Raw genomic sequence first — 57,671 nt, 5'->3', positions numbered from 1 at the left:
TTACACTGGATGGACTATACGTTCCACTTACATATTCTTCTCCTTCGCCATTTTTTTCAACCTCGATATGGATGGGTTGCGACGAAATTGTTTTAAAACTATTTGATTGATAATCGAAATATGAGAATATTAAAGGATCGATGGTATATGTTCCCGGAAACCTGGGAATAATAAGGTACTCAAATGTTTTGGTTCCTTTCATCCCGGCCGTTGTGTTCTGAAAGTTATTTTTAGTCGTAGGATCAAACAAATCAAAGTCGGTAGGGAAGTTAAACTCGGGCGAGGACATCAATTTGTGATTGCCCGTGCCGGAAATGATTACTTTAATTGTGACACCATCATTTACCTTAACTTTATTGGCAGAGGTCACCACCTTCATGCTCAACTGTCCAACGGCTCCAGAAAAATTCTGTGGTCTGCCCGCAGGATATGGTTTAACCGTTACTTCAATTGGCTTGGACTTAACACGTTTTTTTACAACCCTGTAGTTGTTATCAAAAAAGTCGTCGAAAATGCTTTGCGACCTACGACGCACCCTTTGTTTGATCAAAAACTCTATCTCGGTGGGAGAGATGGTTTGCACGCCGGTTTTTTGTGCATATAGTACTTTCTGTTCAAAGGTACCTACTCTATATTGTTTATTATTCACATACTCGTAGGCCCATTGAATATTACTGCCATCGGACAGTTCTTGTACGATGAAATTCCTGAAATCGGGATGTTTGATATCCGAAACATTGTCCAGGTCGATTCTGGTATAAATTTTAGTGGTCAGCACCAAAGGTTCGCCCTGGTATATACTCTTTTTATTGCTGAGTACCTTGATGAACAAATCATCCGTTGAGAAATCTGTCTCGGAAGACTGCTGTTGCTGACTTTGTTGTTTTTGGGCGGAACCGTCGTTTTTTACAACCTCAATACTGATTTCATTACTTGAATATTTGTTACCATCCACAGTTATCTGTGCCGGATTAATAGTGTAATTGCCGGGTTTGTCGCATTTTAAAATATAAGTGTAGGTATACTGTCTGCTTCTGGTCACTTTCCCATTAATTATTTGTGTACTTGAACTGGTCATGACACTGGGCCCCATTAATACTGTAAAATCGGGGAGGGGGGGTAACCTAAAATCATCGCCTTCTTCGTTGACAGAGAATATAAGCTGGAATTTCTCTCCCGCCAACACAGACTGCTTAGCCTGGGCTGTAAACTGGACATCTTGCGCACCCACACTTTCAAAAATGGAAAGCATGAGAACTATAAAAAATATGTGTTTTAATTGGTGCATCATCACAATATTGAAATTCTTGTGCAAAAATATATTTATAAGCCTGAAAAAATCAAACATTTTTCACTTTTCGCTACGCTAATCAAAATGCCGAGAAAGTTTCATTCAACGTTTCACGGGCTAGCCCTCGGACCTGTTTAGGCCGGTTCGGCCTTTGGTGCTTTATCAATGCAATAAAGCATCCAGGTTGAACACCGGCTCTTACTCTACCAGTTTTTCTCAATGTTTTTGTTAGGCTTACCTTTTATTTTTTTCATTTTATCCTGTAATTCCTGTTCATCCTGATTCAGCGCATTGAGGATTCGCTCCGCATCTTCCTTGGATATTTGATCCTGAGGTTGAGCTTGTTGTTCCTGACTATCCGGTGTCCCGTCATTATTGGAATCGGTATCGCGATAATCTGGTATTCCATCTCCATCAGTATCCTTTGGTTCATTCGGATTCTCGCCGGCTTCTTGTTGGTCCGGTATGCCATCGTTGTCAGAATCTTCGTCCTGATAGTCCGGTGTGCCATCCTTATCGGTATCCTCGTTTTCGTTTTGCTGTCCGTTCTTGTCTTCTTTTTCTTTTTCGTCAGGAATACCATCCCCATCGGAATCCTGTTTTTGCTGATCCTGTTGGTTTTGGTCCTTGTTTTGGTCCTTGTTTTGATCCTGATTTTGGTCTTTGTTCTGATTTTGGTCTTTGTTCTGATCTTGATTTTGTTCCTGCTGCTGTTTCATTTTCATGGCGGCAATCAAGTTATACCTGGTCTCATCGTCCAAAGGATTGTTTTTTAAAGCATCTTTATACGAATTGATTGCATTGTCGATATCCTTTTGGGCCAGATAAGTGTTACCCAGGTTGTGCTGAACCTGTGCCTTCTGCTCCTTGCTTAAATTTTCAAGGTTGATACTTTTAAACTGATTAAAGGCTTCTTCAAATTTCTCTTGTTTAAAGTATGCATCTCCCAGGTTAAAATCGGCTTCGAAAGAAGATTCTCCTTCCTTTAATTTCTCCAATGCTTTTTTATATTCAATTTCGGACTCGATAAATTTGCCTTCGCTGTATTCATCGTTTCCGTTGCGAATGAACTTACGTTCTTTTTGTGCAAAGGTTGTTATTGCACAAAACAATAATATGGTAGTCAGTAAAGATCTCATTTCTCGTCCTCCTCTTCGAACAGTTTAATTTTACGCAGGTATTTGTTCTTGCGTTCCAATACCATAAATTCTATCAACAAAAACAATAGCGCAAACAAAGCGATATACTGAAACTGATTTTCATAATCGGTATAAATCTTGGCTTCCATTTCCGTCTTTTCCAATTTCGAAAGATGGTCGACCAAATCGTTCATCCCCTTTCGGATATTGTTGGCCGCTATAAACTCTGCACCTCCCGCCGTCGCGATTTCAACCAGCATGGCTTCGTTTAACTTGGAGATGACCACATTTCCCTCACGATCCTTCATGAAGTTGTTTTTGCCACCGTCGGGGATCGGGATAGGGGAGCCCTTGGGAAGTCCCATTCCTACCGTATATACTTTTATTCCTTTTTCTGCTGCTGCTTTGGCGGCCTGAATGGCATCATCCTCGTGGTTTTCGCCGTCGGTAATAACAATTATAGCGCGATTCACATCCTCTTGTGATGTAAACGACCTGATAGATTGGTTGATGGCGGTTCCGATTGCAGTTCCTTGCGTAGGAATAATTCCTGTGTTAATAGATGAAATAAACATCTTAGCCGAGGGGTAATCCGTTGTAATGGGCAGCTGTGTGTACGCTTGTCCTGCAAACACAACCAAGCCTATTTTATCGTTCTGAAGCTTATCTACCAACTGAAAAATTGCTCTCTTCGCCCTGTCCAATCTACTGGGCTGAATATCTTGCGCATTCATACTGTTGGAAACATCCAAAGCAATGATGATTTCTATTCCCTTACGTTTAACGGTTTCCAGCTTAGTTCCGAATTGAGGCCCTGCCAAAGTGAAGATGATGGCGATCAGTGCCAATAACATCAAATAAAATTTAACCGTGGGACGCACGGAAGAAGCGCTTGGCATCAGGGGTTCCAATAAGGTTGGATTACCGAACCGTTCCAGGGCTTTTTTCCTTCTTTGTCCGATTATCAGACTGGCAAAAGCTAATATGGGAATAATAGCCAGCAGATATAAAAATTCTGTATGTTCAAATCTAAACATGATGATTCTGTTTTATTAAGGTAGGTTTCGTAACACCGTGCTTTTTAAAAGCACTTCCAGCAACATAAACACCGCGGCCAAAATTGCCCAGAGCATATATTCCTCCGAACGTTTTGTGTATTCCTTTACCTCAATCTTGGTTTTTTCCAATTGGTCAATTTCTTCGTATATTTTTTTAAGGCCGTTTTTATTGGTAGCCCTAAAATACTGTCCGTCTGTGATGTTGGAAATCTCTTGCATCATCTCCTCGTCAATTTTCACTTCTTCCTCTACAAGACGCGTGCCGTAAGGTGTTTGTACGGGACGTTGGGCAATGCCTTTGGTACCCACACCGATGGTATAGACCCTAATGCCAAATGTCTTTGCTATCTCGGCTGCTGTTAATGGTGCTATCTCCCCACGGTTATTTACACCATCCGTTAAAAGGATAATAACCTTGGATTTAGCCTCACTGTCCTTAATTCTGTTCACTGCGGTTGCCAAACCAAGTCCGATAGCGGTACCGTCTTCCACCATATGCGTTTTTATGTCCTGCATCATATTTACCAACACCGTTTTGTCGGTGGTTAGGGGGCATTGCGTAAAGCTCTCTCCGGCAAAAATAACCATCCCGATCTTATCGTTTTCACGAGCAGATATAAACTCCGAGGCCACATCTTTTGCCGCTTCCAGCCTGTTTGGTGTAAAATCCAGCGCTTCCATACTCGAAGAGATATCCATCGTCATAACTATGTCGATTCCTTCGGTAACAACGTCTCTGGAGCTATTTGAAGACTGCGGGCGAGCCAGAACCACCACAATCATGGCAATGGCAAATGCTCTTAAAACGATAGGTAAGTGTCGCAGGTATACTTTCCATGACGTTGGAGCCGCGCTAAAACCCTTTAAAGTGGATATTTGCAACGAAGCCTGGGCACTTTTATGTTTCCAGATATACCAGCCTATCATGGGCACCAATACCAGCAAAAGGTAAAAATAATCCGGATGTAAAAATTTAATGTTGTTCATTATATTATTGTTATGCAATAACCTGTATTACTTTTCTATGGAATCTTCCTGTTGCACACCCTTGGCCAACATTTGTACTTTTTCTTCTTCCAGTGTTTTAATTTCTTCTTTTTTGGTTTGATTCACAAAAAAGTAGGCATTCAACAAGGTCAACCCGTTTTCATCTGCCAACGGCTGAAACTTCGCGAACTTAACCAAATCGGCCAATTCCAGCACCTGGGTAAGTTGCTCCATCGATTTGTTATCGATATCCAAAGATTTTAAGGAATCGAAAATTTCAATGGATGTTTGTTCCAGGGCAGACTGCTCGTATCTTTGCTCGATATACGCACGGATAGTATTGGACACCTGGGTATAGAACTCTTTGACCTTATTGTGTTCCCAAAGCTTTGAATCCTTGATTTTATCCAACTCCCTTAGCGCAATAATATGTGCCGGTTCCTGCGGTTTTGCTTTGACAAACGACAATCCACCTTCGGTTCGGTTTTTGCGCAGGTATAAAAATAACCATATCAGTAATCCCAGAGCCAGCGCTATTCCACCATATAGATATATAAAATCGAGTACCTCGGCAATTTTAAATGGAGCATCTTGTGGTCCTTTTATATCTGTAACCCCTTTTTCAGGATCTACTTCTTTAAAAGGGTTCACCACCATCAGACTTAACGCGTTGGATGCTGCTATATTTCTTACCTGGTTTTGAATCACTTCAAATTCGATAGGAGGAATGTAATGCAAGCCACTATCAAACGAGGTAATCCTGAAAAGTTGGGATAGAACCAATCGGTCGTTCCCCAATCTTAAACTGTCTACCTGTCCTCTTTCAACGATTTCAACGTTTTTTGTGATGGTATCAGTAAAATGCGGGAAGTTGACCATCACACCGGAGGGTTGACTCACCTCGAGTTTAAGGTCAATTTGTCCTCCAATCAATATCATGGTAGAATCCAACGTAGCGGTAACATTTACTTGTTGAGCATTTGCAGAAAAACTTGCAAATGCAATTAAAACTGCAAGTAAGGATTCTTTTATGTTGATTTTTTTAATCCTATTTACAAGTGTAATATGGTTCATTACATTCGTTTTTTAAATAAGTACATTAAAGACTTAACGTAGTCTTCATCGGTTCTGATGGAGGTATTATCGATCCCACACTTTCTGAAAATGGCTTTAGTATTTTCATCGTTCTCTCTCCACCATTTGTTAAAAGCTTCCCTGACTTTGATATTTGAGGTATCAATCCACGAATATTGACCAGTTTCGGCATCTTTCATTTTCACCAAACCCACCGAGGGCATCTCTGTTTCGCGCTTGTCGTAAATTTTCAAGGCCACCACATCGTGCTTTTGATTGGCTATCTTCAGCGGATTCTCAAATTCTTCATCGATAAAATCGGAAATGACAAAAGCCGTACATCGTTTTTTAATGGCATTGGTCATATATCGCAAGGCCTCACCAATATTGGTGGTCTTATTTTCCGGCGTAAACGAAATCAGCTGGCGTATGATATGCAATATGTGCTTTCTTCCTTTTTGCGGTGTTATAAACTTTTCTATCTTATCGGAAAAGAAAATAACACCGATCTTATCGTTGTTTTGAATGGCCGAAAAAGCCAATACGGCAGCAATTTCGGTGATGATATTTTTTTTGTATTTGTAAGATGTACCAAACTCCCTTGAGCCTGAGACATCAATTAGAAGCATCACGGTGAGTTCCCTTTCTTCCTCAAAAACCTTAACATAGGGATGATTAAAACGTGCCGTTACATTCCAGTCGATATTGCGGATGTCGTCACCATATTGGTATTCGCGAACCTCGCTAAAAGTCATCCCTCTGCCTTTAAAGGCGGAATGGTACTCGCCCGCAAAAATATTGTTGGAAAGCCCCCTCGACTTAATCTCTATCTGTCGAACCCGTTTTAAAAGCTCTGCTGTTTCCATAGTGTTTGTTGTTTTAATGATGCCTTATGTATTCCGATACGATAAAGCATTTTATAAACTTTATAACTCTCACCTCTTATTCTAAAGTCTACTATGGTACCTCTATTGTATTTAATATATCATTAATCACATCTATCGACGTAATGTTGTTGGCTTCTGCCTCGTACGAAAGTCCAATTCTATGGCGCATCACATCGTGGCAAACCGCACGAACATCCTCAGGGATCACATAACCTCTGCGCTTGATAAAAGCATACGCTTTTGCAGCCATAGATAGACTGATACTTGCACGTGGTGAACAACCGTACGAAATCATTTCTTCGTATTTATCCAGGTTGTATTGAGCCGGGAAACGTGTTGCAAATACGATGTCGACGATATACTTTTCGATTTTTTCGTCCATATAAACATCTTTCACCACCTCGCGGGCACGGATGATATCATCGGGCTTTAGGATCGTTGATGCTTTAGGGAATGATTGGGCCAGGTTATGACGGATAATCATTTGTTCCTCTTCCTTTTTAGGATAGTCGATAACAATTTTAAGCATAAAACGGTCGACTTGCGCTTCAGGAAGCGGGTAGGTACCTTCTTGCTCGATGGGGTTTTGCGTTGCCATCACCAGGAAAGGTTCCTGCAGTTTATGCGTGGTTTCTCCAATGGTTACCTGGCGCTCCTGCATGGCTTCCAATAAAGCACTCTGAACCTTTGCCGGAGCACGGTTAATCTCATCGGCCAAAACAAAGTTGGTGAAGATAGGCCCTTTTTTTATGATAAACTCTTCATTTTTTTGGCTATAGATCATAGTACCAATAAGGTCGGCGGGCAAAAGATCAGGAGTAAACTGTATTCTGCTGAAATCTGCATCTACAACATTGGCCAGTGTCGTAATGGCTAAAGTTTTTGCCAATCCGGGAACCCCTTCCAAAAGGATGTGTCCATCACTTAATAATCCAATTAGCAAGCCTTCCACCAAATGCTTTTGACCTACGATAACTTTGTTCATTTCGATGGTTAGCAAATCCACGAACGAACTCTCGTTTTTTATTCTCTCGTTTAATTCTCTTATATCAACAGATTGCTCCATGATTTTAATATTATATTTAATTGATTTCAATTTTTATTGTGGCTTCCAAAATTAGTTTTTTAATGAGCAGTCAAAAATCTAAGGTTGTTAAAAAACGTTAATCAATTATTTGAACTAAGCATAAATACACTAATTTAACAGTTCCTTAACTTTTTATATGGGATGCTTTAACGGATTGAACCAAATAAGTAGCGGTTGGTTTTAAGTATTCAATAATTTAAGATAATAGAGGAGCGATGTAATATGAGTATAGCGTTATTCATAAGCATTTGTATTGTAACAAATCATTTTAAAAGAGAAAAATAATGAGCAAATTTGGGGATAGAGACTTTGTATGTAAACATATGATGCTAAGAAAACAGGACTTGGTAAAAGTGATTCACGAAAAAGATTTGAAAACAGTAGAGGATATTCAGGACGAAACTAATGCGGCCACTATTTGTGGTTCGTGTTATGATGATTTGGAGGAGATATTGCAAGAAGAACTGAAGAAGGTGAAAGGTTAGTGTTTTTATTACGAAGGCACAAAAGCCATAAAGAAATACCGAGGAATTATTTTTTGTGAATCCTGGAGTACAAAGTGCTTTAGTGATATTGGAATTACCAAACTATACTATTTATGTAGAACCATGTGGTCAATTAAAACGAAGTTAGACAACCTAACTGAATTAGTACAATATTGAAATTTCTATAACTTCCGTAATTGATTTTAACTTAAACTTATAGTTATGGAAAACTACCATCATACCCTTTGGTGCAATTTCCAATGGAGATACTAAAAACTATACTGAGGAAGGTAAAATTAGGGTTGACTTGACATTTGGAATTTTCTATGAATCAAATATTAAAAAAGCTAAATAATGATTGTTGAATATTAGGAATAGCCACCCTGAGTTTCTGCAAAACACGGCTCCATTCGTAGGCGTTAGCGAGTTGGCAGATAGTTCCGTTAATTTAGCGGTTAGACCTCATTCAACACCACAAGACTATTGGGAAGTTTATTTTGATGTATATGAACAAGGGAAAATTGCCCTTGATGAAGGAGGTATAACTATACCATTCCCGTCAGTAGATGTTCCTTTCGATAAAAAATCGGGGAGGCGTCTAAACAAGATTTGAAAATGTGTATTCAGGTAAAGGTCTGAAGGACCAACCTGTAAAAACCTAGGCCGTTAGGCCTAGGTTGTGGTGGGACATGCTTTAAAGGCTGAACACCAAACAATATTGTATTTGCTTTAACCGTTATACTACTTGGGCACTCCCAATTTGGATAATATATCGGTCATTAAACACCATTTGGTGATGGATGATTGTAGCAAGTTCAAACCTACAAATCCGGTAAAAAATAACCAGTTTATATTTACATATATAGCTAATAGAATACTAATTAAAATAAAAGTTCCTGCTACTGCTCTTACTATTCTTTCTTGCATGATTATTGGGTTTTAATAGTTACAATGCGTTTTCAATATTTAATATATAAGCCTGAATATTACAATTAGAAATTTCTGCTTTGCAACGGTTCAGGTCAATGAGGATGTTTTCAGCTTGTTCGTCTTGTACTATGGTGAAAAAAGCAATGTTATCGGTTGATATTGCATTGCTACCAAAAAACCAATTCCCGGCTCTGTGAGGCGCCTTGTCTGGCTTTTTTATGCCTGTAACATCAAAGTGATTGTATGAAGTGATCTTCTGATTGCTGAAAAACTCCTCCAGTTTCTCACGGTATTCGGCTACCGTTACGGCTAATAATAGTTTCATTTCTTTAAATTTTAGATTAGAGATTAATAGAAAAGAGATAAAAGACTACGAACACCCAGACAGAGGCGCGTTTTTTTCTTTTCAATCATTCTCCTGTGTGTTTGTTTCTAATAAACATGGGTATATCTCCCAAATATTAAGTATTGAAATAATTAATTTAATAAAGCTTTAGTAAATTGAGTTTTAAACCTATTCCAAAGCTCAAAACTTTGGAATAGGTAAACTCAAACTCAATCATTAACTATGCTTCTGAATGATTCTTTTCAGTTTCTTCATTTTTATTTTCCGAGACCTCTATTGCTGTTGCTATATGTTTTTTTCGTTCAACCAAATAATAAATCAATGGCACGATCAACAATGTTAGAAATGTGGATGCAATGGTTCCTCCCATCAGGGAAATGGCCAATCCCTGGAATATGGGGTCGAACAAAATAACCACGGCTCCAATGACAACAGTTCCTGCAGTTAGCAGTATTGGGGTTGTACGAACGGCTCCTGCCTCGATAACGGCTTCTTTCAAGGGCGCTCCCTCGGCGAGTCGAATATTGACAAAGTCAATGAGCAGTATGGAGTTCCGAACCATAATACCGGCCAACGCAATCATACCAATCATTGAAGTTGCCGTAAAAAAGGCGTTTAACATCCAGTGACCAAGTACGATTCCGACCAACGACAATGGGATCGCCACCATCATTACAAACGGAACCTTAAGGTTCTGGAACCAACCCACAATCAGCATATAGATGATAAGCAGAACCACAGCAAATGCAGTTCCCAGATCGCGGAATACCTCGTAAGTGATTTGCCACTCACCGTCCCATTTTAAACCATAATTGTTTTCCACAAATGGTTGGCCGTTATAGAATTCTTCAATTTCATAACCCTTAGGGATTTGTATTTCATCCATCCTGTCAGAAATATCCATGATGGCATAAACCGGACTTTCCAATTTACCTGCAATATCCGCTGTCACATAAACTACCTGTTTCTGGTTTTTGCGGAAGATGCTTTTCTCTTTGACCGTTTTTTTAACGTTTACCAAATCGCCAATAGCAACCATGTTGCCTTGTTGCGACATCAGGTTGATTTTCTTTATATCCTCGATTCCAGTGCGGTTTTTCTCCGCCATACGCAAGGTGATGCCCACCTGGTCGTGGTCGTTTTCGGCATATAGATTGGTTACTTTAGCGCCTCGAAGATTCATGTTGATGGCATGAACTATCTGTTGTGAAGAAACACCTGCCAACATCGCTTTTTCCTTGTCCACATCAAATTTGTATTCATTCTGGTCATCTTCCATCATCCAATCGATATCAACCACACTCTCGGTTGTTTCAAATAGCTTTTTAACCTGAAGTGCCACATCTTTTTGCGATTCATAATCCGGACCGTAAATTTCAGCTACCATGGTTGACATAACCGGAGGTCCCGGAGGCACTTCAACGACTTTTACGTTAGCGTTGAATTTTTTACCAATCTCCTGTAAGCGAGGGCGTAACTCTTTGGCGATATCATGACTTTGTAAGTCTCTTTCTTTCTTGGAAACCAGATTCACCTGAATGTCGGCCACATTTGACCCCCTCCGTAAATCGTAGTGGCGAACCAAACCGTTAAAGTTGATAGGAGCAGAGGCACCCACATAAGTCTGGTAATTGGTAACCAGTTCGTGGTTTCTAAGATAGGCAGCCAGTTCCTTGGTTACATTGGCCGTTTGTTCCAATGTTGTTCCCTCAGGCATGTCGACCACTACCTGGAACTCGTTTTTGTTATCGAATGGTAATATCTTAACCGTTACCGCCTTAAATAAGAACAAGCTTGCAGAACCAAACAACAATAGTGTTACTGTTCCGATAAATACCCAGCGCTTCACCTTGTTGTCAATCATTGGACGCATGGTTTTGTCGTACAGCTTATAAATTAATGTCTTTTCTAACGAATAATCTTTCTCGTCTTCTTTCTCGTCTTCATGATTTAGCAGGCGGTACGCTAACCAAGGTGTAATCATTAAGGCTACCAATAGCGAGAATATCATGGCTATGGAAGCTCCAATTGGCATTGGGCTCATGTAAGGCCCCATCATACCCGAAACGAAAACCATAGGTATAACCGCCGCAATAACGGTAAATGTTGCCAAAATGGTCGGGTTACCCACCTCGTCGATGGATTTTAACGCCGCCTGGAAAAATGGCAGTTGCTTCATCTTAAAATGACGGTGCATGTTTTCGGCGATAATAATGGAGTCATCTACCACAATACCCGTCACAAAAACCAGGGCAAAAAGCGTAATACGATTGAGTGTATAGTCCATAAAATAGTAGCTAAACATGGTCAGTGCAAAGGTGATAGGTACCGAAATAAACACCACCAAACCGCCACGCCAGCCCATGGCCAACATCACCACGAAAGTTACTGCTACAATGGCACCCAACAAGTGCATCAAAAGTTCCGATACCTTTTCTGAAGCAGTTTCTCCATAGTTACGTGTTACCTCCACATGAATATCTTCAGGTAGTAATTCACCTTGCAATAATTCAATTTTATGCTCAATCTGTTCCGCCAATCGCATGGCATCGGCACCGCGTCTTTTAGCAATCGAAATGGTTACGGCACTGTACTCTCCCGGGTGAACTTCTTTGTTATCGCTGGCTTTCCCGTAACCGAACGAAATATAGGTGCTTGGTAAAGCAGGCCCATCTTCAACAGTTGCCACCTGGTGCAGGTAAACCGGACTGTTTTGATTTACTCCAATTACCAGGTTGCTTACTTCTTCGGCTGTTTGCAAAAACTTGCCTGTCGTGACCAGGTATTCATCGTTATTCTGATTAAAGGAGCCTGACGAAAATTGCGTGTTAGACGCTTTTAATTGTTGCGCAATCATTAGCGGGTCCACCTGGAAAGCCGTCATTTTGTCCCTGTCCAGAACCACTTGAATCTCACGGTTTCTTCCGCCTATTATTTTGGTTTCTGAAATATCGGTAATCTTTTCAATTTCAGAATTTAACTCTTGGGCAACTCTTTTCAGCTGATAGTCATCGTACGTATCGCTCCACAACGTTAGTCCCATGGCAGGAACGTCATCAATAGACCTTGTTTTAACCAAAGGAAGTGTAATTCCTTCTGGCATTTGGTCCATGTTTTTCATGATTTCGTTGTACAACTTCACCAAACTACGCTCGATATCTTCGCCTACATAAAATTGAACGATCAGCATAGCTTGTTCCGGCATGGATTGAGAATAAACATACTCAACGCCTTTTACGTTGGAAATAACTTTCTCTATAGGTTTTACGATTCTCGATTCAACCTCTTTAGGGCTTGCCCCCGGATATCCTACGAAGATATCGGCAATAGGAACATCGATCTGTGGCTCCTCTTCCCGAGGAGTAAGGTATGAACTGTACATCCCAATGATCACAAAGGCAACCATCAATAGGGGAGTCAGTTTTGATTTTATAAACATTCGGGCCAATGACCCTGCGAATCCTGTTTTCATATTCTCAAACAATTAGTTTGGTTAGTAATTAAAGTTCTAAAGCCATCCCGTCGTACAACCTCTCGTCACATTTTACAATCAGTTGGTCCCCTTCCAAAAGTCCCGAGAGAATCTCAACCTGATTTGCATTGCTTTTACCCAGACGCACCCAACGCAACAGTGCGGCTTTAGATTCGCCAACGGTCCATATGCCGGTTAACTGGCCTCTGTTGACAATTAAATCTTTAGATACCATTATTTTTTTATTGCTTCCCTTGGTTAATTTCACCTGGGCAAACATGCCGCTTCTCAAAGCATCTTTTTGCTTTTCGTTTGGCAGTAATGAAACTCGGGTTTCGAACTGGGCACCGGATAACATACTTGAAGTACTCACCCTGGAAATAACGCCCATAACATCTTCGTCGCAGTTTTTTAAGGCTACATAAACGGTATCGTCTTTGGCAACCAAATCGATCTCCGATTCTGGAACACGGGTAATCACCTCGAACTGTCCCGGTGCTTCAACTGCCAGCAAGGGCATTCCCGGATTGGCCATATCGCCCGCATCCACAAAACTGTTGGTAACCACACCTGAATAAGGTGCGCGGATATTGGCATACATCATCATGGCTTCCACTTCGGCCTTTGCCTTGCTGGCGGCCTCCAATCGGGCTTTCATCATATTAAAATGAGTGGTGATATCGTCCAATTCCTTTTTAGTTGCACTTTTCTTTTCGTACAAGTTACTGATTCTGTTGAAATCGGTTTCTGCATTTTTGTAGGCTGCTTTCACTTCTAGTATGTTGGCTTCAACCTGACTTTTTTTAGCCATGATATCGTTACTTCGGATAGCCAGTAATAGCTGTCCTTTTTCGACTTTATCGCCCTCATGCACATAAACCTTGTTTATTTGCCCCATGATGCGGGTGCTCAAGGTCGATTTTTTTACCGAAGCAACAGTTCCCGGATATTGATAGGATTTAGGTACCTCCGATGCCTTAATGGCAATAGTTTGTACAGGCACACCTGCTTTCTGGGTTTCCTCTTTTTCGCGACTGCCGCAACTTTGTAGCAACATTCCCGCAGCTATTACAAGCATGAATAATTTTGAAAGATTCATAGTTATTTTGAGTTTTTTATTATTTACTAATTGAGATTTTATTTAGAAGCTGATTCTGATGAGAGCAGCTCGTATTTGAACACTGAGATATTATAGTTGTAAATTGCATTTAAATGCTTTAATTCGTTTTCGGCTGATGTGGCTTCCGCCATTAATAGGTCCGATGTTCTTTCCATTCCTTCCTCATAGCGGTTCGTTCTAATCCTTAACGACTCTTGTGCTTGTTCTGCAGCCATTTTATAAGTTAACAGCTGACTTTCGTTAACCGCAATATCTCTTTTGGCCTGCATCAGTTCCATATTTCCTTTGTCGAGATATTCCTGATATTCTATTTCCGATTTATGGAATTCTGCCTTCGACTTATTCAGTTTGCCCAGGTTTTTTCCTCCGTTAAACAATTTCCACTGAAGGTTGATTCCTAACATATAGCTGTCCGCATCGAAACCTCCTAGATCGGCATCGTACATATTGTACATGCCAAAGGCGTTAATCCTGGGAGCAAAACTGAACGCACTGCTTTTCTTCATCAGCTTTCTGGCTTCCATGCCATATTGCATCGCCACTACATCGGCTCTGTTGATTACCGTATTCAATCCCGAAAAAGAGAAGTTTACTTTATGAATGGAGTCTGCCACTTCCAATGGAAGGTTAATATCTCGTCCTATTAAAAAGTTAAGTGACTCTTTGATGGATTTTTCTTGATTTACGGCGGCTTTCATTTGAGCGTCCAATTCAAGGGCTCTAACCTTAATAGCCAGCAGATCGGCCTCTTTCATATAACCTTGTTCCAGGTTATCCTCGGCCATTTGTAAATAAGCCGCAGAAGCTTTGTGCGCCTTTTCAATAACCAATTTTCTACCTTTGGCCAGTTGCAGGGCATAATAGGTTTGTTTTAATAGGTAATGAATATGTGATTTTGTATATTCACTTTTTAGTTCAACGGCTTTCACTTTCTTTGTGGCGGCACTTTTTCCCATCCAGGCATCCACATTAATTAATGGTTGCTCTATTTTTATCTGAGTATGGAAATTGTTGATACTGCCTGGGTCGTTTAATAGACTTGGGGTAAAATCGTCCCCTGTTACAATGGCTTGCTGTAATTTAAAACCAAAAGCATTGAGCGGGTCTGTCGTTGAATAATATGTGCCTGAAAGTTCAACAGATGGCAAAATACCTGCGTTTGCCTGTTGATTATCGGCTTTGGCGCTTTTAGCATCCGCCAGGCTCTTAAGAATCTCGCTGTTATTGCTATTAGCCATTTCCAATATTTGATTCAGGGTAAAAACATTACCTGAGTCTTGAGCTTTTGCAGGCCATAAAACACCTAAACAAATGCTTAGTGTTAAGATGAATAGTTTTTTTGTATGCATAGTTATTGTCATTTTTATTCAAATTTGTTGCTTTTGAGGTTTCAAATATAAATCCATAAATGTAAATATCCAAATAAATAGATATGTATAAATGTGATATGTTAAATATAAATATCGTAATGTGTTGATATTGTGTATGTAAAGTTGTTCTTTGGAATGGTAAATGCGAAATTAAAATAAGAAACAAACTGACGTTTTGTTAGAGGATCCCTGACGATATTACTATTTTAGCTGACAAATCGACCGAAAATAGAATGACTGTTACACTTTTCCCGTTTTAAATATTACATGATTAAACTACTTTTGCATCATTAAAAGTCAATTCATGCAAAAATCAAACGGTTTTTTAAATAAACCCAAAACTATAAACTGTAATGGGAAATTACTGGATGTGAGTAGTCCTTTGGTAATGGGTATTCTTAACATCACTCCAGATTCCTTTTTTGATGGAGGTAGATACAAAGATAATAAATTCGTACTGCAAAGATTAACAAAGATGTTAAAGGAGGGAGCCGATATAATAGATATCGGAGCCTATTCCTCTCGTCCCGGTGCTCAACATATAAGTGAAAAGGAAGAGTTAAAACGGTTGCTGTCAGTTTTGGAGTTGGCAAGAAACAAGTTTCCAGACAGCATCATTTCTGTGGATACATTTCGGTCGGAAATAGCCAAACAGGTTGTAAAAACTTTTCAGGTGGATATTATTAACGATATTTCGGCAGGGGAAATGGATGACAGGATGTTTCAGACGGTAGCAGAGTTAAATGTGGCTTATATTATGATGCATATGAAGGGTACACCGCAAAATATGCAGCTAAATCCGTTTTACGAAAAAGATGTGGTTTTTGAAGTGATTGATTATTTGGCAGAAAAGAAACGAAAGTTGGGTTTGCTGGGCGTTCATGATGTAATTATTGACCCGGGTTTTGGTTTTGGAAAATCAATGGAGCACAACTACGAGCTGATGAAACGATTGAATGAATTAAAACTTTTGGAGTTACCTTTACTAATTGGAATATCGCGAAAATCGATGATATACAAATTGTTTAATGGTACACCCGAAGAGGCTTTAAACGGAACCACAGCCCTAAATATGTTGGCTTTAGAAAGAGGAGCTGAAATATTAAGGGTACACGATGTTAAAGAAGCAAGAGAGTGCGTGGGAATATATAAAAAGCTTCGTGGTTAATATATTTCATACATTTTGAGATCTCTGACGACAGGATTTTAAAACTGACCGGAGGCGGTTATAATTAACCCGCTATTATATTGTTTAAATAAGATAAATTCGTGTAATTAGCATGCACAAAAGAATAATATGACATTTTTAGATATACGATTTATTGACGTAATTGATATTACACTGGTGGCTTACCTGATGTACAGGCTCTATAAGCTTATTAGGGGTACGGTAGCTCAGAATATCTTTTTCGGATTGTTTGCATTTATTGCTTTTTGGCTTTTTATCAAGTTTTTAAATATGGAGTTGTCCACTGCCATAATAGACAATATTGTAAATGTGGGGGTGATAGCTCTAATTGTTGTATTTCAGCAGGAGATAAGGCGTTTTTTTCTGCTGATGGGTACCAAATATAACATAGCCAATCGTTTCTCATTCGAAAAAATATTTTCCACTCCCTCAACAGGTGTCATGAACATCTATAATAAACCCATTGTACGAACCTGTCAGAATCTGGCTAGAACAAAAACAGGGGCTATCATCGTGATATCTAAAAAATCGGAATTGTTGGATTATGTGCAGACGGGAGAGTTGGTGAATGCCGTAATTTCAAGTCGTTTGTTAGAAAATATTTTTTTTAAGAATAGTCCGTTGCACGATGGGGCGGTTATTGTGGCGCAAAACAAAATAAAAGCGGCAGGCTGTATATTACCTGTGTCGCAAAGTTTTGACCTGCCGAAAAAACTGGGACTAAGGCATCGGGCTGCACTCGGTGTAACAGAAGCAACCGATGCTTCGGCTATCGTGGTTTCGGAAGAGACCGGAAAGATATCGTATTTTCATGCGGGCGAGATAAACCATGGGGTAACACCAGAAGAGTTGGAGAAGCTCCTGGGGCACGAACAATCAAAGTAAAAGCTTACATATGTTAAGTCAAGGCAAGTGTAAGATTAAGAGAACGTTTCATTTTAATGTTTTGTTTTTCAATGGGAGAAAAAGAACGTAATTCATTTGGGCTTTTTAAACGTAATTACTGAAATTGCCCGGAATTGAGTTGTCAAAGTTAGGTGAAGATGTTCACAAAATGGTCTTTTGTTGGTTTTCCCTTTCGTGTGAATCGACAAATCAATCTGGTAAGAAAAGGTAAGAAGTGATATGGATTCGACATCATCGATAAATTTGAAGTTCATCAGGTATAATAACCTTTTCTCAAATAGATCGGCACCCTTATTCAGGAGTTAAGTATCGCAATACTTAGTTTGGATAAAACTTTTTCTAATTTTATGCATCGTTACAAAATATAACCAGTAATATAGTTATGAAGATTTGCTTAACCGGAGGTACAGGTTTTTTAGGTTCTAGAATTGGCCTTTTTTTTAAGGAGAATGGTTTTGAAGTGGTAAATATATCTCGTCAAGACTTTAAAGGAAGTCCCAAAACAATCGCTGATAAAATTGAAGGTGCTAATATGTTAATTAATTTAGCTGGTGCTCCTATTCTAAAAAAATGGACATCCAGCTATAAAAAAACTATTCGCGACAGCAGGGTTGAAACCACCAAGCTGCTGGTAGAAGCGATTGGGTTGGCTAAAAATAAGCCCTCCATTGTCCTCTCATCTTCGGCAGTGGGTATTTACGATGATGTTTATGAACATGATGAATTTTCGGACAGGCTGGGAGATGACTTTTTGGCCTCGGTTTGCAAGGACTGGGAATCTGCTTTAGCACCATTAACTTCCATGAATGTTAAGCTGGCGGTTATGCGCATTGGTGTGGTGCTGGATGCCAAACAAGGAGCGTTGGCCAAGATGTTGCCTTCTTTTAAAATGGGTCTGGGAGCAGTAGTCGGTGATGGCTTGCAATCGTTTCCATGCATTCACATCAACGACTTTCTTTCGGCCATCTGGTACATCCTTAAAAATCCGGAATCGAATGGAGTCTATAATTTGGTGGCCCCGGATATGGTGTCGAATCAATATTTTTCGAAAAAACTAGGCCAAAAGCTTAATAGACCGGTCCTTTTTAAAGCCAGCAAGTTCATGATGAAGATGGTGTTTGGGGATGGTGCCAGTGTGCTTCTTAAGGGACAGAAAGTAAAACCTCAACGTTTGTTGGATTTAAATTTCCCATTTCAATTCCCGACAGTGGATGCTATGCTCGATGACTTGGTAAGGAAGTAACGTTCTCCGTCAATAGTCATTGGTGCACTAGCCAGTTGTCATTTGGATTGTGATTCACGCATTGGCTTATTCAACAAACCAAAGAATTTGTTGAATATAATTTGCTATTTTTGCAATCTTACTGTTCATCTTATTTTATTGCCTCGGTGAACAAAACAAACGCTACATAATTATAATAGTACAATAAAATTAAATTGAACTTTGTGTCCCTGCGACTCCGTGTTCATAAGTCCTTAACACAAAATGAAAGTAAATAAGCAATTACTCGATAAATATAATGTTCCTGTTCCTAGATATACCAGTTATCCTCCCGCAAATCATTTTACGGATGATTTTAAGGTAGATGATTTTAATCATCTTCTGGTAAAATCAAATGAGGAAGAACCACAGAATGTTGCCTTTTATATCCACATTCCCTTCTGTGCACAGATTTGCCATTACTGTGGATGCAATGCCATAAAAATGGGTAGGGCAGATGAGATCAGAAATTATATGGATGCACTGAAAAAGGAGATCTCGCTAATTATAAACAAGATTGATAGAGGACGTAAGATTTCCCAAATTCATTATGGAGGAGGAACGCCCAACGCCATTAAAGCATCCTATCTAAAAGAGATTAATGATATCCTTTTTGATGCGTTTGATTTAATCGAAAATCCGGAAATTGCGATTGAATGTAATCCAGCTCACCTGTCTTACCCTTATTTAGATGAGTTGTTCAAAGCTGGTTTTAATCGTTTTAGTTTTGGTATACAGGATTTTGACGAATGTGTTTTACAAGATGTCAACCGTAAGCCATCAGCCTTGCCGGTGGGTGATTTGGTTAAATATGTGAAGTCGGAAAATGAGAAATTTGCCGTGAACCTGGACTTTATTTACGGCTTGCCCGGTCAAACAACAAAAAGTTTTTGTGAATCTATTCAACAAGCTATTGAAATCAAGCCGGACAGGTTGGTGACATTCTCATACGCCCATGTACCGTGGTTCAAAGAACACCAAAAGATTTTGGACGAAAAAGGATTACCCAGTGCCGATGATAAATTGGACATGTTTTTGGCTGCATATGCCATGCTTTTAAAGGCAGGTTATATATCTATCGGTCTCGACCATTACGCCTTGCCAGAGGATGAACTTTGCCAGGCACTTGAAAAACACCAATTACACCGTAACTTTCAGGGTTATTGTACCAGGCGAACAACGGGACAGGTTTATGCGGTAGGTGTTTCGTCCATTAGTCAGCTCTCTGGCGGTTATATCCAGAATACGAAAGAGGTAAAAAAATATATCGAATCGATAGAGAAAGAAATACTACCGGTTGAAAAAGGGGTTATGGTTACCAAGGAGCAAAAAATGATCAGAACCGTGATAAATGAGTTAATGTGTAATAAATTTATCGACTGGCATATCGTTGCCAAAGATTTTTCAAGCGATGCCTTAACCATCAAAAAGCTGATTGGTTATGACGAACTTGTTTTGAAACAATTTAAGGAGGATGAATTAATCGACTTTACAGATGAGCAAATCGAGATCACGGAGTTAGGTACCATGTTTATCCGGAATATTGTAGCAGCTTTTGATCCAGCTTTGCAAGGTAGTAATAAGAGATATTCAAACTCACTATAAAGATGGCGGATAATAAAGTTGACATTGTAATAGTTGGTGCGGGGCTTACCGGATTAACACTGGCTTTTTACTTAGAAAAAGCGGGTAAGAAAGTAATGCTTCTTGAAAAAAATGATAGGGTTGGCGGCGTGATCAGCACGGCGGAAGAAGAAGGATTTGTCTACGAAAAAGGCCCCAATACAGGTGTGATAGGAACCGAAGGTATTGTGCAGTTATTTGATGATTTAAAAGGGAGTTGCGAGCTGGTCACACCCAATCCTGAAGCTGATGAAAGATGGATTTTGAAAAGTGGCAAATGGGAGCCTCTTCCTTCTGGTTTGTTAAAGGCTATTTCAACGCCCCTATTTAAGTTAAAAGATAAATTTAGAATATTGGGAGAACCTTGGCGAAAGAAAGGTGCTAACCCGGATGAAACGCTGGCAGAATTGGTTAAACGACGATTAGGGCAAAGTTTTCTGGATTATGCGGTTGATCCATTTGTCTCGGGTATCTATGCCGGTGATCCTGTAAAACTGATCACCCGTTATGCCCTGCCCAAACTCTATAATTTGGAACAGAATTATGGAAGTTTTATACGCGGTGCCATCAAAAAGAAAAAAGAACCCAAAACTGAGTTGCAAAAGCGAGTGAGCCGCGAGGTGTTCTCGGCCAAAGGTGGATTGAATAAGCTGATCTCGGCATTGGAGCATAATATTTCGGACGAAGCAATTTTTTGTGGATGCCAAGCGCTTAAGATTAAAAAAACTGAAGCCGGATTTACCTCAGAATTTAAAGCGGATAACGGGGAAGCGGTATCTATAAATTCTTCTCAGATAGTAACAACATTCGGAGGGAAGGGATTGCTGGATATTTTACCATTTGTTCAGAAGGAACTATTGAAACCAATCGCTAATATTACCTATGCCAAAGTGGTTCAGGTGGTGGTCGGTTATAAACAATGGACGGGGAAAAAACTGAATGCCTTTGGAGGGTTAGTGCCTGGCATTGAAAAAAGGGATATCCTGGGTATCCTGTTTCCAAGCGCTTTGTTTGCAGGAAGAAGCCCCAAAGAAGGTGCCGTTTTATCTGTTTTTGTTGGTGGCATCAAAAAACCTGAAATGATATTGAAGTCGGACGAAGAGATTCGGGATATGGTTTTGGCAGAAATTGAGTCCACTTTATATTGTGCGGAACAACCTGATCTATTCAAAGTGTTCCGCTATCAGAATGCCATTCCCCAATACGATATTTCAACCAAAGAACGGTATGAAGCCATTGACCGGATAGAAATGGAAGTTGAGGGATTGCATTTAGCGGGAAATATAAGGGATGGCATAGGAATGGCCGATAGGGTGCAGCAAGCCTTGGAATTATCGAGGATACTTTAGTAATCAATTATTTATCTGTTTTTTTTTGCCTAAAAGTCAATTGTATACATGAAGAAAGCATTATTAATCATCAATATCGGTACACCGGATAAGCCAGAAAAGAAGGCTGTGCGCAGATTCTTGTTTGAGTTTTTAAACGATAGGTTGGTGATAGACATTCCGTGGCTTTTGCAAAAAATACTGGTTAATCTGATTATCATTCCTTTTCGGTTAAATAATTCTACCAAGTTATATCAGCGGTTATGGACTAAGGACGGTTCCCCATTAATGTTTTATCAATCCCGATTGGTTAAAAAACTCAACGACAAGCTGAAGGGCGAATATGATGTTTATTCGGCCATGCGCTACGGAAACCCATCTCTTAAGTATGTGTTGAAAGAAATTCAGAAAAACAATTATGAAGAACTGATTGTTTTGCCACACTATCCGCAATATGCAACATCCACAACCTTGTCTACCATCAACAAAGTTAATAGGGAAGTTAAAAACTGGAAAAAACTGCCCACCATCAAATATGTAGACCAGTTTTATGATCATCCGGCATTTATCGGTGCATTTGTTCATAACATCAAAAAGCACGATATTGACAGTTATGACCATGTAGTGTTTTCGTACCATGGCTTACCCGATAGACAAGTGAATAAATTACATCCCCCAATTAAAAGTCCTGAATGTTCTTGCCATGTTGCTATGCCAGATCATGGAAGGAATTGTTATAAGGCTACTTGTTATCAAACGACAAGGCTTATGGCAAAGGAACTAGGGCTGGAAAAAGAAAAATACACCGTTTCTTTCCAAAGCCGATTAAGCAAAAATTGGTTAATGCCCTTTACCGATGATGTATTAAGGGATCTTTTAAACAGGGGAAAGAAGAGAGTTTTGGTTGTATCGCCAGCGTTTGTGACTGATTGTCTGGAAACAGAAGTGGAAATAGGATTTGAATACAACGAAGAATTCCTCGAGAATGGGGGCGAAAAGCTTCAACTGGTCGAAAGCCTTAACGATTCCGAAGTGTGGGTAAATGGAATAGCAGAAATTGTTAGATCGTACTAAAAAATGCCTGTAAGAAAGCTCCTTTATTTCGAAGTCTTTGATAAGAAGGCGTCAAAGACAAAGCCTGCTCTGCCAAAGCGGAGGCTTGTTAAGCCATATAAAACAGAATCAGGCAGCTGCCGGATGAGTATTTTCTGACAAAGGTAACGCAGTAGTTGACGTTTTCATGTAAAGAGTAACTACGTACGTTCCTTAAGGTAACTTTTGTTTTTTTCCGCCAGTTCTATTTTTATACCTGTTAGCATTCCTGAATGCGATTTATCTGCATAGTCCGAACTCCGTTGAAGGTAATGGCATACATTTGATGTTTACCTTTTTTTTGTTGATGGCCTGAAAGTACGCTGTTACATTGAATTGAAGGATGTCACTGAAATCGCAGCCAATATGGATCATTTTTTCAATGCGCAAAAAGTCGGCTCTGGGTATGGTGAAAATATTTTCAGGGATATTAATATTATCATTTTTCTTAATCTGTGCAGTCTCTTCTCCTGCGTCCCGAAACTCTTTTTGCCACGAAGTGCGATCTAAACTACTCGCACCTATCATAATTGCCCATTCTTTTTATACCCTCCAAAGTTTAACTACTCGTTTTTCTTATTTCTTTAACGCCGTAATAAGTCACAACGCCAATAATTAATATATCCAGTATAAATCTGCCAATAGTAATGTAAATTTCTTCCATACAAATAATTTTAGGTTGTGATATATGATGACAGAGTATGTAAGATGATCATCATATTGAATGTAAAATTAAACTCTAATTATTGGTAAGATTACATTAAGATGACGAATTGCCATTTTTGAAGTGTGAATTAAATAAGAGGAATAATGAAATTGTTTTGCAGTAGTTAAAATTTATAGAGGCGACTTATCAAAAAGATTAGATGAAAGTGGTTTTCCATATGTTTTAATTTCCTCGAGGCCACAAGATGGCACTAGTTTCCCGTTGTACAACATGGCATCGGGGCAGGCATCACACAAATCACGTTCACCGTCAACAAATCCGGGAGGTATAGTAAAACTTAATATTTGTATTATGTTTTTTTTAAACAACAATGAGGGTTTGCAGAGTACCTTTAGAATGAGTTTTAAGATGCTGGTTCGTAAGGTTTTTACTAATAAGCTTAGGAATAACAACTCCGTAAAAGTGATCTGGTTTCTCCCATTTTTAAATACATACGAATACTTACCATATTTATAATGATATATCATGAGTATGGCTTCAATGAATTTTTTGTCGATATAATCCACAAAAACACCTCCTTTAATCATCCAACCAGCCTGTAGCCATTTTATACTTGAATTTTCAAGTTGGCTGCCCAGGTAAGAGGCATATTTCAGATTTGGGAATTCTTGATGGATGACCTGGCACATCTCTTCTAAAGTGACCCAATTACTTGTTTCAAGCACTTCAGATTTATCAAAAACAACCTGCCGGATGGGAATAAGAGTAAGAAAATCTACTACTTCGGCATTTTGTTGAGCCCAACGAATGACCTCTGTTATTTCATTCAAATTTTTATGGTTAACAACAGAGATAAAGCCGAGGTTGATATTTTTTACAGAGGATACCATTTCTGCCCATTTTTGTCGTTTGGTGTTGAGCTCGATTTCTGTATGGTTTTTTTTCTCCTCCATCAAAGAATCTAACCGAATGATTAAACCCACCATACCAGATAGTTTCAGTTTTTTAATAAGATCTACCGTAAGGAGTAATCCATTGGTATGCACGAAAGCTTGCATTCCTTGTTGGGTGATAAAATCAATTATTTCGGATAATTTAGGGTGCATTAGTGGTTCGCCACCGCTAATAGAAATAATCTTGCAATTCCTGATTTTTTCCAATTGTAAGATCTCCTCTTTGATTTTATCCAAAGGTTCGTGTTTGCCAATATTTTCCGGTCGGTTGCAACCACGATAGCAACCGGGACACTTTAAGTTGCACATGGTGGTAATTTCTATCCAACCGTTTGGATTATCGTTTTTAGAATATGGAAGGCGGTAAAGTTCTGTAATAGATGGAGCATACATAGCGCTTGTTTTAGTAATTGAATATATTTTAAGGTATAGTCATTTTACCCATCACATTCCCGAAGCCATACTTATTCCCTATTTTTCCAATCTGAAGAACGTTTTGAGGTTGTATCGGTCCAAAAGAATAGGTTTCATTGCTGTTATTAAACCCCATTATTAATGTTTCGCTGATACAAGCGTATGCCTCTCCCTGCCTTAAAGGAAATCCTTTCAATGGCATTTTATCCATAGATGGCAAAGTGACAATACCACCTTTGATTACAGTTATATCGTCATCGTTCAGCAGTTCCTGAGTGCAATTTAGTGGCACAGAAATATCGCAAATTACAGCGCCTTTTTTGAAATGTTTCGACTCAAGGAATGGTTTGGCCTCGTTGGTGGCAACAATTATTAAGTCGCATTGGTTACAATGATCCAGATTGTCTATAATTTTTACGGGATTCTCGTCTTCCAGTTCATCTTGCAATAGGTTCCATAATTTATTGCTTTCTGGCATATTAGAATTTGCGATAATTTTTTGATAAAGTTGGCTGTTGAAAATTTTTTCTTCCAATTTGGAGTTGTACTGGTGTCCGCTGAAAAGGTGTTTCATTATGTGCCACAACAAATTATTTCCATGTTCTTTTGCCTTATTGCCTAATTTACCATGATTACCCATCAAAAGTATCTCACTACAACGATTCGTCAGAAATCCGGAAATGGAAGAAGCTATGTTACCACCAGCACCAATAACTGCCATCTTTATATTGGTCAGGTTCAAATTTTCGATGTGTTTTATAATATTTTGAACAGCGGTGTAAACCGTGTAGCTATTGCCTGTAGTTATATTTACATTCGAATTCAGTACAAGTTTTCCATTTTTTAATAATATTGAGGTAAACTGCCCTAAGCCAATTATTGAAATGTCAAATTCGCCATTCAAAATTTGAATGGCGTTATTGCAAAGCCTCCTGTAACAACTTAGCGACTCGCCTGGTTCAGCAAAGGCATCTTTGACCATTTGCGAGGTAAATGATAAGCCGGAAAATGTTATGGAAACAACATCTCCATGATCATTTCTTATATTTTTTCGGCCCAATATTAGCGGACAGGCCATGGGCAAAAGATTATGTAACAACTTCATTAGGGTATCATCATCCAATAATTTTAATGATGGATCAGCAGCTTTCACGGTGTTTAAATCAATATAATGGACTAAAAAGCCAACCTTGTTCATTGCCATATCACTATCTTCAAAAACAATCTTTCCATGTCTGTAATCCTGTATCCCCCTTAAACTTTGCCATTTGGGAGCAAGCATAAAATCTATCAATTTATACAAGTCTTCATAATAAAGGAAACCACATAACTCTTGTAAGGAATTAATGAAGTGTTCAATTTCCGCACCGGTAACCGAAAAACTTGGATGGATCCGTATTGTGGTAGTGTTAGAGAGTGGGACAGAAACACGTATGTTTTTTCGATTCAACAGCCAGGCCGAAATCACATAGCCCAAATAACCACTTCGAGACAGCAGTTGGAAACCATAACTCTGACTGAAACTAAAGTCTTTGAATTCAATACCTATCATTAACCCTTCACCTCTAATGTCGGTTATAATTTCAGGATACTCCTTTTTTAGGTCAAACAGTTTTTCTTTAATGATATTCCCTTTGGTAATGATGTCTTCCTTTTTGTGACCTGCTATTTCTAGGCTTTTAATGGCTAAAAGCGATGACAATTCGTCCTCTGCAAAAGTTGAAGTATGGTTCAGGCCAAATTCTGAGATATATTGCTCACGTTCCACTACCAAAGCACTTATTTTAACCATTGCGCCTCCCAAGGCTTTACCTAAAATATAGTAGTCGGCATATACGTCCGCCTTAAAGGATGATAGAAAAGTTCCGGTTCTAAAGCATCCAGATTGTACTTCGTCGAATATTAGAGGGATATGATTGACTGCTGTTATTTCTCGCAAAAACTTAAGAAATGGATGGGGTACAGGTAAAACACCGCCTTCGCCTAAGATAGGTTCAATTATTAATCCTGCAATTCTGTTTATTTCAAATTCTTTAATCGTTATATATCCATCTTTTTTCAATACCGGAACAACCAGTTTAAATTGGTTTTCATCAACAAGTTTTTTAACGTCTTTTTCGTCCCAATCAAAGAAAAGGTTATTGGTTTGATTGTCGGATAAAAAAGGGCGTCTGTATTGCTCGCGATAGGTAACGGAAAGTGCAGCCAGTGTTTTGCCATGATAGGAATTCCTAGAAGCCAGGATCAAAGGTGGGCTATTCTTGATACATTTTTCGTTATGTTTGATTATTGCGTTTTTGAAATCCTCAAATGTTGAGTAGGATAGATGATTAAAGGTAATCTTGAAAGGGCGATTCTGGCCGTGCACTTTAATATTCAACAGAGTTGATTCAACCTTTTTAATTATGCCGGATAATTTGTTGTTGTAGTTTAAATAAGCATGTTTAATCGCAGCTTCAACAGCCTCTGAACCGGAGTTGGCCAGTGTTGTTATATATTCTTTGTTGCTTTTGTGTGCAATCAGGTCATTTATTTTCTTAGCCAGTAAAGCGGTTCCTTTTTTTATGGACAGTTGAGTGTGAACAGGGATTTTCCTTTCCTGCAACTGGTGAAGGTATTTGAGTAAATCGGGATGGTTGTGCCCTAGTAAGGCACAACCATAGCCGTTGATAAAATCCAGTACTTTAATTTCAGCTTCCCCTTCTGTATAATAAAGATAGTTCTGCTCCGCTTTAATATATTCTTTATCCAACTTTAGCGCTTCCATTAGTCTGACAGGCAGTGGTCTTGCATATGCTTTATATAAGGAATGGATATATTCTTTCATAAAACTATAAATGAGAATGTTTATTAATTATATTGATTAAACAGCCAGGCATTGATAACCAGCTCTATTTTCAATTCGTCTTTCTAACCTATACGGGTAACCTTTGGGTAATATAATTTGATCCGCACACGCCGGTTAAAAGATATTTGGAGCATCGCCATTTTTAATATATCTGCGATAGTGTAAATTGACAACGAAAGCAAACAAGTACATGAATGGTCGGTTAAAAAATCGCTTATGAAAAATTGTCCTTTTTAAAATGTTAGGGATGGTATATACTTTGTTGTAAAGCCACCAATAGCGGTTCTCCAATTTTTCGGGAGTGATTTTTTCGGGAACATGAACACAATTTGTTGCTGTATATCTCGAATAATTTTCGTGAATTAACCTTCCCTGTTCCTTATATTCAGCATACAAATCGGAACCGGGCATGGGTGTCATGATATAAAATTTCGGGACCGGGATTTTAGTTTTCATGATAAATTCAAAAGTGGCTTTTATTGATTGGACTGTATCGCCGTCCGTTCCTATGATCATTTCTGTTGCAGGGAGTATGCCGGCATCAGCTATTCTTCCCAATAATTCTTCGTGCTCATGGGTTATCACCCATTTTTTGTTGAGTTTATCCAATCCTTCCTGGCTAAGACTTTCTATGCCCAGGCTAAGTATCCTACACCCAGATTCTGCAACGAGCTTTAATAATTCCGGTTTTTTTGCCAATTGTATGGAGCATTGACTGGCCCATGTCATGCGAAGCGGTTTAATCTTTTGGCACAGTTTTTCCAAATAAGTTGGGTTCCCGGCTATATTGTCATCTATCAAATAAAACCTTTTAAAACCCAATTCCTTTACTCGATAAATATCATTCATCACCTCGTCGATAGGTCTGGTAATATATTTACCTTTGTACAGGCAAGCGATTGAACAATAGCTACATAAGTTAGGGCAACCTCTTCCTGCCTGTACAGGTAGCATATAGCCAATTTTTTTGTTTATTAATATATCATAGTCGGGAAGAGGAAGGTTCTTTAATTCTTTGATGGGGTAATCGTAAACTTCATCTATTGTACCATTTAATTCATAATCCTTCAGTAGCTTCGGGTACGCAATTTCTGCATCACCAATGACAACGCTGTCGCAATAATCTTTGACAAACCAGGGCACCATGGATGGCATATAACCGCCCATAACCACTGTTTTACCTTTGGCTTTAAATGCCTTGGCCAAATCTATAGCCCTGAAGATAGCGTGGCCCATGGCGCCGATTCCCACAATATCTGCATCCGTATCCAGGTTAACATCTTCAACAATATCAATAATAACCTCTACATCCCAATGTTTAGGAGTAATAGAGGCTAACAAAGGAAAAGCAAGGCCTGGCAGGTAAACCCTTTTTTGTTTACAAGGTTTTTTGTTCTTGGCGCTGTACTGAGTCGGTTGAATAAATAGTATTTTTGGCATAATGTGAACCCTCCATAATCTTTTTCCTATATTGCTTGCGAATTTTTATTAGCCCCTTGATGATTTTATATTGCATAAGAGGTGAATACTTAATGTATCCCCATAAATGTTTGGGTTTGAAGATAACACGTTGATATAATTTGATGATGTTATTATAATATTCGCTCACGGTCATGTGATGTGGTTTTACCATGATATGTGCCAAATCCCATTTGGAGAAATCACTTCGGTCAATAATCAATGTATCTTCGTCTATGTAAAGTCCGGTCCCCTTTAATGGGGTGAGAGGTTGTAGGTTGATAAATTTCAATCCAAGTTCAACCATAATATCAGCAGCACGGTTGAAATCTTCCTGACTCCATGTGGGAGATAAAATAACCGCTGCGTAACAATCTACATTGCTTTCACTTAGTACCTTAAGAGCCAGTTTGTTGGTGCTTTCGCTGGTTTGTTTTTTATAACCGGATAATTCATCATTATTAAAGGATTCGAGACCAACAAGAACTGTTCTAAGCCCAATTGACTTAAACTCATGGATAATGTTTGGATTATCTGCAATAAAATCCGCTCTTCCAAAAACAAGATAGTTTTTGTTTATCCCGTTTAATTTAACCAATCGAATAAACTCTTTAAGCCTGCCTTTTTCCAATAAAAAATCATCATCAATGATATATATTTCTTTTTCTTTTATTGTTTTTAACTCTTTTATTACAATATCGATTGGCCGTGCAAAGTATTTTCCTCCCGTAATTATACGGCAATAACAGAAATTGCATTTATAGGGGCAACCAAAAGATGTTTTAAGCAGAGCTACCTTATTGTGGAACACATAAAAATACTTTTTGCGATATTTTGAGGTAAGTGTTCTGTCGGGTATTATCGTATAGAAATCATATTCTGGCAGTAAAGCCTCGTCCAGAATTTCCCCTTGCGATAAAACACCATTCGGCAAGTCGGCATTTCCTTTGATATGATCGATTAATTTGGGAAATGTAATGGTGGCATTACGGACCACTCTAAAATCAACATATTCATGATCAATATCTTCCGGAAATTTCTCAATGTGAATACCTCCGGTTACCGTAACGGTTTTGGGATTTATCTCTTTAGCAATACGGCAATACGCTGCCATAATGGCTGTATGTGTAATATAGCCGGTAATACAAAATACATCCGGATCATATTTGTGGATAAAATAAGAAATCGGTTTTTTCTCATGAATCATATCTATAACGGTCACTTGATTGTCAGCCTTGATTAAAGTAGCCAGAATTTCAAGTTCCAACGGTTCAACAACCATAATGTGTTGCAGGCCGATTGTTTCGGGCGATGGCTTTGGTCGTACAAATAATACATTTAAAGACCTTTCCATAATATTCAAGTTTAGTTATTGTTACTAAATACTTTTGTTTTTTTAGAAATGTGATTGTAGGATATCTGTTTTTGGAATATCCTTAGCAAACCCATAATTACTTTTTTGTTATGGTACAAAAACATATGTCTCTCATCTATTTCTCCACCTAATCTCATTTTGGGGATCTCTGCGGTCTGACCCAAATCGATAAGCTCACATTTATTGGTGAAACATGACTTTAATATGCTTATGAGATTGTTATGGTATGCCTGGTATTTATTTCTTAGTTCATAATTCAATCCTCCAAAAAAGAAAAATCCTCTGTTGTTATCGAAGCAGATTATGTTCCAGCAGAGTAAACATCCTGCAGCATAATGACTGGTAAGCTGAAAATTATCCGGTAAATTCCTGAAAAAATCAAAAGTCAATGTTTCCAGCTTTGTTTTTGTACGTTCCAGGATTTGCAGGTACAATTCATGATGCTCTTCGGTATAATCGGAGCATAAATTAACAAAGCACTCTACCCCTGAGAATTTTTGAAGGATATTGTTTAGGCGTCTTCTGTATTTCGATCTGATTAGTCCCTGATATTCTTCCCAGTTATTGATATTTTTCTTGAAAACAACAGAAGGTAATGTCCTCATATTTATTGCACTATCCTGGGTGAATCCGTTAATGAGATTGAGAGCAAGTATGAATCCTTTTTCCTTTTTCAGGATATATTCCGAAAGATATGTAAACTCGCATGTTTCTCCTATCAACCCACTTGCCGAAACGGATACAGGCAGGCCAATAATGTGAACTGTAGTTTGGTTGGTGAATTTGGAAAAAGTGAGCAAGTCCATCTTGATGGAATATACCACGGCCCCGGCTTTAAGACATTCGTCGATGTAAAGCTCATAATAACGCTGGTTACAGGGATTGTATTTTTGTAAATGAAGAAGAAAATCTTTTTTTTGAAAATAGCAAAATGTTAAATCATCCCAATATTTATTGAGCTTATTTACTGAAGTTACCCTTCTTATACTTCGTTCCATAAAGCGATTAAGTTAACTGATTCCTACTATTATTCTTGTTGGAAAATTAATTGCTGATTCTTTATTATTTAATGAGCATATCGGGTTTTGGCAATAGTTTTAATGGTACAGGTTATTTTATAATGCCTTGTTGGACATGTTTTTCAATAATGAGAATGATCAAAGTTTGAAAAGCGTCCAGATTATTATCCATTGCTAAATTATTATTTGCACCAATAGCACCGGTTTCATATATTTATAGAAGGTAAGTGTTGTATTTTAACAGCTTAGCGTAATTAATACAAACTATGCATATAAAAATAAAAGAGGTGATCAACCTAAAGGATCTAAAGAGTTTTGTTCAGTTTCCAGAATGGCTTTATAGGAATAATCCTTATCGGGTGCCTCCTTTATTTGTGAATGAATATAGTATTCTTAACCGTGACAAGAATCCCGCATTTGAGCATTGCGAGGCTAAATATTGGTTAGCCTATGATAGGGATCAAGTTGTGGGACGCGTAGCAGCCATTATAAATCATGCTCATATCAAAAAATGGAACCAGCGGTACTTACGGTTTGGTTGGATTGATTTTATTGATGATAAAGCTGTGTTTTTAGCTTTAATGGAAAAGGTAGAACAATGGGCATTACAAGAAGGGCTGGAAGCTGTGCATGGTCCATTGGGCTTTACCGACCATGATCCGGTAGGAATGCTCGTTGAAGGATTTGACGAGATTAGTACACAAGCTGCCACTTATAATTATCCTTATTACACAAATCATTTCGAAAAAGCCGGATACACAAAAGATACCGATTGGGTTGAATATGAAATCGAAATTCCTGATGTTACAAACGAAAAAATAGAACGGATCGCAAATATGGCCATGCAACGTTATGGACTTAAGCTGTTGGCAGTAAACAACAAAAAAGAACTATTGCCTTATGCCAGCGATTTATTTCAATTAATTGAAGATTCGCACCAACATTTATACGGTGTAGTGCCATTAACCAAAAAGCAGATACAAAAATATATTGAGCAATATTATGACATTATAATTCCTGAATTTCTTCCCGTTGTCATGGATAGGAACAACCGTGTTATTGCTTTTGGATTTGCGATCCCGTTTATAGGTAAGGCATTACAAAAGGCAAAAGGCAAGTTGTATCCTTTGGGTTTTATGTATCTTTTTAAGGCCCTCAAGAAGAATGATCGGGCAGAGTTGTGTTTAATTGCCGTAAAACCGGAGTACCAGAGAAAAGGGGTCAATGCGATATTGATTCATAACATGGTTCAAGTATTTAATTCAAAAGGAATATTAAAAGTTGAATCCAATCCTGAGCTTGAATCAAATAAGCTTGTTCAGGGCCAATGGAAATATTTCGATAAGAGACAGCATAAAAGAAGAAGGTGTTACATTAAGCACTTAAAGGTTTAATTATTAAAAGAGGAATAATTATTACTGTGCCAGGATACAAACAAAATTGCACCATTGAAAAAATACATCTATTTGTCTAAAACCAACTTCTCTCAGCATGTCGGAATATTCAGACATAGATAATAATTGCATTACATTTTTTAGGCTGTTCTTCTTTGAATTTATTTCGTCGGGTGAGAAATGTCTTAATTTCCAGTTTTCGTGTACCTGTCGGAAAAAACTATTTGATTCGTCATTCGGAAAGGACATTTTCTCGCATAAAATAAAATAACCATTAGGCATGATTGAATCTTTAATTTTATTCAATACGTCCCTTCTCTTGGGTATTTCGACAAATTGCAAGGTAAAAGCGGATACTATTAAATTGGATGGCAGATAATCAAACGTTTCAATTTTCTCATTTCGGAATGTTACATTGTTAATAACCTGGCATTTTTTTTTGGCCATATTGAGCATATGGTCGGATTGATCAATTCCAACAAAAGACAATTCCTTAGAGTGGTTAATGGCCTCAATGTTAAAGATAACTTCTCCGGTTGCGGTACCCAGGTCATAAACAAAGGCATGATCCGGTAGGATTTGTCGTGAAATCAAGGCAATAAGTCGTTGTACGTCATCATAACAGGGAATCGATTTCCTGACATGATCGTCGAATATTTTTGACACATGCTTATCAAAGGTCCAGTTTCCAACCCTGGATAAGATCATTTTTTCTAATGTAATATTATCCATATATTTTTCAGCTCAAGAATCCTAAAGCCACCTTCGAGTTTTATTTTTATAATCTTCGTATTCATCACCATGCATCCATGCTAAATGTTCTTCCTCAATTCTAATTCTAACCGTAAAGATCATGAACACCAGATTAAGTATACAAAATGTTATTACGTTGGGTAATGTCATAAACAGGCCTAACGCATTTAAAACCATTCCCAAAGCAATAGGGTTTCTTGATCTTCGATAAATTCCCGTAGTTATTAGGTCGGTTCTTTTTCCGGACCGGTCAATACCTATTCTCCAGGAACTTTTTAATTGAAGTTGCGAAACTCTCACCAAAACAAGGGATCCGACCATAATCGTGGCACCTGAGATACGGACAATTCCGATTTCCAGATAAGGTATTGGAACAAGGATATGGTAACTATTTGGGAATGCCGAGTACATCAAAATGGCCATTAATATAAAGACAAAGATGATTTGGCGGTAGACCTGAAAAATATACATCAATTTATCTTTTGGGGTGACCACTTCGGGATCAATACCATATTTCTTTTTGAAAGAAGAAATATTTTCTATGTACAACACCAATATGTAAACAATAATGTACGAGGGGAGGAAAATTCTGAAAAACAGTTCCATACTATTTCTGAAAGAAGGTGATTGCTTCCATCATATCATTAAAAGAAGGGTTTGCTTCTTCGAACACCTTTTTGTTTTTGGTACTTATGTCTGTCTCAATGTTTTCTTTAAGCACCAGGCTCGCATGTGGAACTTTTAATTTCTTAGGGATTTTAAAGAATGTAAACCGGTCTGGAGGTGTAACTTTTTTCAGGTTGAGAATTCCTTGAATATCTGCCGTATGATCAAATTCTGAGTGCGCAGCAAAAACACGTTTGGGAAATGGATCTTTGTCATCATATTCATCGAGTAAATCATCTGTTTCCTTAATCAGCCGAACCAGTTCACGGGCACCATCTTTATCAATTCTGGCATAGCGATAAGGATTTTCTCCAATAAGAGGTTTCTTTCCATCAATCCTATCAAGCCATTCCGTAACGCCTGTACGAAGAAGTCTTTCAATGATTTCCCCAAAAACGCCCAAAGGCCCCCCTGCCAAATCAAGCGCAGCAGAGAACAAGTAAAGATCGCCATTGATTTTAGGACTGATACAAGCCATATAAAAGCTTAAAGTTCCTCCTGTAGACAAACCTCCAATTGAAACTTGGTTAACTTTTGATGCAGCGGATTTAATGGCGAATCGCACGTTCGCTTTCCACTCTCTTAAATCTACACCTTCCATTCCCTTCGGTTCTTTAAGACCATGAAAATGGAGTAGGGGCAGGTAAACATTATATCCAAGGTTATGATGAAAATGATAGGCAATCGCACCCATAAAGTAGGGGGAGTCGGTAAGTCCGTGAACCAACACAATGGCTTTATCTGCACCTTCGTGTTCCATCATCGTGGGGTAGCATCCTTCTCTGATTTTGTCATGAGAGAAATAATCGAATTTTTGGTAGTAATCAAACCATTCGTTATTAACCTTGTTTTCTGGTGAATTCATGATCGTATGTTTTTGGAAGGTAATGTTTTAAGCTAATTCTTGAGTCAGGTTATGGTGTCTGAAGGATACTTTGTTTTTGCATCACTCACAAAGTGCTTGAAATGATGCATCTATAGGGAGCAAAAGGCACTGCTCCGCCATGGTCAATTCCAACGGAAAGGCCTGTGTAAAACATTTATACTCAAGTTACGATATGTTTTAGTAAAAATCCATACCATTTAATAGGGGAATAAATGAAATGTATTGGAGAATAATAATGCTAGTTAATACTCTAATGGTTGTTTGTAAGCTTATATGCATAGGAATATAAGCTTACATTAATATCCCAATCCCCCTCCCTACGACTGCACCGCAGTACTCTTATTTTAAGGGAAGAACCGATGTTGCTTATGTGGAACGGGTATTGATTAAATAAATATACTAGTCGATAATCTTCGTTTAGATATAATTACGGAGCATTATACGCTCGATTCACTATACTTAAAAATCGGTATAAATGCTTCTGATGGATGTTCTAACGGCAAACCAAACCATTTGGGTGTTTTTCGTTTCCTGGTCATTTGATTCTTTTCTGATTCTAAGTCCCGCAGCAATATTAAAATTGTTTCGTGGATTAATCAAATAACTCATATTACCATCCAGATAAGTCAGATTGGTTCTTAAACCCTGACCGATAGAATTTCCATAATCTTCAGGTCGGTAATCATTGTCTCTAAAGATATTTTGGCCAAAGCTGGGAGCATCTTCATCGTCAGAAAGGTCTTTGCCATACATGGCAAACATCAATTCAGCATTAAAAACAAATCGTCTGTATTGATACTTTACTTTGGTAACGCTTTCCCTGAAGTTGGCACCGAGGGGATGGGCCAGCTCCTGATTGTAATGGGCGTAATTTGTTATGGTTTCGCGGTGCGAGTAAGTATATGGCCTTACCTGGTTATATTCGGTAAGGAAATCAAGCTTGTTGATGCCGAAAAGGTTATAGCTTTTAAAACCCAGTTGAAAACCTTGTTTGTTGGCCCACCATTTGTTGCCGGAAAACACTTCGTCGAATTTAAATTCACCTAACACAAACTGTCCATATAAGGCACTGTTGTTGCCGACGATATATTTGGTGGTTAATCCCATGGTCATATTATCGGGCGATCCCAAAGAGTATTCTAATGGGCGAAAGAAGATTATAGGGTTAAGGTAGGAAAGGTCGAAGTTGCGTTGTCCCCTGTTATCTTGCCCAGCCCAAACAACGCTTTCGAATAGTCCCATCGATAAGCGGTTGCCGACATTGATGGTCAAATAGTGCGACGCTGAATATTTATCCAGATATCTGGAATCATTGCTTTCCTGTTCTTCAGTTATGTTGTTTAAGTCTCGATGTTGTGCCCACAACACATGATAATGAACCTTATTAAATTCAGCCGAAAACTTTAGGTAAGGATAACTAAACGAATTGTCGGAAAGTAACAACGAGCGATATCCATCGCCAATAAAATGTTTGCCCTGACCCAATTGCACATTAAACCACTTTGCAGGATTAAACGAAATAAAGCCTGTAGATTGAGCGTAGTCGTGCGCATTATCGCCATAGCTTTTGCTTTTTCCCTGTCCCGGTACTACTTTTCTTAGGTCAACAAATTCGTCCATATAATTCGGGAATACGCTTTGGTTCTCCACGAAATCGGTATAGAAATAAAAATTCTTGCCAAAGGTCCCTTCAATAAAAAGCCCTCGTGTATTATTCCAGGTGCCTTTTCCTTCATCCGTTTCGTTTCCCACACCAAAATCGAACAGAGGATTAATTTTAATGGTGACTTCCTCATTTTCCCATTTCAATAAATCATCATGGAAAATACGTTGCCAAAAATTCAATTTTCCTGATGGTACTTTTAATCCATCATATAACAAAGAATCTATATTTGTTATCGCATTGATCTTATCCAATTGGTAGGTACGAACAGAAGTATGAATGTTTAATCCGGGACGATAAATTATGCGTTCAAATGGATTGAATTTATCGTTGTTATAATGACTTATTTCCTGTGCCGACAGGTTAGTTGCTATTAATACTACTGTGGCAAATATTAATTTTTGACTAATTTTCATATGCTTTTATTTTCTTTCCATGGTCATATGGAACTCCCATGCAAATTCAATCATTCCTTTGCGTATAAATTAAATGATTGAATTTGTATGTTCTTTTCATTTTTTGCGAACTAACTGCTTTTATCACTACATATTGAGTGCCTATCAAGGCAAGATCCCGTTAAAACCATTATTCGTCTCAGCCGTGCCAATTATTCGCTTCGGCCGTGTCGACTTTTTGCGAATTGAGGCAATTTAGATACATTTTTCCATATCAAAGAAAATAGATTACCTACTTTGTTTTCTTTTAGAGCACGTATGTCTTCCCTGGTTTTCAAAAGTATGTTCTTTATGTTTTTGTTGCTGGCACCGCCCACTCTCATGCGGGTAATTACCATGGGAACATATGTAGCACTGTAGTTAGGATTTGAGAATAATCGAAGAATAAAATCGTAATCGGCCGCAATTTTATAATTCAGGTTAAACAATCCGATTTCGTCGTAAACCTGTTTTTTCAAAAACAACGTGGGGTGCGGGGGCATCCAGCCTGCTTTTAACAGTGATGGTTTAAATGGTTTACTTTTCCAATACCTTACCACCTTGGTTGGATCGTTAACCTGAACATATTCCAGATCGCCATAAATGGCATCCGTGTTCTTGTTTTTTAATACGTTTAGCATTGTTTCAATGGTTGAATCGTCATCCAAAAGATCATCGGCATGTAAAAATCCGATGATGTCGCCCGTGGCCATGCTGATTCCTTTGTTCAACGCATCATAAATCCCATTGTCCGGCTCGGAAACATACCGGTGGATAAAAGGACGATACTTGTCAACCAGGCCTATGGTTTCATCTTTTGATCCTCCATCAACAACAATATATTCAATGTGTGGATAGGTTTGATTGATTACCGATGTTATCGCACTTTCAAGGGTTTTCCCTGCATTATAGGTAGCAGTTATTATAGAAACGGTCATTATAAAGGTTTAAATATCGAGCGCAAAAATGAGGGCTTTAATTAATATTTACAAATCATTTGTAAAAGTTGTGTATAAATAATTACGGAACAGTTTTTATTTTGTTATAAATATGTTTATTTGTAATAACGTGAGTTCGAATTAAAAAAAAGCAATGTGGAACTCTGGTAAATAACCTTTACTATATATGACGCTTGTATTTATCTTATACCTAATCTTGTTGATTGGAATAGTTGCCTGGTCTTCCAACAAATCTAAAACCAATACCGATTTTGTTATCGGCGGAAACAAACTATCCGGTTATTCGCTCGCACTTTCCGAAAGGGCCACAGGAGAGTCGGCATGGCTGTTGCTTGGTCTTACCGGCCACGCCTATGCCGAAGGAATAACATCCGTATGGGTGGCTATTGGTTGTATGCTAGGGATCTTCTTTTTATGGATCTTTATGGCCAATCCACTTCAGCGAGTTCAGCAAAAATATGGAGCCGTAACCGTGAGTGCCCTGTTTGTAAACAAATTTCCCAAACACACAAGACCTATCACCATAGTTACTTCTACCGTAATTATTTTCTTTTTTATGCTTTATATTGCCTCGCAATTTTCTGGTGCCGGAAAAATATTCAACAATACTTTCGGTATCGATCCTTTATGGGGAATGATTCTCGGGTCGTTATTGGTAACATTTTATACCATGTTGGGAGGATTTATTACCGTTGTTGCCACCGATGCTTTTCAGGCTATTTTAATGGTGGTTACCTGTGTGGTATTGCCGATCATAGCTTATTTTGTTGCGGTTAATAATGGTATAGATCTCTCATCCATTGTATCAACTGTGCCGGATGAGATAGGTAATGCCGATCACAAAAGTGTTTTTTCTTTTCTGCTCATCCTAAACGGTCTCAGCTGGTCCGTAGGTTATACCGGACAGCCACAGTTATTAACTCGCCTGATGGCATTAAGAAACGATAGGGAAACAAAACAAGCAAGGGTAGTGGCGGTTATTTGGACCATGTTAGCTTATGTGGGTGCCTTTGCCATTGGTTTAATCGGATATAAGTTGGTACAATCCGGAGTTTTAGGTGATGTGGCCCTGACATTAGCCCTAGATGCCGAAAAGATTATGCCAACACTTGTGATGCTTCTATTGAACCCGTTATTGGCAGGAGTTTTATTGTCAGGGGCTGTTAGTGCTATGATGTCTACAGCTTCGTCGCAATTGATGGTGGCTTCGACGGCAGTAAGTGAAGATTTAATTGAAAGCAGCCGGAAACATCATTTTTCAGAGAAAAGAAAGTTGCAGATCAACAAGATCTTGATAGTTGTTGTGGGCTTGTTTGCGTTTGCATTGGCAATTTTAATGAAAGAAACAGTATATGGTTTGGTATCTTATGCATGGTCGGGTATAGGTGCTTCATTTGGACCGGCTATCTTACTGTTGCTTTTCTGGAGAAGGTTTTCTGTGGCTGGCTTGTATGGCTCTTTGCTTGGGGGATCAATTTCAACCATTATCTGGAAAACATGGTTGGCCGATATCACGGGCATATCAGAAAGATTGGTGAGTTATCTGGTAGCTTTTAGTTTGGCAGTAATCCTGTCGTATTTAATACCAAACAATGTAAATCAAACTAAACCCAATGGGGATTCATGATGGAAACCATTTTTGTATGAAAAGAATGACTTGAAACTTGCTTTGTTGATCTCCCCAAAGCTCACCAAACTATTTTCCCGGGCATTATATGGTAGGTTCCCGGGTTTCAAAGTTATTATAATCAATCCCAAAGCGAGGCTCAAAACCTTCTCGTAATCTATATCAAAATAGTTTAACCCGGATTATGCATTAGAACTTCGTCGTGAACATTGAAAGTGCAATCTTACTAGGTTTTCATCGTTATGGTGAGTTGAAGTGAAGCAGCGGAGTGTCTTGTTTTGAAACAATTTCAATGTGTAATAGATTTTCTAATGCATATTGCGGGTTTAAGGACGTTTTATTTAGGCCATACCTCCATCCATACACCAAATGCTGCTTGTTCGTTTGCGGGAGTCATATTAATAAAACCGCTGGATATCTTATTAAAAGCGCTAGTTATAAGTGGCTTAGTTTTTTTATTTGATTCTATAAATTTGTTCCATTCACCTTTCCGGAATGACGACACTTTCCAAAATCCAATAGCGTTTTCATCCACAAATTTAGGCAGGGAGATATTGACAATACCCATGTTGTATCGCCAGTTTATATCAACACAAGGATGAATTTTTAAATTTCCTTTAATATCCTTATATAGGATGGCATCCACACCAATAGGGCCTTCGTAATAATCATGCGGGGAAACTGTTTTTAAAGCTTCAATTAGAATCAAGGATACATTTTTAAGTAAATCAACTTGCAGAAAATTACTAATTTCATTTATTTGGTGAGGCCAATTTATATTTCCACCAACAAAGTGTCCCTTTTCGTCATTTATAAAATATGAGATACCTAAAAAGTCAATTTCTCCATCTTGCTTGATCTCCAATTGAAAGGAGAAATCAAAAACTTTATCCAACAAAGGTTCTGCTGTTAAGAACCCTTGTTGTTTTATGGCTCCCTTTATCCAAGGGTAATTCGCATGAAGATTTTTATGCGGTGCAATAACGTGAATTCCTCTTCCCGAGGAACTCCATGGCATTTTTAAAATAGCCGTTTTTTGCTTGCTCATCCACGAATTGAAATCTTCCAATGAAGTAAGTGAAATAGCTGGAGATGGTATATTAATGATTGGATTTATCACATCTGATTCGTGAATATACTTTTGGACTTTGTTCGTGGTATCCCTGCTAAAAAATGCCATACTGCTATCTTTCCAGCTAAAATTAGGCGACGTTTTAAAATCATCTGAAGTATTCGCTTTCAAATGTTTGGTTTTATGATGTATGGCGGGATTCCAACTCCAGGGTCTGATATAATTTAAGTTGCTGTTTGTTTGTTTCAACGAGCTTAAATAACGAATCTTTACAAGTCCTAAGGCATACCATTGTTCTAAAAAAGCGGGGTTCGGAAGATTGGGGGTGAGGATTATATCGCCTTTCGATGCAAAAAAGGAGGGCAGAAAAGCTAAATCACTTTCAAAATGCCTTAGGTTTTTAGGAGGCATATAACTGACCATGCCATTGGCGATTGCCATTTCGCCCGTGGGGTTATAGATGAAAATATCTGTCATTTATGTATTAACTGAAAAAAATATCGGGTGTGCTTTGTGAAAAATGCACTTATAAGTGCAATAGCCATCCCAACTATAGGGTTTCTGATTAATTTGACGATTTTTATAAATAATTACCATGATTTTAAACAGCTTTTTTGCCTGACAATATTCATAGTGCATAAACAAAGTAATTTCTTAATTTGAAATGACAAAACTATTCAATAAATATTTTAAAGTTTAGAGCAATGATTATAGGTGTTCCTAAGGAAATTAAACCTTCCGAAAATAGGGTTGGTATGACTCCGGCCGGAGTATTAGAGTGTGTTAAGGCTGGTCACACTGTATATGTACAATCTACCGCAGGCGAAGGTACCGATTTTTTCGACGAGAATTACGTAAAGGTTGGCGCCAAAATTTTACCCACCATTGAAGAGGTATATGCTATTGCTGAAATGATTGTGAAGGTAAAAGAACCTATTGAGCCGGAATATAAATTGATTAAAGAAAATCAGTTATTGTTCACTTATTTTCATTTTGCATCTTGTGAGCCATTAACCAAGGCCATGATTGAGCAAAAAGCAATTTGTTTAAGTTACGAAACCGTGGAAACCCCCGACAAAAAGCTTCCGTTATTGGTTCCAATGTCGGAGGTAGCCGGTAGAATGGCTACGCAGGAAGGCGCAAAGTATTTAGAAAGAACGTACAAAGGACGCGGAGTGTTGTTAGGAGGCGTTCCTGGGGTTCGTCCTGCTAAAGTATTAGTGATCGGTGGTGGTGTTGTAGGTACCCAGGCCGCAAAAATGGCGGCAGGAATGGGTGCCAATGTAACTATCATGGACAAAAGTTTAGAGCGCTTACGTTATTTGGATGATATTATGCCTGCCAACGTAAGTACTTTGGCAGCCAATGAGATGCGCATCCGGGAAGAAGTTCGTAAAATGGACTTAATCATTGGTGCTGTATTGATTCCCGGAGCCAAAGCACCCAAATTGATAACGCGCGATATGCTGCCTACCATGAAACAAGGATGCGTATTGGTTGATGTTGCTATTGACCAAGGTGGTTGTTTCGAGACTTCCAAACCAACCACACATGAAGATCCTACATATATTATTGATGATGTTATCCATTATACAGTTGCAAATATGCCTGGTGCAGTACCTTTTACATCAACAATGGCATTAACTAACGCTACTTTGCCGTATGCATTGGAGCTGGCAAAAAAGGGGTGGAAAAAAGCATGTCAGGACAATTCAGCTTTAAAGTTAGGGCTAAATATTGTGAAAGGTGATGTGGTTTACGAAGGTGTTTCTACTGCTTTTGATTTGCCATACGTACCCGTGGAAAACATATTATAACAGAATATATATTTCACAGATGTAATTTGAAGGCCAATTTGTTCCAACACAAATTGGCCTTTTGCAATAGAATGTGTTCATGCCGATTCGTCAACCTACAAGATTTTAATTTTCGACAGCTTGGTTTATATCAAGGGCAATGTTATTAACGCCGTAGTACTTCTTCCTAGTTCCGATGTAAATTCTAATTTCCCATTGTGTTCCTGAATTATCTTGTAGGTGATGGATAATCCCAGACCGGATCCCTCCCCGGGATCCTTGGTTGTGAAGAATGGGTCGGTAATTTTATCGAGATTATCGTTGTTTATTCCTTCCCCCGTGTCAAATATTTTAATGATTAAAGACTGCTCCAGGATATTTGTGGTAATGGTTATAATGCCCTTGCCTTTAATTGCCTGGCACGAATTGGTAAGTATATTGATAAATACTTGATGCAGTTTTCCTACATTACCCAAAACTGTTGATGATTCAGCATCGTAGTTTTTAACCAATTTAATACGGGTTTTTAATAGGTGCTTGATCATTAAAATACTGTTATCTATTATAGAGTGCAGGTCGCATTTTTCGTCAAAAGTGTTTTTGGTTCGGCTAAACTGGTTCAGTCCAGCCACAATATCCGCCGCCCTGTCAACGCCTATTTTAATGCTATCCATAAGTAACTGAACCTCTTCATCCTCAATTTCGTGTTCCCGAAAATAAAAATCAAGTCCTGTATAGCCACCCAGAATATAGTTCAACGGATTGTTTATTTCATGCGCTACGCCAGCAGTTAGAATTCCCAACGAAGCCATTTTTTCCTGCTGAACCAGGGTCGACTGGGTATCTTTTAATTTATCGATGGTTTCTTCTAGTTCGTGCGTTCGTTTTTTAACCATCGTTTCCAATTTGGTATTTTTCAGGGTCAGGTTACGATTGTACAATTTTGCGATAAGTGCTATTAAAAAAATACTTAGCAAGCAGTACAGAATATAGGCCCATTTGGTTTGATACCAGGCCGGTTTAACCAAAAACGAATAGGTGCTAATTTCACTAACCGTTCCGTAAACATTTTTAGCCTTCACTTTAAATTTTAACTTGCCATGCGGAATATTCGTGTATACGGCCGAAGCTGTCGGGGACCAAGGACTCCAATCTTTATCGAACCCCTCAATCATGTAGCTATATTGGTTTTTCTCGGAAGATTCGAGGAAATTGGCGCTGAAATTAATTCTCAAGCTGTTAAACCTATTTTCCAGAGTAGGTATGAATTCTTCGGTTTGGTTATTTATCACTTTTTTTCCTGTTGGGTTAAGAAAGGCTCCGTCAAACAGGATGGAGTCGTTGGTGGAGATAATTACCTTTCGAATAAGTACATTAAAAGGACGTGCATAGTCTTTTTTATTTTGGCTGTCAAAAGTACAAAAGGACTCGAACTGACCTAAGTTAATATACCTGTTATTTTCTACGGAAACAGAGCTTATTTGGCCTAACTTTAAAAATGGCTTAAAATTAAACTGAGCATTGCTGTCTTGTACCGTTAGTATTCCTGTTTTGTCTCCCGATATAAAATAAGAAATACTGTCAATCTGTTCTATCATACGAACGGCACACGAATCTTCGGTAAATGTTTTGCCCCAATATTTGTCATGCGTAAACCGGGTTAGCGAATCAGGGCTACCAGCCGGCGGTAATACGGCTTTATATATTCCTTTCGGAGTACTAATGTTAATTTTGTGATTAAATTTAGTTACCAAAGATTCCAGAAGTATGTTGGGCAAGCCATTTTTTTCAGAGAAATGCGAGATATGATATGATTTTAAGTCCTTGCTCATGAATCTTATCAAAAATATTCCTTCGTTTAAGGAGGCTAACCATAAGTTTCCATCGTTATCGAAAGCCATGGATCTTATCTGACTGATATTGTTGTCTTCAATACTAAGGGTATCGGTCAAAACTAAGTCTTTGTTTACCCCTGTCTCTTTAAATGTACAAATCACCACAGCGTTGTTCTGTCCAAGAGCTATTTTGTTAGGGTATTGTTTATCATGGGCAGCACAAAACACCCTAGTTAGCCCCTGATAGAAAGTTTTTGATTTATCGTTGACAATTTCTTCAACACCATACCAATTGCATAACAGTAAATGTCCGTTTACATCAATAATTTGATTGGGTGCGAACGGTTTTGCAATACTCTTAACAACATGATTGTCGTTTGATAATTTCAACTGATACGGCGGTAAATAATAAAATTTAATATCTGTTCCAATGTATTGGGTTCCGTTATGAAACTTAGAACAAACAACGTTAGCTTCGAGACCTTGCTTTTTGTAATAAAAATTAGCCGGATAACTAATGTCTATACGGGAAATGCCTTTCCTGGAAGTGGACCACAGGTTTTTTTCTGAATCAAGAAAAACACTAGAGACCAGGTCGGTGCTGAGTCCACGATTTGAATTTATCAGCTCAACAATTTCTCCCTGTTTATTAATAATAATAACGCCCCCCCTGGACGTACCTATGGCAATCGTACCGTTTTCCAGGTCTGCAGTGCTAAACTGATAGTTTTCGGCCAAATATTTTCTGGTAGCTTCGGGGATATGATGGTTCGTTAGGGTTTGTGTATTTAGGTTATATTTATAAAAGTGGTTTGTTTTACTAAATGAAATCAATAATTCAGTATCAGAAAATGAGTTTATAAAAAAATATCCTTGTTCGATAGTACTGAGTTCTTCACAATTTTTTAATAACACTATTTGGTTGCCATCAATTCTTGCTAAGCCGTTTGTCCTGTCCTTAATAAAAATATCGCCGTTAATTAAATAAGCACAGGGTAGTTGAAGATTAACAGGTATTACCTCAATAGTATTATTTATATATCTGAATATCCTTTTTCGAGAGAAGAAATAAACGCCCTGTTCCGAGGTGTATATCCTCCAAATGCTCTGGAAATAAGGTGCATCGTTAGGAACCAGGTGGGTCAGAGAATGATATTTTAATGTACCGATTTGATTCGGTTTAAAAAAACCAAAATCATTATTGCCTCCAATAAAAACAGTACCCAACGAATCAACAGCCAACGATCTGACAATAGAATGTTTGGGCATTGGATAATGCCTCCAGTTTGTTCCGTCAAATTCAAACAAACCCTCTGTACCGCCAAAGTACATGATTCCTCTTTGATCCTGGTCTATATCCCACAGTTGGGAATATGAATTATTGACGCTAGGATTATAGTTCTGCAAATAAGGTGATCCGTGATAATCTATGGCTTGTGATTGTATTGATATAGGGGTCAACGACAAAACCAATAACAATAATAGTTTTAATTTAACGCTCATTCCGGGTATTTGAGGACCAACTTGGAGCGATTTGATAAACTGAAAGTTGGTGTACTTGTTCATTTTTGCGAAAGATAATAAATTATTGAAGTAATGACCATCATTATTTAATCTGGCATTATCCACAATTAATTATATCTTCCAATATCTTGTTGGTTCTTGCAGCAGTAATACCGGTACTGACACAAGGTTTTCCTGCATTCAGGTGTTCCGTAACTTGCTTAATCAGGTTGTATTGAATGTTTTCCGGATTCAGATAGGGAAACTCCAAGGTTCCACTATGCGTATGTAATTGAATAGCTCGGTGTCCAAAACAGCTAAAAATGACCGTACCTTCTGTCCCAATTATTTCTATAGTATCCCTTTGGGCTTCATCTGTGGTCACAAAACTCCAGAGGCCGTTACCGACTAGCCCGTCCGTGAATTTAAAGCAGGCAGTTACCGTATCTTCAACCTGATACCAGGAGTTATTATTGGACGAAAATCCTTTAGCTTCAACTATGGGGCCAAATAAAAAGTCCAAAAAATCGAGTTGATGAGATGCCAGGTCGTAAAAAATACCTCCACCTGCAACAGACTTTTCTACCCTCCAGGCTTTGTTCTTTTCATCTTCGTTGGCTGGACGCGTCAAACGAATGTTCACCGCAAGAGGTTTGCCAATGGTATTATTGTCAACCAGTTCTTTTACTTTCAAAAAGCCTGGCAGTGTTCGCCTGTAGTAGGCCACAAATAGCGGAACTCCTGTTTCTTTTGATACACGATTCATTTCCTGGCATTCCTGGTATGATGTGGCCATAGGTTTTTCAACATACACCGGTTTTCCTGCTTTCATGGCACAGATGGCATAATAGGCATGTGTAGATGGTGGTGTGGCAACATATATGGCATCAACGTTAGGAGACGATATCAGCTGAGCGGCATCGTTATAATAATATGGAACATCGTGCCTTTGTGCATAGTCCTTGGCTTTTAATAAGTTGCGCCTCATAACTGCCATTAGCTTAGAATTATCGATCTTGTTGAAAGCAGGACCACTTTTTTTCTCTGTAACATCCCCGCAACCTATGATACCCCAATTAATTATTTTTGTCATGGAAAATTTGTTTTTAAAATAAAAGCAAATGTTATACTTTTGGACGATAACAATAATCAAATATATCGAATTTTGGAGCAGGTTAAAGGCGAAAAAAGAAATATAATTCAGGAAAAATGTTTCTACGATATAATAGGAGATGTTCATGGTAATGCCAACGAACTGGAAGAGCTGCTCTTAAAGCTGGGATATACCAAAATGTATGGCGTTTGGCGTCATGCCCACCGCAAGGCTATATTTGTGGGCGATTTTATAAACAGGGGACCAGATTCACGCAGAGTTCTGGAAACTGTGCGGGGAATGGTTAGCTATGGATTTGCACATGCTATATTAGGGAATCATGAGCTTTATGCGATCTATCATCTTACTAAAAACAAAGAGGGGAAACCCTTCAAAAAACTTTCCTACTCAAATAAAAAACTGGTCGAACAAGTAAGGCAAGAGTTTTACGGCGAAGAGAAACTCCTGAAAGGTTATGTGAAATGGTTAAGGACCTTGCCCATTCATCTCGATTTCGGGGATATTAAAGTGGTGCATGCTTATTGGAACGATGAATATGCCAACATAATCGAAGATTACAGGGAAGATGGCCGCTTTCGAAAAACAACTTTAGAATATATGGTGGATACCGGTCATGTGTTAGGAAATGCAGTTGCAAAATCCACCAAAGGAATTGAGTTTAACTTGCCGAATGATTTAATTATCAAGGATTCAAACAACAACAGAAGAAACAATTTCAGAATTAAGTGGTGGGAGGAAGCGGACAACAAAACCTTTTATGAGCTGAGCTACGGTAATAAGTTCCGATTGCCCGATTATACGATTCCAAAACAATTGCTCTTTCCGTATAAACATTATTCCGAGGATGAATCAATTGTGTTTTTTGGTCATTACTGTATGGACAAAGAAAACATGTCACCCAAGAAAAATGTTTGTTGCGTTGATTCCTGCATTGCTAGCGGAGGAGTTCTGGCGGCCTACAGGTGGAAAGGAGAAACCGAGGTGAACATGGAGAATATGGTTTTCGTGGAAAAAGAACTTGGCTTATTGCAAGGACTCTTTGCAAATAAAAGGTAATACTGGAAAAGATAATACCGGGCAGCAAAAATGAACCGTCATGTTATTTTACCGAAAGTGTGGTACGGTTTTAGTTGAATCCCTTAAACTTATTATATTTGTCCGATTAACCTGGGCAAGCCAATAACTTGTTTGTTTTTGGCTTGCCCAGGTTAGTATATGATACTTATTACCGTACAGTTATTTTTTATGAGAAAGATCTTTTATTCCCTTCATATACTCTTTTTGCTTGTCGTCTCGGCCAATAGCCATGCACAAATAGATACAGACAGGGTGCTGATTATTGGCAGGAATTCGTTGTATTACGAAGACTATGTGTTGGCTATTTCCTACTTCAACAAGGTAATACGCGTAAAACCCTACTTGGCCGATCCATACTATTTTAGAGCGTATGCCAAGTTTAGTCTGGACGATCTAAAAGGAGCCGAAAAAGATATGGACAAGGCGATCGGGATCAATCCGTTTCATGCTAGTTATTATAGGTTCAGGGGCGATATACGAAGCAAATTCGGATCCTATCAAAAAGCACTGGAAGATTATGGCAAGGGACTGGAACTCAGTCCGCAGGACGAAGGAATTTATTTTAACAGAGGTTTGGTATATATGAATACCAAAGATTACCAAAAAAGTATCGACGATTTTACTTCAGTGTTAAAAATCGATATTGCACAGTACGGTGCCTATATAAACAGGGCCATATCCAAGCTTAATTTAAAGGATACCATCGGTGCTGTTCGGGATATGGACGAAGCAATTCAAGTAAATCCCTTAGTGGCAGATGCATATCGCTTTAGTGCATTTATTTACTACGATATCAATGATTTTGAGAAAGCGATTGCCCGTATCGACGAAGCGATTAAATTGGATAGGCACGAGCCATCTTATTACATGATGCGGGGTGTAATCCGTTATCAGATGGATAATCTGGAAGGCACCATGCAGGACTTTGATAAGGTGATCGAGTTGGAGCCTAAAAATGCCATGGCTTATGCCAACCGGGGAATATTAAAGGTTGAAATAGGGGATGTGAACAATGCTATCGATGATTTTTCCAGAGTATTGGCTTTAAACCCTGACGATATGCTAACGCTCTTCAACAGGTCTTTACTTTATATCCGGGTTGGACAATTCCGTGATGCCATATCTGATTTAAACCTTATTATAGATCGTTATCCGGAATATCCCGATGCATACATGGCAAGAGCACAGGCATATAGCGGCATAAACAACAGTTCTGCGGCAGGTAAAGATTACAATATGGCTTACAAGCTGGAGCAGGATAGCCGTAAAAAAGCGGAAAGAAATACAGCTGCCAATAATGCAAAACCCAAAGAAACACGAAGCGAGAAAGATGACGATATCAGTAATCACGACAAGATAGCAGTATTAGACGATTTCGGCATTGAGGAAAGCGAAGTGGAGGAAATTGAGAATCTAAGGGGTAAGATTCAAAACCGCAATATCATCATCGATCTTGAAACGGTTTACGGATTGACTTTCTTTTCGGTAGACTCTTTAATCAATAGAACGAGATATTTTAAACCTGAGGTGACACAATTCAACCAGCGAAAGAAGTTTGGCAGACCACTTATATTCTCCAATAGAGAGGCGGAAACCGATGACAACAAAGCATTGGAGTACTTTACTAACATTAAGCAAATAGGAAATGAGCTTGAAAAAACACCTGAAAATAACGACCTGCGTTTTATCAGGGGAATTTTGTACGGCGTTGTGCTGAATTACACAAGTGCCATAGCGGAATACGATTATATTATAGAAAACACCGGCGGGAACAACTTAAACTTATTACCATATTTTAACAGAGCTTACATACGCTATAAGATGGTTGAAATGATGAAGACTTTTAAGGAGGAAGAACTTCCCGTGAATTTGTTATCAAAAAATACGGCTGCCGGATTTAAAAAGGATGACGTAGTAAAAGACGATGGTGTAGTGAAGCAAATGCTCGACTATCAGTTGATTGAAAGCGACTTGAGAAAAGTTCTTGAAATAGATCCTAAATTTGAATTTGCTTATTATAACCTGGGTATTTTGCAATGTATACGAAAAGACTATGAAGGTGCCATTATTAATTTTAATAAGGCAATTGAGCTCAATCCATTTTTCGCCGAAGCTTATTTTAATCGAGGTCTTACCCAAATTTATCTGAAAAACGATGAACAAGGAACCCTGGACCTAAGTAAAGCAGGAGAACTTGGTTTATACAAAGCCTATAACGTAATTAAACGGTACGGTATGCAACGCGTATTAAAGGACACGGAAGTAAATAAAGAGGAGAAACATTAGTAAATGGAGGAGTGGCTCGAACATATCGATACAGACAATAACGAATTTCAGGATGCCCTAAAACTTGTTCAATATACAAACCGGTCCGTTTTTTTAACGGGGAAAGCCGGTACAGGAAAAAGTACGTTTTTAAAATATATTTGTACCCAAACACACAAAAAACATGTGGTCGTGGCTCCAACCGGTATCGCAGCCATAAATGCAGGGGGTCAAACCATGCACTCCTTCTTTAAAATTCCGTTCCGACCAATTTTACCCGACGATCCTGATTTAAGTACAAAAGACGGCCGTATTTACGATTTCTTAAAATATCGGAAAAATCACCAAAAGCTTATTAAAGAAATGGAGCTGTTGATTATCGACGAGGTTTCCATGCTTCGCGTGGATATTCTTGACTTTATCGATCGTGTACTGAGAGTTTTTTCAGGCAATATGCAAGTGCCTTTCGGAGGGAAACAGCTTTTAATGGTGGGCGATGTGTTTCAGCTGGAACCGGTAGTAAAAAGAGAAGAATGGGCCATTTTAAAGAGGTTCTACCAAACGCCATTCTTTTTTTCGGCCAGGGCGTTTCGTAACCTGCCCTTGGTACAAATAGAGCTTAAAAAGGTATATCGTCAGAGTAACCCGGAGTTTGTGAATTTACTGGATAGAGTCCGGGTCAATGCCGTTAAGCAAGATGATATCAAAACCATCAACCAGCGCTTTCAGCCTACCTACAACGCTCCGTTGGATGAGCTTTTTATTACCCTGGCTACGCGCAGGGATACCGTGGATTATATTAACGACCATAAACTGGAGGAATTGGAAGAGGAAGAAATCACTTTTGAAGGTTATATTTCAGGTGAATTTCCCGAATCGGCTTTGCCCACCCCACGGCAGCTAATATTAAAGGAAAACGCCCAGGTTATGTTTATTAAAAATGATTCCCCTGATCGCAGATGGTTTAACGGTAGCCTTGGGCGGATAGATGAAATCAATGAGGAAGGTATATATGTCCGGCTGGAGAATGAGGAGATCCACCTCGTTGAGAAAGAAGTATGGCGGAATGTTCGATATAAATACGACGAAAAAAACAACCGAATCATTGAAGAAGAAATAGGATCGTATCAACAATATCCGGTAAAACTGGCGTGGGCTATTACGGTTCACAAGAGCCAGGGTTTAACATTTGATAAAGTGATGATCGATTTCACCGGTGGCGCTTTTGCAGGAGGTCAACTGTATGTCGCACTGAGTCGTTGCCGCTCTTTGCAGGGAATCATCATGAAATCGCAGATCACCCCCCGTGATGTCATCGTAAAAAGGGAGTGTGTCGATTTTTCGAGAAAGAGCAACAACAAACTTCAAATAAAAGAAAGTCTCGATTCTGCCCGGGCCGACGACGGTTACAAAAAAGCCTTAACAGCCTTTCGGAAAAAAGATTTCAGGACTTCCATGGAGGAATTAGGGCAGGCGGTAGCTAAAAGAAACGATCTGACCAAGCCTGTCGTACTTCGTTTTATTTCCCGTCAGTTGAATGTGATTCAAAAATTAAGCAAGAAGGTAAAACAACTGGAAAGCAGAGAAAAAAGACGAAACAAACAGCTTGCAGAGTTTGCCCGGGAATATTTTTTGATGGCCAACGAGTGTTTGGTGAAAGCCAACGACAAAAGTGCTGCAATAGCCAATTTAAACAAAGCCATAGTGTTAAACCCGGATTTCTTTGAGGCCATATTCAAAAGAGCGGGACTGAAAGTAGAGATCAACGATTTGGATGGGGCAGAGGCCGATTATTCCTTAGCTCGAAAAATAAAACCACGTACCTTTAAAGTCTATTATAATAGAGGTCGGACACGTATTTTGCTACGCAACCTAAATGGTGCATACAATGATTTAAAACAAGCTGTTAAGCTGAAGGAAGATCATGCGGATTCTTATTATTATTTGGCCCAGGTATGCGATAAATTGGGTGAGAAGGATGAAGCGGAACGATTCAGGAATATATCAGGCAACCTTGGATTTGAAGATGAAGGTTAGTCAGCAGTCGTCAGTGAACAGTCAATAGTCGGATTATCCAACATGAATGACAAACGGTTGTACTGCTGACTGTAAACTGAAACATTATTTCATTTGCGTTTTAATATATTCTGCTACCTGGGTATGTCCCTTCGAGTTCGCAAAATCCAAGGAAGACTCACCGTCGACGTCTACCATTTTTAAATCAGCACCATGGGCAACCAAAGTTTTAACCACCTCAAGCTGACCTTCTGCTGCGGCCATCATTACGGCTGTCCAATTCTCCTCATTATCCATCAAGTTGGGTTGGGCACCATTTTGCAATAAGGCCAGTACGGTGGGTGCAAATGGGCCAGTGGATGCATACATTAATGCGGTCCTGTTAATATTGTCCATTAAGTTGACATCGGCGCCATGATTTATCAATAACAAAACTATTTCGGTATGTCCGTTAAAAGCAGCCATCATTAATGGCGTACGTTTGTTGACATCGGTGGAGTTGGCATCAAAACCATTTTCCAAAGCTCCTTTTATTGTCCCTATCTTGCCATCTAATGCACTTTGAATTATTAAGTCACGATCGAATATTTTTTCCGAAGCAGGGGTTGCCGTTTTTTCCGTGGTTGGTTTTTTGGTTTCTCCCTTTTTGCTTGTTGTTGAGTTACAACTGAATGCCAAAAATACGGTGAAAGTTATTGTAGTAATCAATATTAGTTTGTTCATGCTTGTTTTTGTTTCTAATGAACGCCAAAAGTAATACTTCTATATTAAAATAGGGATTTATCAATGATAAATTGTCAAAATGTTTAGCCATCTTATTTGTTGCTATTGCTTTATCTGGTTGAACAGGCTACAATTCTTGATTAATGCCTTGGAAAATTAGACTAAATCTATCACTAAATATGAAAACGCACGTACAATCAATATCTAATTTTAATTAAATTAATTCCAGCTAATATGAATGAGTTGATTCTTTTTACTGTGATTGTATCTTCAATGTTGCCCATTGGATATTTGGGACTAAAGATTGTTTTTAAAAAATCAATTATTTTTTCGCTTTCCTGGTTAAATCTGATCATTGTTTATTTTTCATCACTCATTTATTTTACGGTTGGAAGATTGGGATTGATTCATTTGGTTTGGGCTATTCCTGTTGCCTGTATGATAACAGGTGGGTTTTATTTGCGAATAAAAGCAAAAGTCCAAAAACCTTTATTGGATACCATAAGTCATCTGAATAAGATTGCCGAAGGCGATTTGCAAATCGAAAATGTAAAAGGGATTGAACATCAGGACAATGAATTAGGTATGATTACGAATAACATTCAAAAGTTGGTATTTGTGCTGAGACACTTGGTAAAAGAGATGAACAAGGGTTCCCGAAAATTATCGAAATCAAGTTCTTTACTGGCCAATAATATCCATAATTTGGCCAGGGATTCCGCTCAGCAAGCCAACTCAAGCGAATATATAGCCAATACAATGGAATCTATAGCTAAAAGTGTGGGGGAGAATACAAGTTATGCACGGGAGAGCAATGAACTGTCCCAGGAAAATATGGCTAGCTTGAGAGAGCTTTTTGAAATATCCGCTAAAATTACGGGTATGGTAGAAGCCATATCAAGTGGGACAAAAGAAATAGATGACATTGCCAAGGGAACCAATATATTGGCCTTAAATGCGGCTATAGAGGCGGCTAAGTCAGGTGCTGCAGGTAAAGGGTTTACCGTGGTTGCCCATGAAATCAGGAAACTGGCCGAGCGAAGTAAAGATACGGTTTCGCAAATCACAAAGCTTTCTAAAGATAGCAAAAAGCTGGTAGAGAGATCGTCGGGTTTGTTTGATCATATGTTGCCCCAGATCGAAAAAACATCGGAGATGGTCGCGGAAATATCAAACGCAAGTGTAAAACAGCAAGTGAGCGTGGAACAGGTTAATTCTTCTATAAAAGAACTCCATGAAATAGCGCAAAATAACGTGGAAGCTTCGGAAGAAATTGCATTTACCTCGGAGCAGTTAAAAGATTTGTCTGATAGCCTGAAAGATTCGCTTCACTTCTTCAAAACATCCAATCCTGCCGCAAAAGAACGTATGGAAAATGTCAAAATGGCTAAGGAAAAACAAAAAATGAAGAACAATATCCTCGAAAAGAAACAGTCTGCGTAACATATCCTGTCTGATAATCTAACGATTCATCAGTATTCTTTGCAGAACAAACAGTATTCAATACTGTTAGTTAATACACGTGCAATAGCATTTCAATAAGCAATTATTATGGTTTGTCATAAAATTGATGGCTAGTTGTGGTTGTATTATTTAAAATTGTATTGAAATTGTAGGAAATGGATAAAAATGGAGAAGCAAATATAAACAAAGTGGTGAATTGTAATTTCTGTTCGCTGCCTTTCGAAAAATCTCTGAGTTTTGAATATCTTATTCAGGAAATAGAAAAAATCAGCAGACATAAAGAATTTTTACTAAGTGAATCTGCCTTCAGAATGCTCGAAAAGCTGGAGGACGTACCGGAATTGAAAAAAAAGATTACAGATTTAACCATCCTCGACAAACACGAAGGTTTGGTTAAGCAGTTGATGATGTTTGTTTTTAACCCGCTGAATTGTAACGAGGAAATAACGGCAGCTTTTATACCATTCGAAAAAAAGCCGTTTTACAGTTCCCAAAAATATAAGGATACCATTGGCGGGGGGAATAAAAAAATCGAAATCATCGGTAAAGAAGTTGAAGACAAAGACCTGGTCTCTTTTATTTATCAGGCCTATTTTATCATACTGGATAAGGTATACAACTTTAAACTGCCGATTGACATTCCGTTTATTTTTAAGCTGTTAGACCACCAAAACGAATCGGTTAAATACTACAACAAAAACATGGACATAAGTTACATGAATGTAAAACCGATTGGCAAACTCAAAAAGTTGAAGCACTCGGAAATTATGGCTCTTTTTGACAGGGACCATGATTTGGATTATTGGAACCAGGTGATACCTTTGGATAATTTTGAGATTACGGGATTTATGCGCTTCAAATACAATAATATCACGCGTGAACATGTAATTTCGGAACTCAAATCGGATCTGCTGAACAAAAATACCATTCTTTCTTATGATGGATACCACCGTATACAGGAAAAAATCCGATCGTTAATGGACAATCCGTTGGTCAGGTTCGGATTGGCGTCTATGTCGGAAACCAATAATCACGAGGAGCATAAAAATTTTCTGTGGAAGCCTATTATCCCTCATGATGACTTTAAGCACAAGGATTATGAGGGATCGATGTATGAACAAGCCTATATCGAACGCAGAATTATTCTAACCAGTGACCTCAAAGAGGTTAAGCAGACCAGGCTCACAAAAACTTTATTGGATAACGGAATTAGCAGTTACGCAGTAGTTCCCTTGGTTATAGAAAAAAAAGTGGTGGGAATGCTGGAGTTTGGTTGTGCCTTGCCAGGTGCTTTAAGCATGATACAGTTAAAAATGCTGTATGATCTGTTTCCTGTTTTTGCGCTGGCTATTCAGCGTTCGCAAGAAGAATGGGACGATAAGGTACGGGCTTTTATACAGGAAGAGTTTACGGCCATTCATCCAACGGTCGAATGGCGTTTTAGGGAAGCAGCCTCGAAAATATTAAACAGTACCGACGGGAATACAAGTGTTGATCCTATCCTGTTTTCGGATATTGTACCCATATTTGGTGCTTCGGATATCCGGGGATCCTCCCTTGAACGTAACAATGCCATACAGGCCGATTTGAGCGAACAGCTGGAATGGGCATATGATGTGTTGCAAATAGAGAAACAGGTGCGCGAAATTCCTTTGCTGAGTGACATCAGTTATAAAATACGCACCCATCTCAAAACCATCCGGCAAGGACTAAAAGCAGGCGATGAAGTTAGTATCGTAGAGTTTCTGAAACATGAAATAGATCCATTCCTGTTGCTAATCAAAGAACGTGATCCGGAATTGACAGGGCCTATCGACAAATATTTTAATATGCTCGACCCGGAGCTGGGTGTTCTCTACAAAAAACGAAAGGCTTTTGAAGACAGCTTAACACTGATCAACGACAACGTAACCGAGATTATCGATAAGGAACAGGAAAAAGCACAGGATGTGTTTCCGCATTATTTCGAAAAATACCGTACCGACGGTGTCGAGTATAACGGTTACCTGGGCCAGTCGTTGGTTAAAAACCTTACATACAACGACATGTATCTTAAGAATATCCGTTTGTGGCAGTTGTTGGTTAAGGTGAAGATAGCGAGGCGTATACGCGAAATACAGCCTGAATTGAAAATCAAATTGGATATCACACAACTGGTATTGGTACATTCAAACCCGTTAAGTATAGCCTTTAGGCAAGACGAGAAAAAGTTTGACGTGGCCGGTGCCTACAATATCCGATATGAGATAATCAAAAAACGTATCGATAAGGCTATGGTTAAGGGTAGCAACGAAAGGTTGACTCAAGTGGGAAAAATAGCTATTATATATTCGCATGCCGATGAAATCGCCGAATATAAGAGATATATAGAATATATGATGGCGCAAGGTTACCTGAAAGGCGTAGTTGAAGAATTGGAACTTGAAGACCTTAAAGGAGCATCAGGCCTAAGAGCTTTAAGGGTAGAAGTGAATTTTAATCCAGCGCAAAGCTGTAAAATTGACCAGAAAGTACTGGAAAAAGCTGTGGAATAACCTTGTTGTGCATGATACTATGGTCAATCAATGCTGTTGAAAAATAGTACACGCGTTTATTGAAATTGGAGAATGGGAGGCTTTGGATTCTGTAAAAAAATTGCTTAATTCACTATTGAACAACGAAACTTAATATGAAATATATCGACCGTGACCTGAGTTGGTTATCTTTTAATGCCCGTATCCTTCAGGAAGTGGAAAACAAAAACGTGCCTTTAATGGAAAGGTTAAAATTTGTGGCCATTTATTCCTCAAACCTTGAGGAGTTTTATAAAGTGAGGGTGGCGGGACACAGATTTGAACAAAAATACAAAGGGGATAAAAAAAACAAGTTTGGCTTTCGCCCTTCTTATGTGCTTCAGCAAATTAATAGTATTGTTAGTAAACAGCAAGAGTATTTGGGGCAGTTGTTTTATACCGAAATTATCCCGGCTATGGCGGCAGAGGGGATCCACTTTCTACACAAATATTTAGGAGCAAGGGACAAGGAACTGGTTTCAGAATACTATGA

At 38.6% G+C, this 57,671-nt stretch carries 44 protein-coding genes (2 of these 44 cut by a window edge); 17 read left to right on the top strand and 27 right to left on the bottom strand.

What is annotated here, in order from left to right; genetic code table 11:
* The 7 genes from ACRD64_RS08215 to ACRD64_RS08185 all read right to left on the bottom strand — a co-directional run.
* A protein-coding gene (locus ACRD64_RS08215; RefSeq protein WP_430932818.1) for a BatD family protein crosses the window boundary here: on the bottom strand, positions 1 to 1,252 show its 5' portion. The gene continues 545 nt to the left of window position 1, outside the view; the window shows 1,252 of its 1,797 coding nt (coding positions 1–1,252); the start codon lies at positions 1,250 to 1,252; its stop codon lies off the left edge, out of view.
* A 242-nt stretch (positions 1,253 to 1,494) separates the two neighbouring features.
* Positions 1,495 to 2,430: a tetratricopeptide repeat protein gene (locus ACRD64_RS08210; RefSeq protein WP_430932817.1), complete on the bottom strand. Its 936-nt coding sequence runs from the start codon at positions 2,428 to 2,430 to the stop codon at positions 1,495 to 1,497.
* A complete protein-coding gene (locus tag ACRD64_RS08205) occupies positions 2,427 to 3,467 on the bottom strand; it encodes a vWA domain-containing protein (protein WP_430932815.1) in 1,041 nt (346 codons plus the stop codon). Before ACRD64_RS08205 ends, ACRD64_RS08210 begins: the two co-directional genes overlap by 4 nt.
* Before the next feature lie 15 nt (positions 3,468 to 3,482).
* Positions 3,483 to 4,475 (bottom strand): vWA domain-containing protein, encoded by a 993-nt coding sequence (locus ACRD64_RS08200; protein WP_430932814.1) that lies wholly within the window; start codon positions 4,473 to 4,475, stop codon positions 3,483 to 3,485.
* 27 nt (positions 4,476 to 4,502) lie between these two features.
* Positions 4,503 to 5,549, bottom strand: a complete 1,047-nt coding sequence (locus ACRD64_RS08195) for a hypothetical protein (protein ID WP_430932813.1) — start codon at positions 5,547 to 5,549, stop codon at positions 4,503 to 4,505.
* On the bottom strand, positions 5,549 to 6,415 hold the full coding sequence (locus ACRD64_RS08190) for a DUF58 domain-containing protein (RefSeq protein ID WP_430932812.1): 867 nt from the start codon (positions 6,413 to 6,415) through the stop codon (positions 5,549 to 5,551). The genes ACRD64_RS08195 and ACRD64_RS08190 overlap by 1 nt, the downstream gene beginning before the upstream one ends.
* Positions 6,416 to 6,506: 91 nt before the next feature.
* Positions 6,507 to 7,502 (bottom strand): AAA family ATPase, encoded by a 996-nt coding sequence (locus ACRD64_RS08185; protein WP_430932811.1) that lies wholly within the window; start codon positions 7,500 to 7,502, stop codon positions 6,507 to 6,509.
* A gap of 305 nt (positions 7,503 to 7,807) precedes the next feature.
* On the opposite strand from ACRD64_RS08185, the gene ACRD64_RS08180 reads away from it, so the two are divergent.
* Positions 7,808 to 8,008 (top strand): (2Fe-2S)-binding protein, encoded by a 201-nt coding sequence (locus ACRD64_RS08180; protein ID WP_430932810.1) that lies wholly within the window; start codon positions 7,808 to 7,810, stop codon positions 8,006 to 8,008.
* 361 nt (positions 8,009 to 8,369) lie between these two features.
* Complete coding sequence (locus ACRD64_RS08175; protein ID WP_430932809.1) at positions 8,370 to 8,621, top strand: hypothetical protein; 252 nt, start codon at positions 8,370 to 8,372, stop codon at positions 8,619 to 8,621.
* 128 nt (positions 8,622 to 8,749) lie between these two features.
* Here the strand turns inward: ACRD64_RS08175 and ACRD64_RS08170 are convergent, their stop codons facing one another.
* From ACRD64_RS08170 to ACRD64_RS08150, 5 genes are all read right to left on the bottom strand, one after another.
* Positions 8,750 to 8,935, bottom strand: coding sequence for a YgaP family membrane protein (locus ACRD64_RS08170; protein WP_430932808.1), 186 nt, complete (start codon positions 8,933 to 8,935; stop codon positions 8,750 to 8,752).
* A gap of 19 nt (positions 8,936 to 8,954) precedes the next feature.
* Positions 8,955 to 9,263, bottom strand: a complete 309-nt coding sequence (locus tag ACRD64_RS08165; protein ID WP_430932807.1) for a hypothetical protein — start codon at positions 9,261 to 9,263, stop codon at positions 8,955 to 8,957.
* Positions 9,264 to 9,504: 241 nt separating this feature from the next.
* Positions 9,505 to 12,756, bottom strand: a complete 3,252-nt coding sequence (locus ACRD64_RS08160) for an efflux RND transporter permease subunit (protein WP_430932806.1) — start codon at positions 12,754 to 12,756, stop codon at positions 9,505 to 9,507.
* 28 nt (positions 12,757 to 12,784) lie between these two features.
* Positions 12,785 to 13,855, bottom strand: coding sequence for an efflux RND transporter periplasmic adaptor subunit (locus ACRD64_RS08155; RefSeq protein ID WP_430932804.1), 1,071 nt, complete (start codon positions 13,853 to 13,855; stop codon positions 12,785 to 12,787).
* A 38-nt stretch (positions 13,856 to 13,893) separates the two neighbouring features.
* Positions 13,894 to 15,225, bottom strand: a complete 1,332-nt coding sequence (locus tag ACRD64_RS08150; protein ID WP_430932803.1) for a TolC family protein — start codon at positions 15,223 to 15,225, stop codon at positions 13,894 to 13,896.
* Between the two features lie 325 nt (positions 15,226 to 15,550).
* Here ACRD64_RS08150 and folP point away from each other — a divergent pair, with 325 nt between their 5' ends.
* The 6 genes from folP (at position 15,551) to hemH (ending at position 22,627) form a co-directional block, all read left to right on the top strand.
* A complete protein-coding gene (gene folP / locus ACRD64_RS08145; RefSeq protein ID WP_430932802.1) occupies positions 15,551 to 16,414 on the top strand; it encodes a dihydropteroate synthase in 864 nt (287 codons plus the stop codon).
* Positions 16,415 to 16,543: 129 nt separating this feature from the next.
* Positions 16,544 to 17,320, top strand: a complete 777-nt coding sequence (gene cdaA, locus ACRD64_RS08140; protein ID WP_430932801.1) for a diadenylate cyclase CdaA — start codon at positions 16,544 to 16,546, stop codon at positions 17,318 to 17,320.
* Positions 17,321 to 17,723: 403 nt separating this feature from the next.
* Positions 17,724 to 18,584, top strand: a complete 861-nt coding sequence (locus tag ACRD64_RS08135) for a TIGR01777 family oxidoreductase (RefSeq protein WP_430932800.1) — start codon at positions 17,724 to 17,726, stop codon at positions 18,582 to 18,584.
* A gap of 243 nt (positions 18,585 to 18,827) precedes the next feature.
* A complete protein-coding gene (gene hemN / locus ACRD64_RS08130; protein ID WP_430932799.1) occupies positions 18,828 to 20,207 on the top strand; it encodes an oxygen-independent coproporphyrinogen III oxidase in 1,380 nt (459 codons plus the stop codon).
* A 2-nt stretch (positions 20,208 to 20,209) separates the two neighbouring features.
* Positions 20,210 to 21,574 carry a protoporphyrinogen oxidase gene (gene hemG / locus ACRD64_RS08125; RefSeq protein ID WP_430932798.1) on the top strand — a complete coding sequence of 455 codons (1,365 nt, stop codon included), beginning with the start codon at positions 20,210 to 20,212 and terminating at the stop codon, positions 21,572 to 21,574.
* A gap of 48 nt (positions 21,575 to 21,622) precedes the next feature.
* On the top strand, positions 21,623 to 22,627 hold the full coding sequence (gene hemH, locus ACRD64_RS08120; protein ID WP_430932797.1) for a ferrochelatase: 1,005 nt from the start codon (positions 21,623 to 21,625) through the stop codon (positions 22,625 to 22,627).
* Positions 22,628 to 22,885: 258 nt separating this feature from the next.
* On the opposite strand, the gene ACRD64_RS08115 is transcribed toward hemH, so the two are convergent.
* The 6 genes from ACRD64_RS08115 to ACRD64_RS08090 all read right to left on the bottom strand — a co-directional run bounded on the left by ACRD64_RS08115 (position 22,886) and on the right by ACRD64_RS08090 (position 31,358).
* Positions 22,886 to 23,173: a hypothetical protein gene (locus ACRD64_RS08115; protein WP_430932796.1), complete on the bottom strand. Its 288-nt coding sequence runs from the start codon at positions 23,171 to 23,173 to the stop codon at positions 22,886 to 22,888.
* 309 nt (positions 23,174 to 23,482) lie between these two features.
* Positions 23,483 to 24,658 carry a radical SAM protein gene (locus ACRD64_RS08110; protein WP_430932795.1) on the bottom strand — a complete coding sequence of 392 codons (1,176 nt, stop codon included), beginning with the start codon at positions 24,656 to 24,658 and terminating at the stop codon, positions 23,483 to 23,485.
* Positions 24,659 to 24,686: 28 nt separating this feature from the next.
* Complete coding sequence (locus tag ACRD64_RS08105; protein ID WP_430932794.1) at positions 24,687 to 27,506, bottom strand: aminotransferase class III-fold pyridoxal phosphate-dependent enzyme; 2,820 nt, start codon at positions 27,504 to 27,506, stop codon at positions 24,687 to 24,689.
* Between the two features lie 135 nt (positions 27,507 to 27,641).
* Positions 27,642 to 28,967 (bottom strand): B12-binding domain-containing radical SAM protein, encoded by a 1,326-nt coding sequence (locus tag ACRD64_RS08100; RefSeq protein WP_430932793.1) that lies wholly within the window; start codon positions 28,965 to 28,967, stop codon positions 27,642 to 27,644.
* On the bottom strand, positions 28,906 to 30,339 hold the full coding sequence (locus ACRD64_RS08095; protein ID WP_430932792.1) for a B12-binding domain-containing radical SAM protein: 1,434 nt from the start codon (positions 30,337 to 30,339) through the stop codon (positions 28,906 to 28,908). Before ACRD64_RS08095 ends, ACRD64_RS08100 begins: the two co-directional genes overlap by 62 nt.
* 11 nt (positions 30,340 to 30,350) lie before the next feature.
* Positions 30,351 to 31,358: a hypothetical protein gene (locus ACRD64_RS08090; protein ID WP_430932791.1), complete on the bottom strand. Its 1,008-nt coding sequence runs from the start codon at positions 31,356 to 31,358 to the stop codon at positions 30,351 to 30,353.
* A 287-nt stretch (positions 31,359 to 31,645) separates the two neighbouring features.
* Here ACRD64_RS08090 and ACRD64_RS08085 point away from each other — a divergent pair, with 287 nt between their 5' ends.
* Positions 31,646 to 32,773 carry a GNAT family N-acetyltransferase gene (locus ACRD64_RS08085; protein ID WP_430932790.1) on the top strand — a complete coding sequence of 376 codons (1,128 nt, stop codon included), beginning with the start codon at positions 31,646 to 31,648 and terminating at the stop codon, positions 32,771 to 32,773.
* Positions 32,774 to 32,794: 21 nt separating this feature from the next.
* Here ACRD64_RS08085 and ACRD64_RS08080 read toward each other — a convergent pair whose 3' ends face one another.
* The 5 genes from ACRD64_RS08080 to ACRD64_RS08060 all read right to left on the bottom strand — a co-directional run bounded on the left by ACRD64_RS08080 (position 32,795) and on the right by ACRD64_RS08060 (position 38,113).
* The gene (locus ACRD64_RS08080) at positions 32,795 to 33,505 is read right to left on the bottom strand and encodes a methyltransferase domain-containing protein (RefSeq protein ID WP_430932789.1); all 711 of its coding nucleotides are present in this window, start codon (positions 33,503 to 33,505) and stop codon (positions 32,795 to 32,797) included.
* 21 nt (positions 33,506 to 33,526) lie between these two features.
* The gene (locus tag ACRD64_RS08075; RefSeq protein ID WP_430932788.1) at positions 33,527 to 34,132 is read right to left on the bottom strand and encodes a methyltransferase family protein; all 606 of its coding nucleotides are present in this window, start codon (positions 34,130 to 34,132) and stop codon (positions 33,527 to 33,529) included.
* Position 34,133: 1 nt separating this feature from the next.
* Complete coding sequence (locus ACRD64_RS08070) at positions 34,134 to 35,057, bottom strand: alpha/beta hydrolase (RefSeq protein ID WP_430932787.1); 924 nt, start codon at positions 35,055 to 35,057, stop codon at positions 34,134 to 34,136.
* A 480-nt stretch (positions 35,058 to 35,537) separates the two neighbouring features.
* On the bottom strand, positions 35,538 to 37,157 hold the full coding sequence (locus ACRD64_RS08065; protein ID WP_430932786.1) for a hypothetical protein: 1,620 nt from the start codon (positions 37,155 to 37,157) through the stop codon (positions 35,538 to 35,540).
* 191 nt (positions 37,158 to 37,348) lie between these two features.
* Positions 37,349 to 38,113, bottom strand: coding sequence for a glycosyltransferase family 2 protein (locus tag ACRD64_RS08060; RefSeq protein ID WP_430932785.1), 765 nt, complete (start codon positions 38,111 to 38,113; stop codon positions 37,349 to 37,351).
* Between the two features lie 187 nt (positions 38,114 to 38,300).
* On the opposite strand from ACRD64_RS08060, the gene ACRD64_RS08055 reads away from it, so the two are divergent.
* Positions 38,301 to 39,761, top strand: a complete 1,461-nt coding sequence (locus ACRD64_RS08055) for a sodium/proline symporter (RefSeq protein WP_430932784.1) — start codon at positions 38,301 to 38,303, stop codon at positions 39,759 to 39,761.
* Positions 39,762 to 40,098: 337 nt separating this feature from the next.
* On the opposite strand, the gene ACRD64_RS08050 is transcribed toward ACRD64_RS08055, so the two are convergent.
* Entirely contained in the window at positions 40,099 to 41,310 is a 1,212-nt protein-coding gene (locus tag ACRD64_RS08050) for a hypothetical protein (RefSeq protein WP_430932783.1), read from the bottom strand.
* Positions 41,311 to 41,537: 227 nt separating this feature from the next.
* On the opposite strand from ACRD64_RS08050, the gene ald reads away from it, so the two are divergent.
* Positions 41,538 to 42,650 carry an alanine dehydrogenase gene (gene ald / locus ACRD64_RS08045; RefSeq protein WP_430932782.1) on the top strand — a complete coding sequence of 371 codons (1,113 nt, stop codon included), beginning with the start codon at positions 41,538 to 41,540 and terminating at the stop codon, positions 42,648 to 42,650.
* Positions 42,651 to 42,775: 125 nt separating this feature from the next.
* Here the strand turns inward: ald and ACRD64_RS08040 are convergent, their stop codons facing one another.
* Both ACRD64_RS08040 and ACRD64_RS08035 read right to left on the bottom strand, forming a co-directional pair.
* On the bottom strand, positions 42,776 to 46,030 hold the full coding sequence (locus ACRD64_RS08040) for an ATP-binding protein (protein WP_430932781.1): 3,255 nt from the start codon (positions 46,028 to 46,030) through the stop codon (positions 42,776 to 42,778).
* A 55-nt stretch (positions 46,031 to 46,085) separates the two neighbouring features.
* A complete protein-coding gene (locus tag ACRD64_RS08035; protein WP_430932780.1) occupies positions 46,086 to 47,060 on the bottom strand; it encodes a Gfo/Idh/MocA family protein in 975 nt (324 codons plus the stop codon).
* A 72-nt stretch (positions 47,061 to 47,132) separates the two neighbouring features.
* On the opposite strand from ACRD64_RS08035, the gene ACRD64_RS08030 reads away from it, so the two are divergent.
* The 3 genes from ACRD64_RS08030 to ACRD64_RS08020 all read left to right on the top strand — a co-directional run bounded on the left by ACRD64_RS08030 (position 47,133) and on the right by ACRD64_RS08020 (position 52,460).
* Complete coding sequence (locus tag ACRD64_RS08030) at positions 47,133 to 48,137, top strand: metallophosphoesterase (RefSeq protein ID WP_430932779.1); 1,005 nt, start codon at positions 47,133 to 47,135, stop codon at positions 48,135 to 48,137.
* Positions 48,138 to 48,326: 189 nt separating this feature from the next.
* Positions 48,327 to 50,444 carry a tetratricopeptide repeat protein gene (locus ACRD64_RS08025; RefSeq protein WP_430932778.1) on the top strand — a complete coding sequence of 706 codons (2,118 nt, stop codon included), beginning with the start codon at positions 48,327 to 48,329 and terminating at the stop codon, positions 50,442 to 50,444.
* Between the two features lie 3 nt (positions 50,445 to 50,447).
* Positions 50,448 to 52,460 carry an AAA family ATPase gene (locus tag ACRD64_RS08020; RefSeq protein ID WP_430932777.1) on the top strand — a complete coding sequence of 671 codons (2,013 nt, stop codon included), beginning with the start codon at positions 50,448 to 50,450 and terminating at the stop codon, positions 52,458 to 52,460.
* 84 nt (positions 52,461 to 52,544) lie between these two features.
* Here the strand turns inward: ACRD64_RS08020 and ACRD64_RS08015 are convergent, their stop codons facing one another.
* Complete coding sequence (locus tag ACRD64_RS08015; RefSeq protein ID WP_430932776.1) at positions 52,545 to 53,162, bottom strand: ankyrin repeat domain-containing protein; 618 nt, start codon at positions 53,160 to 53,162, stop codon at positions 52,545 to 52,547.
* Positions 53,163 to 53,396: 234 nt separating this feature from the next.
* Here ACRD64_RS08015 and ACRD64_RS08010 point away from each other — a divergent pair, with 234 nt between their 5' ends.
* The 3 genes from ACRD64_RS08010 to ppk1 all read left to right on the top strand — a co-directional run.
* Positions 53,397 to 54,605 carry a methyl-accepting chemotaxis protein gene (locus ACRD64_RS08010; RefSeq protein ID WP_430932775.1) on the top strand — a complete coding sequence of 403 codons (1,209 nt, stop codon included), beginning with the start codon at positions 53,397 to 53,399 and terminating at the stop codon, positions 54,603 to 54,605.
* 176 nt (positions 54,606 to 54,781) lie between these two features.
* Positions 54,782 to 57,160 carry a GAF domain-containing protein gene (locus tag ACRD64_RS08005; protein ID WP_430932773.1) on the top strand — a complete coding sequence of 793 codons (2,379 nt, stop codon included), beginning with the start codon at positions 54,782 to 54,784 and terminating at the stop codon, positions 57,158 to 57,160.
* Between the two features lie 134 nt (positions 57,161 to 57,294).
* On the top strand, positions 57,295 to 57,671 hold the 5' portion of the coding sequence (ppk1, locus tag ACRD64_RS08000) for a polyphosphate kinase 1 (protein ID WP_430932772.1). Its footprint extends 1,636 nt past the window's final position; 377 of the gene's 2,013 nt are visible here — the first part of the coding sequence; the start codon lies at positions 57,295 to 57,297; its stop codon lies off the right edge, out of view.

The organism is Saccharicrinis sp. 156, from assembly GCF_050589685.1.
In the GTDB taxonomy this organism is placed as follows: Bacteria; Bacteroidota; Bacteroidia; order Bacteroidales; family Marinilabiliaceae; genus Saccharicrinis.
This window is presented reverse-complemented; position numbering and strand designations above follow the sequence as displayed.

What these genes read in the sequence shown, in the direction of transcription:
- ACRD64_RS08065 (WP_430932786.1), bottom strand. Translation starts at nt 37,157, where the DNA reads ATGAAAATTAGTCAAAAATTAATATTTGCCACAGTAGTATTAATAGCA.
- ACRD64_RS08160 (WP_430932806.1), bottom strand. Translation starts at nt 12,756, where the DNA reads ATGAAAACAGGATTCGCAGGGTCATTGGCCCGAATGTTTATAAAATCA.
- ACRD64_RS08050 (WP_430932783.1), bottom strand. Translation starts at nt 41,310, where the DNA reads ATGACAGATATTTTCATCTATAACCCCACGGGCGAAATGGCAATCGCC.
- hemG (WP_430932798.1), top strand. Translation starts at nt 20,210, where the DNA reads ATGGCGGATAATAAAGTTGACATTGTAATAGTTGGTGCGGGGCTTACC.
- ACRD64_RS08180 (WP_430932810.1), top strand. Translation starts at nt 7,808, where the DNA reads ATGAGCAAATTTGGGGATAGAGACTTTGTATGTAAACATATGATGCTA.
- ACRD64_RS08005 (WP_430932773.1), top strand. Translation starts at nt 54,782, where the DNA reads ATGGATAAAAATGGAGAAGCAAATATAAACAAAGTGGTGAATTGTAAT.
- ACRD64_RS08165 (WP_430932807.1), bottom strand. Translation starts at nt 9,263, where the DNA reads ATGAAACTATTATTAGCCGTAACGGTAGCCGAATACCGTGAGAAACTG.
- ACRD64_RS08080 (WP_430932789.1), bottom strand. Translation starts at nt 33,505, where the DNA reads ATGGATAATATTACATTAGAAAAAATGATCTTATCCAGGGTTGGAAAC.
- ACRD64_RS08170 (WP_430932808.1), bottom strand. Translation starts at nt 8,935, where the DNA reads ATGCAAGAAAGAATAGTAAGAGCAGTAGCAGGAACTTTTATTTTAATT.
- ACRD64_RS08020 (WP_430932777.1), top strand. Translation starts at nt 50,448, where the DNA reads ATGGAGGAGTGGCTCGAACATATCGATACAGACAATAACGAATTTCAG.
- hemN (WP_430932799.1), top strand. Translation starts at nt 18,828, where the DNA reads ATGAAAGTAAATAAGCAATTACTCGATAAATATAATGTTCCTGTTCCT.
- cdaA (WP_430932801.1), top strand. Translation starts at nt 16,544, where the DNA reads ATGACATTTTTAGATATACGATTTATTGACGTAATTGATATTACACTG.
- ACRD64_RS08015 (WP_430932776.1), bottom strand. Translation starts at nt 53,162, where the DNA reads ATGAACAAACTAATATTGATTACTACAATAACTTTCACCGTATTTTTG.
- ACRD64_RS08190 (WP_430932812.1), bottom strand. Translation starts at nt 6,415, where the DNA reads ATGGAAACAGCAGAGCTTTTAAAACGGGTTCGACAGATAGAGATTAAG.
- ACRD64_RS08205 (WP_430932815.1), bottom strand. Translation starts at nt 3,467, where the DNA reads ATGTTTAGATTTGAACATACAGAATTTTTATATCTGCTGGCTATTATT.
- ACRD64_RS08150 (WP_430932803.1), bottom strand. Translation starts at nt 15,225, where the DNA reads ATGCATACAAAAAAACTATTCATCTTAACACTAAGCATTTGTTTAGGT.
- ACRD64_RS08040 (WP_430932781.1), bottom strand. Translation starts at nt 46,030, where the DNA reads ATGAACAAGTACACCAACTTTCAGTTTATCAAATCGCTCCAAGTTGGT.
- ACRD64_RS08055 (WP_430932784.1), top strand. Translation starts at nt 38,301, where the DNA reads ATGACGCTTGTATTTATCTTATACCTAATCTTGTTGATTGGAATAGTT.
- ACRD64_RS08035 (WP_430932780.1), bottom strand. Translation starts at nt 47,060, where the DNA reads ATGACAAAAATAATTAATTGGGGTATCATAGGTTGCGGGGATGTTACA.
- ACRD64_RS08100 (WP_430932793.1), bottom strand. Translation starts at nt 28,967, where the DNA reads ATGCCAAAAATACTATTTATTCAACCGACTCAGTACAGCGCCAAGAAC.
- ACRD64_RS08185 (WP_430932811.1), bottom strand. Translation starts at nt 7,502, where the DNA reads ATGGAGCAATCTGTTGATATAAGAGAATTAAACGAGAGAATAAAAAAC.
- ACRD64_RS08200 (WP_430932814.1), bottom strand. Translation starts at nt 4,475, where the DNA reads ATGAACAACATTAAATTTTTACATCCGGATTATTTTTACCTTTTGCTG.
- ACRD64_RS08115 (WP_430932796.1), bottom strand. Translation starts at nt 23,173, where the DNA reads ATGATAGGTGCGAGTAGTTTAGATCGCACTTCGTGGCAAAAAGAGTTT.
- ACRD64_RS08075 (WP_430932788.1), bottom strand. Translation starts at nt 34,132, where the DNA reads ATGGAACTGTTTTTCAGAATTTTCCTCCCCTCGTACATTATTGTTTAC.
- ACRD64_RS08210 (WP_430932817.1), bottom strand. Translation starts at nt 2,430, where the DNA reads ATGAGATCTTTACTGACTACCATATTATTGTTTTGTGCAATAACAACC.
- hemH (WP_430932797.1), top strand. Translation starts at nt 21,623, where the DNA reads ATGAAGAAAGCATTATTAATCATCAATATCGGTACACCGGATAAGCCA.
- ACRD64_RS08195 (WP_430932813.1), bottom strand. Translation starts at nt 5,549, where the DNA reads ATGAACCATATTACACTTGTAAATAGGATTAAAAAAATCAACATAAAA.
- folP (WP_430932802.1), top strand. Translation starts at nt 15,551, where the DNA reads ATGCAAAAATCAAACGGTTTTTTAAATAAACCCAAAACTATAAACTGT.
- ACRD64_RS08070 (WP_430932787.1), bottom strand. Translation starts at nt 35,057, where the DNA reads ATGAATTCACCAGAAAACAAGGTTAATAACGAATGGTTTGATTACTAC.
- ACRD64_RS08105 (WP_430932794.1), bottom strand. Translation starts at nt 27,506, where the DNA reads ATGAAAGAATATATCCATTCCTTATATAAAGCATATGCAAGACCACTG.
- ACRD64_RS08085 (WP_430932790.1), top strand. Translation starts at nt 31,646, where the DNA reads ATGCATATAAAAATAAAAGAGGTGATCAACCTAAAGGATCTAAAGAGT.
- ACRD64_RS08155 (WP_430932804.1), bottom strand. Translation starts at nt 13,855, where the DNA reads ATGAATCTTTCAAAATTATTCATGCTTGTAATAGCTGCGGGAATGTTG.
- ACRD64_RS08135 (WP_430932800.1), top strand. Translation starts at nt 17,724, where the DNA reads ATGAAGATTTGCTTAACCGGAGGTACAGGTTTTTTAGGTTCTAGAATT.
- ACRD64_RS08110 (WP_430932795.1), bottom strand. Translation starts at nt 24,658, where the DNA reads ATGTATGCTCCATCTATTACAGAACTTTACCGCCTTCCATATTCTAAA.
- ACRD64_RS08060 (WP_430932785.1), bottom strand. Translation starts at nt 38,113, where the DNA reads ATGACCGTTTCTATAATAACTGCTACCTATAATGCAGGGAAAACCCTT.
- ACRD64_RS08095 (WP_430932792.1), bottom strand. Translation starts at nt 30,339, where the DNA reads ATGGAAAGGTCTTTAAATGTATTATTTGTACGACCAAAGCCATCGCCC.
- ald (WP_430932782.1), top strand. Translation starts at nt 41,538, where the DNA reads ATGATTATAGGTGTTCCTAAGGAAATTAAACCTTCCGAAAATAGGGTT.
- ACRD64_RS08025 (WP_430932778.1), top strand. Translation starts at nt 48,327, where the DNA reads ATGAGAAAGATCTTTTATTCCCTTCATATACTCTTTTTGCTTGTCGTC.
- ACRD64_RS08090 (WP_430932791.1), bottom strand. Translation starts at nt 31,358, where the DNA reads ATGGAACGAAGTATAAGAAGGGTAACTTCAGTAAATAAGCTCAATAAA.
- ACRD64_RS08010 (WP_430932775.1), top strand. Translation starts at nt 53,397, where the DNA reads ATGAATGAGTTGATTCTTTTTACTGTGATTGTATCTTCAATGTTGCCC.